Origin of the sequence: Paucibacter sp. KBW04, from assembly GCF_003852425.1 — a bacterium.
GTDB lineage: Bacteria > Pseudomonadota > Gammaproteobacteria > Burkholderiales > Burkholderiaceae_C > Paucibacter_A.
The window spans coordinates 57,672-114,530 of sequence record NZ_QAJN01000007.1 but is presented as its reverse complement, the minus strand read 5'-3'; the positions used below and the strand labels follow the sequence as shown (position 1 = coordinate 114,530).

The following is a 56,859-nucleotide window of genomic DNA, read 5'->3' as shown; positions in this document are numbered from 1 at the left end:
CCACGACTGGCAGAGTCGTACTTCGGTGCAGCTTGCGAAAAGTCCCAGGGCCAAGGCCTGGGGAAAAGGGTTGTTGCGGCGCAAGGGCCGTAGCATCTCCGACGGGTTTCAGACGTTTGTCATCTACCCTTGCTACATTGAGGCGCGCCGGAATTGGGGATAGTTCAAGCCCCAATGGTGGAGCGAATTCGATATGCCATAGTCAAACTTACATCGCCATTCTGCGTGTGTTTTCGAATTCAAGGGTTTGCACTTAGTTCATCAGTTCGTTAGTTCAATTGGTCTCCATGGATCTCATTCAGAAACCCCCCACCTCCACCTCCACCTCCTTTGCCGACGGACGGCGCTCGCGCGGATTCACCCTGCTGGAGTTGTTGGTGGTGATGGTCATCATCGGCCTGCTGGCCGGCTATGTGGGCCCGAAGTTTTTCAATCAGATCGGCAAGTCCGAGGTCAAGGCCGCGCGTGCGCAGATCGACGGCTTGCAAAAAGCCCTGGATCAATACCGCCTCGATGTGGGTCGCTACCCAAGCACTGAGCAGGGCTTGGCGGTCTTGGTGACGAAGCCGGCGGACGAGCCGCGCTGGGCCGGCCCCTACCTCAGCAAGGCCTTGCCCAAAGACCCTTGGCATAACGACTATCAGTACCGCTCACCCGGCGAGCATGGCGAATACGATCTGCTGTCCCTGGGCCGCGACGGCCGCCCCGGCGGCGAGGCTGAAGATGCCGATCTGACCAGCTGGTGATCTGCGCCGCAGCCCCTGCCGCGAACGCCGCCATGCCTAGTTTCCAAGCCCGTGTCTTCCACCCCGAGGGGGTGAAGCTGCTGCGCGTCGATGCCCCGGACCGGCAATCGGTGGCCCATATTCTGGGTGTGCCGCCCCAGCATGTCTTGGCGGTGGATGAGTTGGCTGCCAGCCTTCCCGCTCAGCGCCTGCGCAGCGCCAAGCGCTTCCCTCTGCAGCTCTTCAGCCAGGAGCTGAGTGTCTTGCTGGACGCCGGCATCGCCCTGCTGGAAGCCCTCAACACCTTGCGCGAAAAAGAAAGCGTGGAGGCGGTGCGCCTGGCCTTGAACGGCGTGATCGCCAGTGTGGAGCAGGGCCAGCCCCTGTCAGTGGCCATGCGCGCCCAGCCCCAGGCTTTTGATGAACTCGTCTGCGCCATCGTCGCGGCCAATGAGCGCACCGGCCAGCTCAGCAGCGCCCTGGCCCAGCACGCCAAATACCTCGCCTGGGTGGAAAGCCTGCGTGCCCGCCTGGTCGCGGCCTGCGTCTACCCGGTGATGCTCTTGGCCGTGGGCGGCGGCGTGATCATGTTCTTGCTGCTCTTTGTCTTGCCGCGCTTTGCCGGCATCTTGGATGGCCTGGGCAATGATTTGCCCTGGGCCTCGCGGCTCTTGATTCAGTTTGGCCAGACGGCTGGCGCTCATCCTTTCGCGGTCTTAGGCGGCCTGGCCCTGCTGCTGTTCGCGGGCTTTGCCCTGTGGCGGCATGAGCCGCTGCGCCAGCGCCTGCAAGCCACCCTGTGGACCCTGCCTGGCCTGGGCCCGCGCCTGCGCGTGCTGGCCCTGGCGCGCCTGTATCGCAGCCTGGCCATGCTCCTGGCCTCGGGCGTGCCGGTGCTGGCCAGCTTGCGCATTGTTGAGGATGTGGTGGCCGCGCCCTGGCGACCGGCGGTGGCGGCAGCGGCCGCGCAGATCGAGAGCGGCCAGCGTCTTTCTGAGGCTTTGGAGGCGCAGAACCTGGCCACGCCGGTGGCCCGGCGCATGGTGCGTGTGGGCGAGCGCAGCGGCGAAGTGCCGGCCATGCTGGAGCGGGCCGCGGCCTTTCACGATGAAGAGGCGGCACGCCTGACCGAGCTGCTGACGCGCGCCATCAACCCGGCCCTGATGCTGATCATGGGGGTGCTGATAGGCGGCATCATCGTGCTGATGTATTTGCCGATATTCCAGCTGGTGGAGCAGGTGCAATGAGCGAACAGCTTTCCTTGCAGGACTGGCTGCCAAAGGAACAAGGCCCTTGGGCGCTGGACTTTGAAGCCTGGCCCCAGGCCCAGGCCCAGCGTTGGCGGGCCGTGCTGGCCGTCTCCAGCAGCAGCGGCCGCAAGATGCTTCTGGGCGAGCGCGAGGCCGACGCCATGCTTTTGCAAAGCGTGGAGGCGCGCCTGCAGTCTCCTGTGCGCTGGCTGCGCTGCGACGCGGCGGCGGTGACGCATTGGTTGGGCGCGGGCGAGGCCGACTTCCGCGCGCTCTCCGATGTGGAAGAGGCGGTGGTGGAAGCTGACAGCAGCGGCGACGCGCTAGAGCTTTCGGCCCTGGCCATGTCCGAGCAGGCCAGCCCGGTGGTGCGCCTGCTCAATGCCACCTTGTACGACGCGCTGCAGGACGGTGCCAGCGATGTGCACATCGAATGCACGCTGCGCGGCGCGGTGATCCGCTTCCGCGTCGACGGCGTGATGTCCATGGTGCGCACGGTGGAGGGCGCCGCGGTGGCCGAGCAGCTGGTTTCAAGGCTGAAGGTGATGTCCGAGCTGGACATCGGCGAGCGCCGCCTGCCGCAGGACGGTCGCTTCAAGCTCAAGGTACAGGGGCGCGAGGTGGATTTTCGTTTGTCCATCATGCCTAGCGTGTTTGGTGAAGACGCCGTCGTGCGGGTGCTGGACCGTGCCCGCATCGAGCAGACCGGTGGTTCGCTAACGCTCGATGCACTCGGCTTCCAGGCCGACGAGCGCGCCGCCATCCGCGCCCAGGCCCGCCAGCCTCACGGCATGCTCTTGGTGACCGGGCCGACGGGCAGCGGCAAGACCACCACGCTCTACGCCACCCTGGCCGAGATCCATACCGGCAGCGACAAAATCATCACCATCGAAGACCCGGTGGAGTACCAGTTGGCGGGCGTGGTGCAGATCCCCGTCAACGAGAAAAAAGGTCTGACCTTCTCGCGCGGCCTGCGCTCCATCCTGCGCCACGACCCCGACCGGGTGATGGTGGGCGAGATCCGCGACCCCGAGACGGCGCAAATCGCTGTGCAGGCGGCGCTGACCGGCCACCTGGTCTTCTCCACCGTGCATGCCAACAATGCCTTCGATGTGATCGGCCGCTTCATGCATATGGGCCTGGACCTCTACAACGTGGTCTCGGCCCTGAACGCCGTGCTGGCCCAGCGCCTGGTGCGCCTGACCTGCAAGCATTGCGCCCGGCCGTATTCGCCAGATGCCGTCACGCTCACCCGTTATGGACTGAAAGAAGGCGAACACCAATTCCTGCGCGGCGAGGGCTGCGGCCATTGCCGAGGCACCGGCTACAAAGGCCGCCGCGCCGTGGCCGAGCTGCTCAAGCTGGACGACGGCCTGCGCGATCTGATCGCCGCCCGCGCGCCCATGTCGCAGATCAAGGAGGCCGCCCGCGCGCGTGGCATGAAGCCGCTGCGGGTCATGACCTTGCAAGCGGTTTGCCGGGGTGAAACCACCTTCGAGGAACTGGAGAGGGTCACCCTCGATGAGTAGCAGCGCTAAGACCCTGATGTTCACTCCCTTGGCCGCAGCGCCCGCGCCGACGGCGGGCTGGCGCGCGAGGCTGGCGGCGCGTTTGCAGCGCCAAGCCACCCGCCTCTTCCTGACGGCCGAGGGCTTGCGCGAACTCGATGGCGACGGCCTCCAACACCCAGCCCAGGACTGGGCCTCAACCCATCGCGGCCAGGCGCTGGAGTTGATCGTCTCCGCCCGCTTGCTGCATGAGCTGGTCTGCGAGCCCGGCCTGCCTCTGGGCGAGGAAGAGGCGCTGCAAGCCTATGGCCGCCAGCAGTTTGCGCATTACTTTGGCGCTCTCGCGCGGGCCTGGCCCTTGGCCAGCTGGCGCTCCGGCACGGCAGGCCTAGGTCTGAGCGCCCTGCATGGCCTGGATTGGGCCGCGCTGCGGCTTTTGTTCGATCAAGAGGCCGTCTTGCTGCGCCGCGTGCGGCCGGCCTGGGCGCCGCTTTTGCAGCAGCTGCTGCTGAGCGAGCCCGAATGGGCGCGGGCGCCGAGGGCCGGCCTGGCCTGGGTGGAGGGTCAGGTCTTGACCTGCTTGCGCCTGGAGGGCGGCTGCCTGCACAGCCTGCGCCAGCTGCGCCTGGAGTCCGCCACGCGGCAGGCCTTGCTGGAGCTCTTGCCCGAGCTGCAGGCCGAGATGCCAGGCCCGCTGCTGGTGCAGGGCTTTGGCCTGGAGGCGAGGGGCGTGGCCTTGCCGGCGGCGGCGGCTTCGCTGCGCTTTCTTTCCGATTTGACTGCGCTTGCGCCACAAGGCGACTGGTTTGAGAGCAAGGCCAAGGCCCTGCCAGCCTGGCCGGACCCGGACTTCCTAGGCCCACGCCAGCGCCGCTGGCCTCTGGCCTGGCCGCTGGCTTTGACGACGACGCTGGTGCTGGGCACCTCGGTCTGGGGCATGCTGGACAGCCGTCAGAACCTGGATTTAGCTCGGCATCAAGAGCAGCGTTTGAGCGCCGAGCTGCAGCGTCTGGGCGGCAACAAGCCGGTGGCCATCGTTCCGACAAAAACGGCCAAACGCGGCGAGCTGGACGCCTTGCGCGGCGCGCAGGAGGCGCAAAAGCTTTTGCAACAAGCTTGGGAGCCGCTGCTGAGCAATATCGAGCAAGCGGGTTTGAATGCGGGCGCCAAACCGGAGCAGGGCAGCATCAGCTGGCTGAGCCTGGACTACACGGCCGCGCGCGGTGAGCTGCGCCTGGAAGGCCTGGCCGGCGACAAACTGCTGGCCCTGCATGTGGCCGACCGCCTGGGCGCGGCGCCCGGTTGGCGCCAGGTGATGCTGAGCCGTTTTCAGACGGCCGAGCAAGGCCTGAGCGGCCAGCGCTTTGAGTTGACGGCGCGACTGCGGCCCGAGCTCTTGCAGGCGGATCTGCCCCCTCTGGCTGGCAAGGACAGGCCATGAACTCTCTTCGCTTGCGTCGCGCTCTGCGGGCTCTGGGTTGGCCCGGCCTGATCGGCCTGCTGGCCTTGTTGCTGGCGGCGGCCCTGTGGCTGGCCGCGGCGCGTTGGGACGAGCAAGCCGCCCTGTCCCAGGCCCAGGCCGATCGCCTGCGTCAGGAGCTGCGCCTCAAGCGCGCCGCCGGCGCACAAGAAGCGCAGGCCCCCGCCACCCAAGCCCAGTGGTGGCAAGCCCTGCCGCCGGCCGCCGAGCGTCAACAGCGCCTGGCCGATTTGCTGGAGATGGGCTTGCGCTTGGGCCTGGTCAGCGCGCGCACCGAACACCGCCTGAGCGTGGACGCCGCCGCCGGGCTGGAGCGCCTGCGGGTCAGCATGCCTGTGACCGGCGGCTATGCCCAGGTACGGCAGTTCATCGCCGCCGCCTTGCAGCACGATGCCGCCCTGAGCCTGGACGGCCTCAAGCTGCGCCGGGCCTCGCCGCAAGCGGCCGAGGTGGAGGCCGAGCTGCAATGGTCTTTGCACAGCCGCGCCGATGCCAAGGCCTTGGAACAAGACGGGGCCAAGCCATGAACGCGACGCCTCCATCCAAGACCCGTCAAATTTTCTTGATCGCCGCCCTGGCCCTGACCCTGCTGGCCACTTGGTGGGCCGCGCACAGCGAGGATGAGGCGGACAGCAGCCTCGCCCTGCCTAGCGCCGCGGCTCAGCGCAGCCCGGCACCCGCAGCCCTGCGTGATCGACCCAGGGAAGCCGGCGGAGCCCGGTCGCTGGAGGCCGAAGCCGCGCCACCTAACTGGACGCCGGTGCAGCGCCAGGCCTGGAGTGAAGTGCCCGAGCGCCAGTTCGCCGCCTGGGCGCCGCCCCCTCCTCCGCCCCCGCCCAAGATTGCGGCCACACCCAGCACGCCGCCGCCGCCCATGGCGCCGCCTTTTCCCTATCAGCTGATCGGCCGCCTGGTCGAGGGCAGCAAGGCGCAGGGCCTGCTGGCCAGCGCCACGCGCAGCCTGGCCGTGCAGGCCGGCGATGTGGTGGACGGCCAGTGGCGCGTCGATCAAGTGAACGAGCGCGGCCTCAATCTCACCTGGCTGCCGGCTCAGCTCCCACAAATCATTGCCTTCCGTCCCACACCTCCATGAAGACGAAACACTTGTTAAGGTCGGCACTTGCCCTGGCTCTGGCCGCCCTGCTGGTCGCCTGCGCCAACCCGGCCCTGCGCCAGGCGGAGGAGCTCAGCCGTGCCAACCAGATGCCGCAGGCCTATGCGGTGCTCGGCGAGGCCTTGAAGCAATCGCCGCAAGACCATGCCTTGCGCGCGGCCCAGCTGCGCTTGCAGAACCAGCTGGTCTCGCGTCTGCTGATCCAGGTCGAGGGCTTGCGTGCCACCGGCCGCTGGGAGGAGATGGGCGAGGCCATGCAACAACTGCGTGAGCTGGACCCCAAGCACCCGCGTCTGGCCTGGTTTGAGGCCGAGTTGAAGCGCGGCCCGCGCCAGGAACTCAAGCTGCAGGCCGCGCGTGCGGCCCTGCGCGAGGGCAAGCTGGAGCGGGCCGAGGCCCTGGGCCGCGAGATCCTGGTGGAGTCGCCCCAGCATGTGGGCGCCCGCCTGCTCTTGAGTCAGACCGCCCAGGCGCGGCCGCTGGAGGCGCAGAGCAATGAGATGGGGCCGGCGTTTCAAAAGCCGGTGACGCTGGAGTTCCGCGACGCGCCGCTGCGCCAGGTGTTTGAGGCCCTGGCCCGCAGCTCCAATATCAATTTCGTGTTCGACAAAGATGTGCGCGCCGATGCCCGCGTCACCATCTTTTTGCGCAATGTGAGCCTGGACGAGGCCATGCGGGTGCTGCTGTCCACCCAGGCCCTGGACCGCAAGATGCTCAACGACAGCTCGGTGCTGATCTTCCCGAATACCGCCGGCAAGCAGCGCGAGCATCAGGAGCTGATCACCCGCACTCTCTACCTCACCAATGCCGATGTGAAGCAGGTGCAGGCCATGGTGCGCACCATCGCCAAGGTGCGCGACATCCATATCGACGAGCGCCTCAATCTGATGGTGGTGCGCGACACGCCCGAGGTGATGCGCTTGGTGGAAAAGTTAATCGCCTCGGTGGACCTGCCCGAGCCCGAGGTGATGCTGGAGGTGGAGGTGCTGGAGATGAGCACCGACCGCGCCGACGCCCTGGGCCTGAAATGGCCGGACACGGTGCAATACGGCCTGACCGGCGTCACCGGCCAGGTGGAGCTGGGCCGGCGCAATGAGTTCCGTGCCTCTATCGCCAACCCGGCCGTGGTGGCCACGCTGCGCGGCAGCTCGGGCGATGTCAACATCCTCGCCAACCCCAAGATTCGGGTGCGCAATCACGAGAAGGCCAAGGTGCATATCGGCGAGAAGCTGCCGGTGTTCACCACCACCTCGGCGGTCAATATCGGTGTGTCCTCCTCGGTGACCTATCTGGACGTCGGGCTCAAGCTGGATGTGGAACCCACCATCCAGCTGGACAACGACGTCAGCATCAAGGTGGGCCTGGAGGTCAGCAATCTGATCAGCGAGGTGCTGGGCCCTTCGGACTCCAAGGCCTATCGCATTGGCACCCGCGTCACCTCCACCACCTTGCGCCTCAACGATGGCGAGACCCAGGTGCTGGCTGGCCTGATCAATGATGAAGACAGACGCACGGCCACCGGCATCCCCGGCCTCTCGGCCATGCCCTTGATCGGCCGCCTGTTCGGCGTCACCCAGGACAACCACACCAAGACCGAGGTGGTGCTCCTGATCACGCCGCGCATCGTGCGCAATCTCTCGCTGCCGGACGCGGCCTTCACCCGCCTGGCCAGCGGCACGGACGCCTCACCCGGCGCCTTCAGCAGCTTGCTGCGCCCCAATGCCAAGGTGGGTGTGGGCCCGGCGGGCAGCTTGGGTGGCGCGAATGCCTCGGCCACAACCTCGGCCTCAGGTTTCAGCGTCACGCCGCCCCCCGCCAGCGAGGCCGTGCTGCGTTTTGATGTCACGCCCCAGGTGGGACCGGGCGGCACGGTGTCGGTGACGCTCAAGAACGAGAGTGGGGCGACGGTGCGGGCGGAGCTGGAGTTCGACCCCTCCAAATTCGCGCCCACCCAGGGCGGCGGTCAGCCCGGCCGGGTGCCGGTGGAGTTGACGCCGCGCGGCGACAAGGTCCTGATTCTGCGCGCCTTGCCCGCCGCCAACGGCCAGGCGCTGAACATCGCCGTGGGCAGCATCAGCGCCACGGGTGCGGCGGGTGAGAACATCTCCGTGCGCCTGGAAGGCACGGGCTTGGTGACCGTGGACACACCGCGTTAGACATCATGCGCGCGCGTGGTTTTACCCTCATCGAGATGCTGGTGGTGCTGGCCATCATGGCCATGCTGGGCACGGCCGCCCGCCCCTTGCTGGAGGTGACGGTGCAGCGCACGCATGAGTACGAGCTGCGTGCCGGTCTGCGCACGCTGCGCGGCGCGCTGGACGCCTACAAAAAAGCGGCCGAGGCCGGGCAGATCAAGCTCAGCCCCGAGGACAGCGGCTATCCGCCCGATCTGCGCGCCCTGGTGGACGGCGTGCCTGACCTGAAATCGGCCGAGGGCCGCAAGATCTATTTTTTGCGCCGGCTACCGCGCGACCCTTTTGCCGACCCAAGCCTGCCTGCCGCCGAGACCTGGGGTTTGCGCGCGGCCGACAGCCCGCCCGATGAGCCGCGAGCCGGGCGCGATGTTTTCGATGTGTTCTCGCGCTCCGAGCGCCGCGCGCTGGACGGCACGCGCTACAAGGACTGGTGAGGCAGCTATGGTGAACCCCTCGCCCAGTCATGCCTCGCTGAACGCGGGCAAGCCTCGTCGATCCCCCGAGGGGATGGCACCGCTTGGCGGTTTGACCGCCCAGCGGTGCCAAAGCGGGCCGGCTTGGGAGCGGCCCGGCGCTCAGCCCGGGCGTCGCTTCAATGGTCGCGGGCGGGGCTTCACCCTGATCGAGCTGATCGTGGTGATGGCCATCGTGGCCTTGCTGACCTCCATCGTCGCGCCGCGTTACTTCAACAGCCTGGCCAAATCGCGCGAGACGGCGCTGCGCAGCTCGCTCAATGTGATGCGCGACGCCATCGACCAATTCGCCGCCGACAAGGGCCGCTACCCCGATTCGCTGGAAGAGCTGGCCACGGCTCGCTATATCCGCGAGATTCCCGAGGACCCGCTGACCGGCAGCCGCGAGGCCTGGGTCACGCTGACGCCGCCGCCCGATGCGCAGGCCACGGGCCAGGTGTTTGATGTGCGCAGCGGCGCGGCCGGGCGGGCCAGCGATGGCCGCTTGTTTTCGGACTGGTGAGGCGAGGTGAGCCTGGGTCTGCGCCAGCGCGGCTTTGGCTATCTGGGCCTGCTGTTCTTCGTCGCCATCACGGCGGCGGCCTTGGCGGCCCTGGGCCAGAGTTGGAGCACGGCGGCGCAGCGCGAGCGCGAACGTGAGCTGGAGTTTCGCGGCGGCGAGATCGCCCGCGCCATCGCCAGCTATATCCGGGCCAGCCCCGCCCAGCCAGGGCAGAACCCGCGCAGCCTGGACGATTTGCTGATCGACCGCCGTGGCGTCAAGACGCTTCACCATCTGCGCCGCGCCTATGCCGACCCCTTCACCGGCAAGCCCGACTGGGTGCTGGTGAGCGAGCCCGGCCAGTCGCAAGGCTTCACGGCGGTGCACAGCCGCTCCGAGCGCGAGCTGCTGCGCAGCCTCAGCCCCGAAGGCCTGCCCTTGAAGACGGCACGCGATTGGCTCTTCGATGCCAAGGGCCAAACCCTGCAGGCCACGCAAAGGCCAAGCCCCGAGCCTCAGCCGACCCCGCCTTGAAAGAGGCGAAGAAAAAAGCGCGCTGCCTTTCGACAGCGCGCTTGCACGCGAAACAAGAGCGGGGGCTGATTACCAGCCGATGTCTTGCAGCAGCTTGAAGGTCAGGTCCAGAGGCACCAGCACCGAGTGAGTCAGATCGCCGTTGATCGAGGGCTCCATCAGCTGGTTGCGGAAGGCCGTCACATCAAAGTGCGAGACCGAAGAACCCGATTGATAGGGGTTGGGCGCGAACATCATCATGCGGCCCAGCGGGTCAGCGCCGGAGTACTGCGAGCCCGTCACGCCCAGCGAGGCGAACACGCCCGAGCTGTTGCGGGTGCGCTTGGCCAGCGCGCTCAGCAGGGCCACGCCATCGGCTTGCGAGATGCGCACCGAGGGGATGGTGATGCTGGCGTCGGTACCGCTCATGCCGGCCGGCGCGCCAGCGGCGTTGTCGGCGATCAGCACGGCCTTGGCGCCCGCGTCTTGCAGATTCTTCACCTTGATGGTGAAGCCGCAGGTGCCACGGCTGACCAGGGCCACATTGCCCTTGGCGGCCAGGGCTTGTGCACCGGTCAAGGGGTTGCAGGCCAGGTCCAGGGCACCGGTGCTGGTGGTGATGGGCATCAGGGTGCCCGCCACCGCCGTGCTGGTCAGCGGGGCGCCGAAAGAAGCCTCGCCCACGGCATGCAGGCCGGTGGTGACGCCGGCTTGCGAGCCGGTGATGGTCAAGCCAGGGGCGCCCATGCGCAGCACCTGGGGGATGGCGGCGGTGACCAGGGGGCCGGTCCAGACCAGCTTGTCCACGCTCAGCGCCGAAGCCTGACGCTCGGCCGTCGTCATGTCCTTCCACAGCTTGCCGGTGACCGTGCCCATCAGGTAGTGATCCCACACCGAGGGGTAGCCGCCGTTTTGCAGGCCGGTGCTGCCATTGGTGAAGGTCTGGAAGCCCACGCCGTGGCCCATCTCATGCAGCAAGGTGGCGACGAAGTCGATGTTCGCGCCGTGATTACCGTCCAAGCCCAGGTAGAAGGACGAGCCTGCCAAGCAGTTCGCCTGACCCAGATTGGAGTTGAAGTTGGCGTTGATCTGCGCCGCGTTCAAGGTGCCCAGATAGCTGCCTGCCAGCTTGTTGGCCAGGGCGTAGGAGTACCAGGTATCGGCTTTGGGGGCGTTGGCGAAGTTGCGGAAGATCGAGGTCGCACCCGCGCTGCCCAGCGTGGCCGTGGTGGCCGTGCAGGCCAGGGCCGAGAACTGAGCGTTGATCACGATGGGCTGGCTGCTGGTCAGCGTGGCGCCCCAGATATTGGCCGCATGGGTGAAGGCGATCAGGCGCTGCTCACCCAGCGTGGTGCCGGTGTTGCCGCCCACGGGGGTGGCGGGGGTCGCGTCATTGAAACCAACGCCTGCGAGATTGATGTTGTTGATGACGATGGTGGCGGCAGCCTGGGCCTGGAAGCTGGCGCCTAACAGGCTCAGCGCGGCGCAGGTGGCGCCCAGGGTGGCTTGGAGTTTGTTCTTATTTGCTGTCATGGCTATGGCCTTTCACTGCTGCTGCTTTGCTGGACTTGGCGGCGGTCTTCTTGCCCTTGAGCAGGGCGTCGGCGGCTTCGGCGCCGGTCACGCAGTGCAGATCAATGCTGCCGTCGGCATTGCGAGTCGCCACCGAGTAGGACAAGCTGCTTTCGTCCAGTTCCTGCTCCACCGTGCCGTCGGCATGCTTGACGGGCTGGGGGTTGATGGTGCCGGTGCGCAGGCCACGCGGAGCGCTGGCCTTCAGCGCGGTCTTGCCGGCAGTGCCCTGGCTCAGCACCTGAGCTTCTTGGGCGGTGGGGGCGCGCAACTCACCGGTCGCGCTGTCCTTGGCCACCGTGGCTGCGCAGGCAGCACCAGCGGCCATCAAACCGACGGTCGCAACAGCGGCCGCCATGAAAGAGGTGTTGATCTTCATATCGGGTTCCTGGTCTGTGATGGATCGCGCCCACGTGCACGTACAAGGGCTGCAGCAGCCCAAGGCGCCGGGTGGCGGGCGGATATGAGCCGGTCGTGGCTTACTTGCTGGCGGCGCGGCGGCGCAGCGCGGCCAGGCCCAGCAGGCCTGCGGCCATCAAGGCGTAGCTGGAGGGCTCGGGCACGGCGGCCGTCACCGAGATGGTGTCGATGCCCAGTGCGTTGGCGTTGCCGGCGTCGGCCACCAGGTACTCAAAGGCGATGCGGCCGGTGGCGGCGCTGGGCAGGGCAAAGGTGTACTGGGTCCAGCCGCCGGTGGTGGCGGTGATGCTGGCCAGGGCGGTGAAGCCGCTGGTCGCGGTGCCCGAACCGGCGCTGAACAAGACCTTGAAGGCGTCGTTGAAACCAGCCAGGTCCTGGGTGCGAGCGTAGAAGCTCAGGCTGCTGGCGCCGCCCAGGGTGATCTCGGGGCTGATCAACCAGTTGTCGATGCTGCCGATACCGTTGGCTGCACTCAGGTAGCTGGCGAAGGCGAAGGAGTTGGCAGCGCCGGACTGGGCGCCACTCAGCAACTCTTCGACGCCTTGGCTCCAGGCCTGACCCTCAAGTGCGCTGTTGTTGACCAGCACCCAGCCGCTGCTGCTGAAGCTGTCAAAGCCTTCGCTGAACAGCGCCGGTGTCGAGCTCGTCGAAGCTTGGGCCGCGCTCATCAAGACTAGGGCTCCCAGCCCGATCATGCTGCGTTTGATTGCAAACATAAAAAAATCCCTCGTGACCATTGTGTGAGATCTGACCCGCAGGGCGGTTTGGGATCTTTGGAATCCCAAGCGTGCATGCGGTCATCAGCCCTGTGAAGGGGTTGTGGATTAGTTCACAAATCTCTGGCTCCAACCCCGGGGGATAGTCCTAGTCATCCCGTGAACTGGGGGGCGCGAAAGCCCTAGCTTGCAAGCTACGCGTGGGGCTGTCAGCCCTGGGTTCAAGCGGCCCGCAAGCAGTCCACGATCTTCATTCGCGCCGCGCCCCAGGCCGGAATAAAGCCGCCGACAAAGCCCATGAACAAGGCAAATGCCAGCGTTTGCCAGACGATGGAGGCGGTCAGCTTGAACTGAAAGGCAAGCTCGGAGAAGGTCTGGAAGTTGGTGGTGGAGATATTGACCGTCTGCATCAGCGAGGCGGCGGCCAGCCCGATCAGGCCGCCAACCAAGGACAGCAGCAGGGACTCTCCCAAAAAAGCGACAAGTACCGCGCCGCGCCTGAAGCCCAGGGCGCGCAAAGTGCCGATCTCGCCGGTGCGCGAGGCCACGGCCGCGAACATGGTGATCATGGCGCCGACGATGGCGCCGATGGAGAAGATCACCGACAAGGCCGTGCCCAGAATGCTGATGAATTTGGCCAGGGCCTCGCTTTGCTCGGCGTAGAACTTCATCTCGGGTTTGAGCTCCACCGTCATGCGCGGGTCGGCCTCGATCTGGGCCTTGATCGCCTCGAACTGGCTGGCATCGGCCAGGCGGAACACCACGGTGGAAAAGGCGTTGCGCCGGAAGGCTTGCAGCATCTGCTCTGCATCGCCCCAGATCTCCGAATCAAAGCCGCTGCGGCCGGCATCGAACACGCCCACCACCGTCCAGTCGCGGCCGGCGAAGCGCAGGGTCTCGCCCAGGCCCGCGCCCTGAAAACCCTGGGCAATGGCGCGGCCGGTGACGATCTCGGCCGTGCCAGGTCTGAACATGCGCCCCTCGACCAGCCGTACCTGGGGCCGCAGCTGCAGGCCACTGGCCGAGGTGCCGCGCACCGTCACATTGCTGGGCTTGCCGGTGCCGCGCTTGGGCAGATTGTTCAGCACCACCGGCTCCTTGGTGATGAGGGGCGCACCGGCTGCGTCGGTGGCCAGGCCGGGCAGGCTTTCCAAAATCGCGGCCTGGCCGCGGTCGACGCCGCTATTGATCTCGGCCCCGGCGCCCTTGCGCAGGGCGATGACGTTATCGGGCTGGCCGGTCGCCACCAGGGTGGCGCGTATGCCCTCGCTCATCATCAAGACGGTGGCGAAGACGTACACGACCAGGGCCATGCCACCGGCCGTCAGCAAGGTGGTGACGCGCCGCACCCAGAGGTTGCGGGCGATGTAGGAGAGGGGGATGGCTTTCATTGGATTTCAAGCCACATGGCGCAAGCCTTGAACAATGTCGATCCGACTCATCTTCCACGCCGGCCAGGCCGCCGCCACCAGGCCCACCACCAAGGCGGCCACCACCTGCAAGCCCATGGTCAGGCCGGAGACATGGAAGCTGGGGAAGAGCGTGCCCACGGCACTGGCAAAGCCAGCCGCCAGGGGCAGGGTCAAGAGCAGGCCCAGGCCTCCGCCGATCAGGGCGATCAAAAGGCTTTCACCAAACAGCAGCTTGACGACGAAGGACGGCGCAAAGCCCAGGGCCTTGAGGGTGGCGTACTCGGCCAGGCGCTCGCGCGCCGTCATCGTCATGGTGTTGGCCATCACCGCCATGATGATGAGGACGATGATCAGGCTCACCGCATTGATGGCGACCAAAATCGCCTCGCTCATGGAGACAAAGCTGAGCTGAAAGGCCGACTCGGTTTCGGTCAGGGTTTCGGCCAGGGAGTTCTTGAACAACTCGTCCACCCGTTGCGAGATCAGGGCAGCGTTCTGTGGCTCCTTGATGCCGACGATGTACACGCCCACCGCGTCCGCCCGCTTGGGGTAGAGCTTGCGCACCGTCTCGTTCAGATAAGACCAGTGCATCAGCAACTGGCTTTCGTCCGTCTTGGCCTCGGCGCCGTCCCAGATGCCGCGCAAATTGAAAGTCCAGGTGCCGGGGTAGATGGTGCCGCGCAGCGGGATTTGATCGCCCACCTTCCAGCCGAATTTGTCGGCCAGCTTGCGGCCCACGATGACGCCTTGGCGGTCACGCATAAAGGCCAGGCGTTCGGCATCGCTCAGGCGGTACTCGGGGTAGAGGGCCAGATAAGTCGTCGGGTCCACCGCGAACTGCGGAAAGAAATTGCGCTCGGTGATGTAGACCCCGCCAAACCAGTTCGACCAGCTGATGCCACTCACCCCCTCCACCGACTTGATGCGCTGCCCGTAGTTGAGCGGCAGCGGGAAGGTCAGCGAGATGGCGCTGCGTGTCACCAGGCGGGTGCTGCTGGAGCCCTCCACCCCCGCATACCAGGCGTCGACGATGGTACGCAGCAGGCCGAAGGCGCAGATCGCCACCACCAGGCCCACCATGGTCAGGGTGGTGCGCAGCTTGTGGCGGAAGGCGTTCTTCAGCAGCAGCTTGAGGATGAACATGGGATGAACAGAGGGTCAGGTCTTGCCAGTCAGCAAGTCGGGCGCTTCGTCCACCAGCACGCCTTTTTCCAGATGCACCATGCGGCGGGCGCGGGCGGCGGCCTTGGGGTCGTGGGTGACCATCACAATCGTCTTGCCCAGCTTGCGGTTCAACTCGTCCAGCAGGCCCAGCACTTCTTCGCCGGTGTGGCGGTCCAGATCGCCGGTGGGCTCGTCGGCCACGATCAGGGTGGGGTCGCTGACCAGGGCGCGGGCAATCGCCACGCGCTGCTGCTGGCCGCCGGAGAGCTCGTTGGGGTAATGATCCATGCGGTCTTCCAGCTTGACCATGGCCAGGGCCGCCAGCGTGTGTTCACGCCGCTGGCGGGCGGAGAGACCCGTCAGCAGCAAGGGCAGCTCCACGTTCTCAAACGCCGTCAACACGGGCAGCAAGTTGTAGAACTGGAAGATGAAACCCACATTGCGGGCCCGCCAATCGGCCAGCTGGCCTTCGCTCAGGGTGGCGATGTCCACGCCGCCGATCTCGATCCGGCCGCTCGTGGGCTGGTCGATGCCGGCGATCAGGTTCAGCAAGGTGCTCTTGCCCGAACCGCTGGGGCCCATCAGGGCAACAAAGTCACCGGCTTGCACATCGAGTTGGATGTCCAGCAGCACGGGGATGTCTTGACCGCCGCGCTGGTAAGACTTGCTCAGATCGCGGATGCGGATCAGGGGCTCTTGCGGGTTGCTCATTTGCTGGCCAGCTTGACCTGGGCGCCGTCTTTCAGCTTGGCATCGGGCGAGAGCACCAGGCGCTCGCCCGACTTGAGCGTGGCGCCGCCCTGCGCCGCCACCTCCACCACATCGCCCAGCTTGCGACCGACCTTGATCTCCACCGCCTGCAGCACTTCCTTGTCGCCCTCGCGCTGGATGCGGAACAGCCACTGCTTGCCGTCCCGCTCCAACACCGTCTTGGGGTTGACGGCCAGCACCGGCTTTTGCTCGGCCGCTGTCGGGGCCTGGGAGAGGAAACTGACCTTGGCGCTCATCTCCGGCAGGATGCGCGGGTCCAGCTGATCGAACTGCACCTTGCTGATCACCGTGGCCTTGGCCCGGTCCACCGTGGGCACCAGGCCGACGACGCGGCCGCTGAAGCGTTTGTCTGGCAGGGCGTCCAGGCTGATCTCCACCGGCTGGCCCTTGCTGGCCTTGGAGAGACTGCCCTCGGACACATCGGCCTCCACCTCCAGGGTGGACATATCGGCCATGGTCACCACCGCGCCCTGCGAGCCGGCGGCATTGGAGAAGGGGGTGATGATGTCGCCCACATTGGCGTTTTTGTTCAGCACCACGCCATCGAAAGGCGCGCGGATCTCGGTGTAGTCGCGGTTGACCTGCTGCGCATTCACCTGGGCCTGAGCCTGGGCCACGCTGGCCTGGGCCTGGGCGACGCTGGCTTGCGCTGCGGCCTGGCCCGCGCGCGCGGCATCGAGTCGGCGTTGCGCGGCGTCCAGGGCCTGGTCGGAGACAAAGCCCTGGGCCTTCAATCCCTTGGCCCTTTGCATTTCGGCATCGGCATTGGCCAGTTCCACCGCCGCCTGTTGCTGCAGGGCCAGAGCCTGGCGCACGCCCGCCTCGCCCTGGCGCACACCGGCCTGGGCGGTGGCGATGGCGGCCTGCACATCGGAGGCATCCAGGCGGGCAATCAGCTCGCCCTTCTTGAGCACCGAGCCTTCACGCACATTGAGTTCGATCAATCGGCCCGTGGCCTTGGAGGCCACGGCGGCACGGCGCTGCGCCACCACATAGCCCGAGGCGGTGAGTTGCAGGTATTGCTGGGAGGGGTAGCTTTGCAGCACCGAGCTGGTCTGCACCTCGGGCTTGGAAGGCATCAAAACGGCGGCCCCCAAGGCCAGGGTGAGGAGGCCGCCCAGCAGCCAGGGCCAGGTCTTGCGCTTGCGCTGTGGGCTCTTGGCGGAGGGCGCTTGGCGGTCGATTTTCAATTGCCCCAGGGCAGTGTTCACGGGTTCGGCCATGGTGGGTCAAGCTGAGTAGCCTGCTCTAAAGCGATGGCGCGATTGTGCACTTTGTGCGCTTTCTTTTTAGACCCTTGATCTGGAGGGCTGAAAGCGACAGAACTGCCGTTTAAGATCCTGCTCCCTCACAGCCTTTGCTTGTTGCATGCGCGCTCTCGTTTCAGCTGTTCTGCTCACCTTCACCAGCCTTTGTTTTGCTGGCGGCGGCCCGACGCTCAGCGATTCCAGCGCCTGCCAAAAAGGCCTCAATCCCCAAGAGGTGCTGGCTCAGATCAATGCCTTGCGCACCCAGCCCCGCCAATGCGGCGCGGTGAATATGCCGCCGGCCCAGGCCTTGCGTTGGGACCCGCGCCTGGCGGCCTCGGCCCAGGCTTTTGCGGGCGAGTTGTCACAGCGCAATGAGCTCAGCCATATCAGCGCCCTGGGCCTGACCTTGCGCAAGCGCTTCCGCCTGCAGGGCTACCCCCTGATGCGCGCCGGCGAGAACCTGGCCGGGGGGCAGGAAACCCTGGACGAGGTGATGCTGGCCTGGGTCAGCAGCGCCGCCCATTGCGACAATTTGATGGAGCCCAGCTTTGTCGACGTGGGCATGGCCTGCGTGGTCGGCCCTGGCCAGTACGAACGCTACTGGGTGCTGCACCTGGGGCGCGCGTTCAAGGACTGAGAGGGTAAGAATTTTTTACTGCGCGGCCGCCATGCGTCGTTGGGCGGTGCTCGGAATCCTCACGTACCTGAAGTACGTTCCGGTTCCTGTGCTCCGTCCGCCAAGGCCAGAGGCCTTGGCCCTCGCTAGGCACAAGAAGTCCTCAGGACTCCTCGTGTCCGAGTTCGGCCTAGCCTGACGACCGCTCGCTACAAAAATTCTCACCCTCCGAGGCTCACAGGATTTTGCTTAGCACCACGCTGCGATAGACCTTGCCGGGCCACTGCACCCAATCCACCTGGCGGTAGCCCAGCTTGTTGTAAAACGCGATGAGGTGGCTGGCTTGCTCGGCCGTATCCATGGCCAACTCGCGATAGCCCGACGCTCTTGCCCAGCTTTCAGCTGCCGCCAGTAGCCTCTGACCGATGCCCTGACCCTGCTGCTCTGGGTCCACCGCGAACTGATGGGCCGCTGCCACGCCTGGGCGGGTGAAGTAGGCACAGTCGTTCTGTTGATAGGTGGGCTGCACGACGATGCTGCCCACCAGCTTGCCGTCCAAGAGGGCGACAAGGCAGTGGCCGCCCTCGATGCGGCGGGCCGTCACCGCGGGCGTTTGATCGACGGCCGTGTAGTTCAAGCCCATCGCGCCAAGGCGCGCATAAGCCCGGTGGAGCAGTTGAGTTAGGTCCTCGATGGAGTCCTCGGCGTTGACAAGGCGGATGAACGGCATGGCGTGGAGGCTCAGATCCAACCCAGATCAATCGCCCGCAGCACGGCCTGGGTGCGGTCGCGCACGCCCATTTTGGAGAAGATGGCCGAGCAGTGGTTTTTGATCACGCCCTCGCTATTGCCCAGCAGGGCGGCGATCTCGGTATTGCTGCGGCCGCTGGCCACCAGGCGCAGCACCTGCAGCTCTTTGGGCGAGAGCGGGTCGGGCTGATCGGTGGCGACAAAAGCGCGTTCGCCGGCCCCCCGCACCTGCTCCATGCGCGTCGTCAGCGAGGGGCGCAGGGCGGTGCCGCCGCCCATCACCTCGCGCAAGGCTTGCAGCAGGGTCTCGGGGCTGATGGCTTTGAGCAAAAAGCCGCGCGCGCCCGCGCGCACCGCTTCGTCAAACGCGGCCGCATCGTCAAAGGTGGTCAACAGCACCACCGGGATTTGCAAGGCCCGCGAGGCCAGAGCGCGGATCAGGCCCAGACCGTCCAGACGCGGCATGCGCATATCGGAGAGGATGATGTCGGGCATCTGCACATCCAAGGCACCTTGGGCGCCCAGGGCCTTGTTCGCGCCCATGGCCTCCACCAGGGCCAGGGCCTCGGCGCCATCGCTGGCCTCGCCGACGATCTGGATCTCCTCGTGCAGGGCCAGCAGGCCTTTGAGGCCTTCACGCACCAGTTGCTGGTCTTCCACCAGCAGCAGCTTGATGGGCGTTTTTTCTTGGCTTGTTGTCGTTGCTGTCGCGCTCATGCCGTCCTCGGACAATACAGTTCAATTCTGAAACCCGGGCGGCTGCGTTGCACCTGCATGCCCCCTCCCAATTCACTCATACGTTCCTGCATGCCTTGCAAGCCGTTGCCCGGCCGCAAGTTGCTGCTACCCAGGCCATCATCGTCGATGCTGACCAAGACCTGATCATCCGTCATGGCCGGCCCGCTGCCGACCTGTAGCTTGATGTGGATGCAGCCGGCGCGCGAATGCCGCACGCTATTCGTCACCGCCTCTTGCACACAGCGCAGCAGGGCATGGGCCACACGCGGGCTCAGATCGCGGGCGGCGGGGGCGATGTCCAGCTCGATACGGGTGCTGGCCACGCCCTCGGCCAGGGCTTGCAAGGCGGTGCTGAGGTCGATGCGCTGGGAGCTGCGCTGCTGCGACACCGCCTCGCGCACATCGGCCAGCAAATGGGCGGCGCTGCCACGGGCCCGCTCCACCGCGGCCGCTGCACCGGGCGTGTCCTCGCGCTTGAGCAGGGCCGAGCTCAGCTGCAGCTGCAGATTCAGGGCGGTGAGGTGGTGGCCCACCACATCGTGTAGCTCGCGCGCCATCAGGGTGCGCTCGTGATAGCGCATCTGCTCGGCCTGCAGCTGCTCGGCGCTCATGCGCTCGGCCAGCATGACTTGCAGCCAACGGCGTTTCTCGGCCTCTACCGCCGACATACGGCCCAGACCAAAAGCCATGCCATGCAAGGCCACCATGGCCATCAAGAGACCCAGGCTGTCCAGCCAGGCGGGGATGTCGGCCCGGGCTTGTTGCAGATCGGCCAGGGGCAAGAGCCAATACAGCAGCAGATTGATCACCACCTGGGCCAGGGCAAACAAAAAGGCGGCGCGCGCCCGCAGCAGCACGGCGGCCAGCGCGGTGACCAGAAAGGGCAGGCCCGGCGTGACGGCGATGGCCAGCAAGTCCACCAGCACGATGCGGCGCAAGGCATGCGGCTGGGCTTGGTCGGTCTGGCTGCTTTGCGCCAAGCGCCAGTAGGCCCAGGCGAACAAGAGCACCAGACCGAAGCAGACGACCAGAAGAATCGGGTCATTGCTGGTGCCGCCCAGGCGCAGATAGAGGGCGGCGATGGCGCCGTCATAGGGTTCGGTGCGATAGCCCAGCAGGCCGGCGATCGCCGCGGCGAGCTCCAGCAAGCACATGGTCAGGGCGGCCACCTGCAGCACCACGCCGGGTTGGGCGATGCGGGCCAGCAGGCGGTCCAGCTGGCGGCCGAAGCGGGAGCTGCCCGGGCTGCTTTCGGCGCCGAGCTGGGCACTCATGGCTTCGAGGTTGATGGGGGTGGCGCTTTGCAGCGCCTTGGGCCGGTTCCAGGGCATGGTGCTGGGCTGGCGCTTCAGGCCGTGGGAACGGGGCTGGCCGAGGCGATCACGCCGCCGCCCAGGCAGACCTCGCCGGCATACATCACCAGGCTCTGGCCCGGGGTGACAGCCCATTGCGCCTGGGCGAAGTCCACCCGGCATTGGCCCGCGGCCGGTGTGTTCGGGTGGAAGGCGCAGGCGGCGTCGGCCTGGCGGTAGCGGGTCTTGGCACCGTAGCCGCCAAAGGCGGGCTGATCGCCCGTCCAGGACAGGTCCTCGGCCACCAAGCTGGCGCTGAGCAGCCAGGGGTGATCGTGGCCTTGCACGACGTAGAGCGTGTTGCTTTGCATGTCCTTGCGGGCCACAAACCAGGGCGCGTGATCGCCACCGCCACGCGCAGCCCCCTTTTCTTTGACGCCGCCTATGCCCAGACCCTGGCGCTGACCCAGGGTGTAGAAGGACAGGCCCAGATGCTCGCCCAGCTTGCGGCCGCGCTCGTCCTTGATGGGGCCGGGCTGGTGGGCCAGGTAGCGGTTGAGGAACTCACGGAAGGGCCGCTCGCCGATAAAGCAGATGCCGGTCGAGTCTTTTTTCTTGGCGTTCGGCAGGCCGATCTCCTCGGCGATGCGTCGCACCTCGGTCTTGTGCAACTCGCCCACCGGGAACAAGGTCTTGGCCAGCTGGGCCTGGTTCAGGCGGTGCAGGAAATAGCTCTGGTCCTTGCTGTTGTCCACTCCCTTGAGAAGCTGAGTTTGACCATCAAGCTCACGCACCCGAGCGTAGTGGCCCGTGGCGATCTTCTCGGCGCCCAAGCGCATGGCATGGTCCAGAAAGGCCTTGAACTTGATCTCGGCATTGCAGAGCACGTCGGGGTTGGGCGTGCGGCCGGCCTGGTACTCGCGCAAAAAGGCGGCGAAGACGCGGTCCTTGTAGTCGGCGGCGAAGTTGACGTGTTCGATCTCGATGCCGATCACATCGGCCACGGCGGCGGCATCGACGAAGTCGATATTGGACGAGCAGTATTCGCTGTCGTCGTCATCTTCCCAGTTCTTCATGAAGATGCCGACGACCTCATGCCCCTGCTGTTTCAACAGATGGGCGGTGACGGCGGAATCCACGCCGCCGGAGAGGCCGACGACGATGCGTTGTTTCTTGCTACTCAAACTCATGGGCGCAATTGTCCCGCAAGTGAGTGCGCCCAATTTTTCGGTAGCCATCAAAGTTCTCGCGTAACTTGGGTCGATGCAAAAGCAGCTTTTGCGTGTGCGGACAGGACTTTTGTACTCCGTGTGGTGCTACCAGAGGTGAGCCTACAAGGCGCAGGTGAACGACCGTCAGGACTATGCGCTTCAGGGCGAAGTGTGTCGGCGACCCCGTCACACCGCAGCGCAAGATTGCCGCGCATCACTTGATGCCTGACGGCCTCCAGGACCAGCAGCACTGCATGCGAGCAGCGAACGACAGCACCAGACGTTGAGGTCTGTCCTGCCTGGGGCACGGCATCGCGAAGTTGGCGAACTGCGGTAGGCCGGCGCCGAAGAACCCGGCTGCAAATCGGTCAGAATGGACCAAAAGGACGCAGACAGCGAATCAAATCCTGCGATCAATTCCTCCCACCCGGCCAATCAACCTTGCTCTGCATGCCACGCGGAGAACGGGCGATTGGCCAGTTTCTTTAGGCTTCATAGTCGTGACCGACCCACTTCAGTTCGTAACAGCAGTCCTGTCCTCTGCCGGCGTAGCGGCAGCGCTGCTCGCTGTCGCCGCTTGGTTAGCCCGTGAGTGGATTGGGAATCGCCTAAGCGGCCGGATTCGGCACGAGTACGACGCCAAGTTGGCGGAGCTTAACGCGCGCCTCAAACTTCAAGGTGAGTCGACAGCCATGAACCTAAAGGCAGAAGTTGACCGCCTATCTGAGCGTCGTCGGCAATCAGCGCAGGCGCTCAGCGAGGTGCAGAAGGCCACCATTGAGCGACGACTCTTGGCCGTGGAGGAAGTTTGGGCCGCAACTGTGACCGCCCAGAAAGCAATGCCAAGTGTCTTTGTGTTTTTGGATGTCCTACTCGACAAAGAGTACCCAGAAGCCATCAACAACCCAAAGACTGGTCCGGAGCTTAAGGCCGTCGATGCATTCCAGATCATTGAAGAAGCACTTGCGAAGAACGCGTCAGTTGTCAAACGCCGACCATTCGTCGGAAACTATTTGTGGGTGCTTTACTCAACGTACCAAAGTACTCTATTTCGAATGATTTACCTCGTCTCGCAGTGCGAGGAAAAACCGGAGAAGCTTTTCTGGTTCTCGGACAGTCTCATACGCAGGTACATCCAGGCGGCTTTGGGTGATGAGTTGCTGAAGGAGTTTGAATCGTTGAACATCTCGAGAGTCACTTGGGTACATAGCCAGTTCACGAAGGCAATGCTTGAGGCGATGGACTCACTTGTAGCCGGTCACGAGTACGGTGAGGCAACGATTCATCAGGCCAAACGAATGGAGGCACTGTTGCTTGAGTCTGCAGCGCGCCGACAGGGCTAGCCCCTCTACTGGTACTTCCCTCGGTGTCAATCGATTTTGAATTTATGTAATTCAAGATCAATTCAAACGCATGGAGGATGGGCCGGTGCATAGGCTCTGTCCAGAGTACTCGAAAGCCGTCCAAATTTTGGATGACTTACTCGCAGCTCTTGCATGGCTGTTCTGGACTTTATTCCCCTCGAATTGAGTTCAGCGAGCACCAGGCGCTTGCTCGGGCTTGAACAGCTGGCGCAAGGCTTGCAAGGCGGCCGGGTGGTAGATGCTTTGATGCGTCTCTTGCGCTAGGTCCAGCCGATGCCAGCGAGGCGCTGCACCCGGCGCTTGGTCCTCGGCCAGCAAGGCGGCGAAGCGATCGACCGTGGGCCTGATGCTGGACTCGCTGCTATTGGCGATGAACAGCGGTGGGCGCAGCTCGCCTTTGCTTGTCTTAAGCCGGTTGGCGGCGCTGGCCGTCAGGCTCTCAAGATTCCACCAAAGGCTGGGGTCGACGGCGATATAGCTGTTGAAAAGCTGGGGTTCCAAGACCCAAGTCTCCACCACGAAGAGGCCGGCCAGAGATTCACCGATGACGGCGGTTTCGGCCGTTGTGCGGTAGCGCTCCTGGACGGCCGGCATCAGCTCCTCTCGAATGAAGCGGCGGAAGGCGGCAGAGCCACCCACACGCGGGGCGATGGCGCGATCCTCGGCCTGTTCGGTCGGGCCCGTCAGGTCGCGGCGCCGCTCGGTGTTCTCGATGCCGACGAGGATGAAGGGCCGCATCGTGCCATTGGCAACCGAGACCTGCAGCAGGCCAGCGATGTGCAGAAAGTCCTCCGCCATGCCGCCGTCGGGCATGTAAAGCACCGGCCAGCGCGCCTGGGGGTTCTGCGTATAGGCCTCCGGCAGATAGACATTGATGCGCCGGGTCTCCTTCAGAAGCGCCGAGCGCAGCAGCAGGCTGTCGCCGATCTGCAAGGCTTGGGCGGGGGTTTCAAAGCCGGCGGACCAAGCCAGGGAACTGCAGCACTGGCTCAGCGTGAGCAGGGTCGCGCCAAAGCGCAGGCGCAGGGTGAGCAATCTCGTGTGCATTCGAGCCCTCTGTTGAGTTCAAGCACGGTTGCGGGCCAGTGTAGGTGGGCTCAGGACTTGACCCAAGGTTCATACAAGCTGGGGTCGATTTGCATGGCATCGAGGGGCAGGCGGCGGCCGGCTTTGTGGTCTTCGATGCAGCGCAGCACCAGGGGGCTGCGATGCCGCTCGGCGCTGGCGCGCACTTCATCGAGGCTGAGCCAGACGGTGCGCACAATGCCTTTGTCCAGCACCCAGCCGGGGATGGGTTCGCTGACCGTGCCGGTGAAGGCCAGGCGAAGATAGGTCACATCCTCTAATCGCGAGGGGCGCACAAAGCGGGCCATATAGAGGCCGAGCAAGGCCTCGGGCCGGAAGTGCCGGCCGGTCTCTTCCAAGGCCTCGCGCACCACGCCCTCCAGCGGCGATTCTCCTGGGTCCAGATGGCCGGCGGGGTTGTTGAGCTGCAGGCCTTCGGGGGTCTCTTCCTCCACCAGCAGATAGCGGCCTTGGGCCTCAATGATGGCCGCCACGGTGACGGCGGGCTTCCAGCGTTCGGTGTTGTTGGTCATCTGCATCCCTGGCATGTACGGGTGTCATTGGAGGGGTCTATTGTGTAAGCTGGATCGAGACAGAGACCGCGCAGGTCTCGATGCTGCTGCGCTTTTTTTTGCTGGTTTTTCATTCGTTCATTCATTCACCAAGTTGTTCTTTTGGCTGTGCCGCCCGATGGCGGTGGCTGCGGCCCAGGAGGGATTCATGCTGATAGGTGTTCCGCGCGAGAGTGCGGCCGGGGAAACGCGTGTGGCTGCCACACCCGAGACGATCAAGAAGCTCAAGGCTCAGGGTCATGTCTTGCGGGTGGAGCGCGGCGCCGGCCTGGCCGCCAGTGTGACCGACGAGGCCTTCGCCGCCGCCGGTGCTGAATTGGTGGATCGTGGCGAGGCTTTTGCGGCCGATCTGCTGCTGAAGGTGCGCAGCCCTGACGCCGATGAATTGAGCCTGGTCAAACCTGGCACCGCTCTGGTGGGCATGCTCAATCCTTTTGATCGCGCCGGCCTGCAAGCCCTGGCCACGGCCCAGCTGACCAGCTTCGCGCTGGAGGCCGCGCCGCGTACCTCGCGGGCGCAGAGCATGGACGTGCTGTCCTCGCAGGCCAACATCGCCGGCTACAAGGCGGTGATGATGGCGGCCGAGCGCTATCAGCGCTTCTTCCCCATGCTGATGACGGCGGCAGGCACGGTCAAGGCGGCGCGGGTGGTGATCTTGGGCGTGGGCGTGGCGGGCTTGCAAGCCATTGCCACGGCCAAGCGCCTGGGCGCGGTGATCGAGGCCTCGGACGTGCGGCCTTCGGTGAAGGAGCAGGTCGAGTCCCTGGGCGCCAAATTCATCGAGGTGAGTTACGACACGCCGGAAGAAAAAGAAGCGGCCGAGGGCGTGGGCGGCTATGCCAAGCCCATGCCGCAAAGCTGGCTGGACCGCCAAAAGATCGAAGTGGCCAAGCGGGTGGCGCAGGCCGATGTGGTGATCACCACCGCCTTGATCCCCGGCCGCGCAGCACCCGTGCTCGTCACCGAGGAGATGGTGCGCAGCATGAAGGCGGGTTCGGTGATCGTGGACTTGGCTGCCGCTGCTGGGGGCAACTGCCCGCTGACCGAGGCTGGTAGGACGGTCGTCAAGCACGGCGTGACCCTGGTGGGCGAAACCAATCTGCCCGCCCTGGTGGCGGCCGATGCCTCGGCCCTGTATGCGCGCAATGTGCTGGACTTCCTCAAGCTGGTGCTGACGAAGGAGGGCACGCTGCAAGTCCCCATGGACGACGACATCGTGGCGGCCTGCCTGGTGACTCAGTCCGGTTCAGTGTTGCGGAGCTAAACAAGATGGAACTCGTCAACCCCACCATCACCAATCTGATCATTTTTGTGCTGGCCATTTACGTGGGCTACCACGTGGTCTGGACGGTCACCCCCGCCCTGCACACACCGCTGATGGCCGTCACCAATGCCATCTCGGCCATCGTCATCGTCGGCGCCATGCTGGCTGCCGCCCTGACCGAAACCGATCTGGGCAAGTTCATGGGCACCCTGGCCGTGGCCCTGGCCGCCGTCAATGTGTTCGGCGGCTTTTTGGTGACCCGGCGCATGCTGGAGATGTTCAAGAAGAAGGAAAAGAAGACGGCCGCAGGAGAAAAGAAATGAGCATGAGTCTCGTCACCCTTCTGTACCTGATCGCCAGCGTCTGCTTCATCCAGGCGCTCAAAGGGCTCTCGCATCCCACCACCTCGATTCGCGGCAATCTGTTTGGCATGGTGGGCATGGCGATTGCCGCCGTGACCACGGCTGCCCTGATCGTCAAGCTGGCTGGTGGCCAGATGATGGGCCTGAGCTATGTGTTGGCCGGCCTGGTGATCGGCGGCGGCCTGGGCGCTTATATGGCCGGCAAGGTCGAGATGACCAAGATGCCCGAGCTGGTGGCGTTCATGCACAGCATGATAGGCCTGGCGGCGGTGTTCATCGCGGCGACCGCCGTGCTGGAGCCCTGGGCTTTCGGCATCACCGTCAAGGGCGGCGCCATTCCCGGCGGCAATCGCATCGAGCTGGCGCTGGGCGCCTTCATCGGCGCGGTGACCTTCTCGGGTTCGGTGATCGCCTTCGGCAAGCTCTCGGGCAAGTACAAGTTCCGCCTCTTCCAGGGCGCGCCGGTTTCTTTTGCCGGCCAGCACAAGCTCAATCTGGCCCTGGGCCTGGCCGCCATCTTCTTCTGCTACGGCTTCTTTGACTCGCAGAGCTGGATGGACTTCGGCCTGATCCTGGCCCTGGGTTTTGCCCTGGGCGTGCTGCTCATCATCCCCATCGGCGGGGCGGATATGCCGGTGGTGGTGTCCATGCTCAATAGCTATTCGGGCTGGGCGGCGGCGGGCATTGGCTTCAGCCTGAACAACAGCATGCTGATCATTGCCGGCTCGCTGGTGGGTTCCTCGGGCGCGATCCTGAGTTACATCATGTGCAAGGCGATGAACCGCTCCTTCTTCAATGTGATCGGCGGTGGCTTTGGGGGTGACGCCACGGCCGCGGCGGCCGGTGGCGCGGTGCAGCGCAATGTGAAGAGCGGCAGCGCCGACGACGCCGCCTTTGTGCTGGGCAATGCCGAGACCGTCATCATCGTGCCCGGCTACGGTCTGGCCGTGGCGCGTGCTCAGCATGCGGTGAAGGAGCTGGCGCAAAAGCTGACCGAAAAAGGCGTGACGGTGAAGTACGCCATCCACCCGGTGGCGGGCCGCATGCCAGGACATATGAATGTGCTACTGGCCGAGGCCGAGGTGCCGTATGACCAGGTCTTCGAGATGGAAGACATCAACGCCGAGTTTGGCCAGGCCGATGTGGCCATCATTCTCGGCGCCAATGACGTGGTGAACCCTGCCGCGCATGTGAAGGGCAGCCCCATCTACGGCATGCCGATTCTGGAGGCCTACAAGGCCAAGACCATCATCGTCAACAAGCGTTCCATGGCGGCGGGCTATGCCGGCCTGGACAACGAACTCTTCTATATGGACAAGACCATGATGGTGTTCGGGGACGCCAAGAAGGTGGTGGAAGACATGGTCAAGGCGGTCGAGTAAGCGCGCCTTCGCCGTCTGAACAGGCCCGCGCTCAGCGGGCCTGCTGCCCTTCAAACGAGTGCTGCAAAGGCTCAGGGTTTCGCCTGGGCCTTTGCAGGAACTCGCGTGAATACACGCAAAAACGAGCGAAAAACGCATAAGCGTGCGGCTATCGAATCCCCTGATGAGAGTGCTGTCAGCGATAGGTCAGAATCGCGGCATAGCAAGGAGACGTGAAAGATGGAGAAGATTTGGCTCAAGAACTACTCTGAGGGAGTTCCGGCAGAGATTGATGTTGGGCGCTATCCGTCCCTGGTGGACTTGATGGATTCGGCCTTCAAGAAGTACCCCAGTCTGCCTTCCTACAAGATGATGGGCCGGCAAATCACCTTTGCCCAGCTGGACGAGGCCTCGCGCGCACTGGCCGCTTATTTTCAGAGTTTGGGCCTGGAGAAGGGCGACCGCGTCGCCCTGATGATGCCCAATGTGATGCAGTACCCCGTGGCCGTGGCCGCCGTGCTGCGCGCCGGCTTGGTGGTGGTCAACGTCAACCCGCTCTACACCCCGCGCGAGCTGGAGCATCAACTCAAGGACTCGGGCGCCAAGGCCATCGTCATCCTGGAGAACTTTGCCGCCACCCTGCAGCAAGTGATCAAGACGGTGCCGACCAAGCATGTGCTGCTGGCCTCCATGGGCGATATGTTGGGCTTCCCCAAGGGCCTGATCGTCAACTATGTGGTGCGCAAGGTGAAGAAGCTGGTGCCGGCATTTGAGTTGCCCGGCGCGGTCGCCTTCAACGAGGCGCTAGCCAAGGGCCGCGGCCTGGCTTACAAGGCGCCCAAGATGGGCCCGCAAGACATCGCCGTGCTGCAATACACCGGCGGCACCACCGGCGTGTCCAAGGGCGCCGTGCTCTTGCACCGCAATCTGGTGGCCAATACCTTGCAGGCCGAGGCCTGGTATCAGCCCGCGCTGAAAAAGATCCCGGCCGGCGAGCAGCTGGTGAGCATCTGCGCCCTGCCGCTGTATCACATCTTCGGATTCACCACGAACATGATGCTGTCCATGCATGTGGGTGGCGCTAACGTCTTGATCCCCAACCCGCGAGATCTGCCCGCGGTGTTCAAGGAGCTGAGCCAGCATCGCTTCCACAGCCTGCCGGCCGTCAACACCTTGTTCATGGCCATGGCCAATCATGCGCAGTTCAATACCGTGGACTGGAGTCATCTGGTGATCGCCGTGGGCGGCGGCATGGCCGTGCAACAGGCGACGGCCAAGCTCTGGCTGGACAAGACCGGTTGCCCCATTTGCGAGGGCTATGGCTTGTCTGAGACCTCGCCCGTGGCCAGCTGCAACCCGACGGACAGCAAGGCCTATACCGGCACCATCGGCCTGCCCATGCCGAATACCGAGATCTGCCTGTTGGACGATGAGGGCAAGGAAGTCCCCCCCGGCGCCACCGGCGAGATCGCCATCCGTGGCCCGCAGGTCATGGCCGGCTACTGGCAGCGCCCGGATGAAACCGCCCAGGTGATGACGGCGGACGGCTTCTTCCGTACCGGCGATATCGGCATCGTGGACGAGCGCGGCTTCTTCAAGATCGTGGACCGCAAGAAGGACATGATTCTGGTCAGCGGCTTCAACGTCTACCCCAACGAGATCGAGGACGTGATCACCCAGATGGAAGGCGTGCTGGAATGCGCTTCGGTGGGCGTGCCCGATGCCAAGGCCGGCGAGGCCGTCAAGGTGGTGATCGTCAAGCGCAATCCCGAGCTGACCGAGGCCGATGTGCGGGCTTATTGCGAAGCCAATCTGACCGGCTACAAGCGACCCAAGATCATCGAGTTCCGCACCGACCTGCCCAAGACCCCGGTCGGCAAGATCTTGCGCCGCGAGTTGCGCGACAAGAAGTAAGACTCATCCAAGCGGAGGCCGCCTCGCGTGAGCAGCATGCAACAAAGATTCCAAAGAACGGAGGCCGGCCGTGCCGAGGTGAAAGCGCGCAGCCAGGCCTTGTCGCGCAGCGCGCGCAATCTGCTCTTGGTGATGGATGCCTCGCGCCCGGGTGCCGAGTGGCTGAGCCTGGTGCAGGGCGCGACCGAGGCGGATCTGCAGCAATTGCAGATCAGCGGTTTGATCGCAGACCCGACACCTGGCTTGGCTGAGGTCTCAGATCGCATCGAGTTGCCCGCCGCCCAGGTCTCGCCCATGGCCTTTGAAGAGCTCTACGGCTTTCTGACCCGCCATGCCAAGCAGTATCTGGGCCTGATGAAGGGCTACCGCATGGTTCTGGAGGTGGAGCGCTGCGCCGATCTGCCGGCTCTGCAAGCCTTGACGCAGCGCTTTGTGCAGGAGGTGCAATTGGCTCAGGGTGAACAGGTGGCCGAGCAGGTGCGGCGTGCCTTGGGTCTGGGCAAAAGCTAAAACGCCGCGCGTTCTCAGGCAAACTCGGGGCAACGTTTTTTTCTTGGCCCATCATGCCCCCCCGTTTATTTCTGGACACCCCGCTGGGCGCCGCCGCCGCTGGCGACGCCGCAGCCGCATCCACCGTGCCTGTTGAATTGATTCTGCCCGCCGGTGCTGCCCGCCATGTGCAGGTGCTGCGCTTGCAGCCCGGTGAGGCCATCACCTTGTTTGATGGTTCTGGCTATGAGTGGCAGGCCGAGGTCCTGCGCATGGGCCGCAGCGAAGTCGCCGTGCATTTGCAGGCCCGCCAGCTGGTGCATCGAGAGCTGGCTCATGCGGTGAGCTTGTGCGTGGTGATGCCCGCCAATGACCGCATGGACGGCGTGATCGAAAAAGCCACCGAGCTGGGCGCCGCCGCCGTGCAGCCCTTGATGAGCGAACGCTCGGTGCTGCGTCTGAGCGGCGATAGAGCCGACAAAAAACAAGCCCATTGGCAGGGCGTGGCCGTGGCCGCCTGCGAGCAAAGCGGGCGCGCCCAAGTGCCCAAGATTGAGCCGGTGCGCACGCTGGCGCAATGGCTCAAGAGTCTGCCGCCCGTACAGCCTGAGCAGCGCCGCTGGTTGCTCAGCCCTGGCGCTGCCCGCCCGATTGCAGCGTTAGCGCGTGAGCAGGCCGAGGCGACTTCGACCTTGGTCTTGTCGGGTCCGGAAGGAGGGCTCAGCCCCGCCGAGGAACAAGCCGCCCGCGAGCTTGGCTTCGAGGCCGTGCAACTGGGCCCGCGCATTCTGCGGGCCGACACCGCGCCGCTGGCGGTGCTGGGCTGGTTGGCCTTGCAGTCGGTTTAAGACCGCTTCAGCCCGAAACCGCTTCGCTCTCACCCTCACGCCCCGGCTTAGGCGCACGCGCCGAGCCCTTGATCAGGTCGAAGCGGAACATGCGGCACTCGATCGGGCCGTTCCACATCGGGACCTTGCGTGACTCCTTGAGCCGCATCTTGCTGGGCAGCTTCATATCGGGGCACAACAGCCAGGCGGTCCAGCCGGCCAGGTTGTTGGTGTAGGCGCGCTTCCAGTGCGCGGCCAGGCGGGGGAAGAAGTCGTCTCCGGCGTCGCGGGCTTCAGAGCCGCCCGCGTCCCGGCTCATCTGGAAGTTACCGGCCTTGCCGCGCACCTCGATGCGCTCGCCATAGGGCGGGTTCATCATGAGGGTGCCAGGCATGCCCTCGGGCAGTTCGGGCGCAGGGCGCTCCAGCGCATCGCCGCCGTTGAACTGGATGTACTGAGCCACGCCGGCGCGCTCGGCATTGCGGCGTGCGAAGTCCACCATGCGGAAGGCCACATCGCTGCAGAAGATGGGCACGGCGGGGGCGTGCTCGCGGTCCTTGGCGGCTTGCTTGATGGCTTGCCAGCGGCCGCGCAGGGGCACAAAAGGCAGTTGGCCCTCGAAGGAGAAGCGGCGCTGCATGCCGGCGGCCATGCCGCAGGCGATCTGCGCGGCTTCCACCGCGATGGTGCCGGAGCCGCAGCAAGGGTCGTGCAGGGCGCCACCGGCCTCGGGTGTGCCCTTCCAACCGGCGGCGGCCAGCATGGCCGCGGCCAGGGTTTCCTTCAGCGGGGCATCCCCCTTGTCTTCACGCCAACCGCGCTTGAACAGGGGCTCGCCCGAGGTGTCCACATAGATCGTGGCATGCACCTCGCTGAGGTGCATGATGATGGGCAGGTCAGGGAAGCGGGTGTCCACGCTGGGGCGCTCGCCGGTCACATCGCGCAGCACATCGCAGATGGCATCCTTGACACGCAAGGTGGCGAAGTTGAGGCTGCGCAGGGGCGAGCGCTGCGCCACGGTGTCCACGCGTATGGTCTCAGCTGGGGTGATCCATTTGGACCAGTCCACCTTCAGGGCCAGGGCGTAGATATCGTCCTCGTGGCGATAGCCGCCATCGATGATCTCGATCAGCACGCGCTGGGCCAGGCGGCTTTCCAGATTGAGCTTCATCACCCCTTCCAGATTGCTGCGCACGGCCACGCCGCCGCGCAGGGCTTCGGTGTGGGCGCCGGGCACGATGGTGCGCACCTCGGCTTCGAGCCAGGGCTCAACGCCCGAGGCACAGGAGACAAAGAGATGAAGCTTATCGGTGGGGAGCATGGGCAAGCGGCGCGGCTTTTGGCCGCGTGGGCAGAGGTGGTGCGGGGAAGATTCCGCCCCGATTGTCCCAGTTTGTGCCGTGCTCAGCGAACGGCGCAGTCCAGCAGCTTGAATTCGACGCGGCGGTCGATGGCATCGCGGGCGTCGTCGCTGCCACTGCCGACGATGTTTTCCAGCCAGCCCTTGCCGCTGGCGCTGATGCGTTTGGCGAGGCCGGGTTGCAGGCCTTGCATCAGGCCGCGCACTCTTTCGCTGCGGGCCAGGGAGAGCTTTTGGTTGAAGGCTTCCTCACCGCTGCGGCTGGTGTGGCCGGCCACCTCCAGGCATTGCGGCGAGGCGGCGATCTGGGCGCTGATCTCCTGCAGCCAGAAGTCGTAGTTGCCGCTGACGCTGGGGTCGGCCCAGAAGCTGGTCTGGCCGGGCATGAAGAGGAATTTGACCGCCAGGCTGCGCGTGGCCAGGCCCTCGGCGACTACCCGCTTGAAGTCTTGCCGCGCCAAATCGTTTTGACCCAGCTTGAGGTGGCTCAGATACAGGCCGTTGTAGGCGCGCAAGGCCAAGGGGCCCGGCCGGGCGGCGGCGGTTTGGAATAGCTCCAAAGCCTTGGGGTAGTTGGCCGCGGCATAGGCTTCTTGCGCCTGGCTGAGCAGGGCCAGAGCCCAGGCGTCTTCCACCGTGTCGGCGCCCACCGTGCTGCCGGCCTGGGCATTCAGCAACTGGCTGTTGCGCTGCTCGGCGGCGCTGGGTTTGCTGCCGCTCATCAGCACCGGGCTGTCGTGGAAGTAGGCGGTGGGGCTGAGCTGGCCTTGCAGGGCACGCAGAGGGCCTTGCCAACGGGCCACGACCTGGTGGCTTTTCAGGTCCAGCATCAGCAGGGTCAAGACCAGGGGCGCCTGGGCCTTGGCATCGGCCGGTTTGACCGGGCCGCGCGAATTGGCCGGGCTGCCGACGCTGGAGCGCATCAGGCTGCCGCTGATCAGGTAGTCGGTGGCGCGGCTGTTCGCGGCGTCGGCGGGCACGCGCTTGAGCTCGGGCAGCTGGGCGTCGATCTGGCGGGCGATGATTTTCTTCACCTGGGCCGAGGCCTCGGACTCTTCCTGCAAGGGGCGCTGCGCGCCATTGGTCAGGTCGACCAGATCGTTGATGGCGCCCAGGGCCACGCTGCGCCCGCTGGTCGCGCGCCCGCCTTGGGCCCGCCATTGGCTGAACAGGCCCTGACCCGTGTCCAACACGTCTTGCTCAAACGGGGAGTTGGCGCTGAGCGGGGTCGGCGGTGCAGCGCAGGCCGCCAGCAAGACCAACAAGCCCAGCAGGCAGCGAGCCGGATTCAGGTTTAGCGACATTGTTCGTCCAGTTCCCGCCGGTCCTTGGCGGACAAGGGCTCGCCCAGGGACAGGCGGGCCAGCAGATTGGCGCAAGCCTTGTTGCCGGTCTTGCTGGTGCTCGCCTGCGCGGGCAGGGCGGGCTTGATGGGCGGCACTCGGCTGCCCAGGGCCGCGGAGCTGGGGTCGTCAAAGGCCAGGGCCACCGGCGGCGGTGGCTCGGAGGCCGTGGCTGAGGGGGCGCTGGCATTCGCCACGGCCTTGCCGGTGCTGGCGCTGCTCTGGCTGTTGATCAGCGGGCTGGGAGGCGTGGGCCAGGGTTTGTTTTGCAACTCAGGCGTGGCGGCTTGCTGGGCCGTGGTCTGCGGCGCGACGCCAAGCAGTTCGGGCCAATGCTTGAGGGCGCCCAGGCCGGTGGCCAGCAGCACCAGGCCGGCGGTGACCATGCCGACCAGCGGGCGATGGGCATGCTGGCGCTTGGGCGCGGCCGGGCCGGGGGTGCCCTGCGCCGAGGCCGGCATGCCCTTGCCTTGCCTGCTGCTGGCGGTCGTGGCGCCGCGGGCGCTCAGGGCCAGGGCCGGGTCCAGGCCCAGCTCCTCGGCTTGGGCGGCCACCATGGCGGCGTCGATGGGCTGTTGCTCGTCCATCAGCCAGGCGGACTGCAGCAGATGCTTGCACAGCAGCTTGATGCGGCCGGGGTTGCCCACGCAGCAGGCGTGGATGGCCTCATAGGCTTCGGGTTTGAATTCGGTGGGGCCGTGGTCGGCGGCGGCCAGCAGCAAGCGGCTTTGGATGAAGGCGTGAGACTCCTCGGCCCGCAGCGGCGAGAGATGAAAACGCGGGCCGATATCGGCGGCAAAGGCCTGCAACTCGGGCGCCTTAAGCATATTGAGCAAGGGCGTCTGGCCGACCAGGATGACGCGCAGCGCATGCCTGCCCTTGGGGCGCAGCTGATTGAGCTTGAGCAGGGACAGCAGGGTCTCGGGCGGCAGGCTTTGCGCCTCGTCGATCACCAAGAGAGCCGGCTCGGCGCGGGCGGCCCAGGTTTTGAGTTGCTCGGCCAGCCAGTCTTGCGGGGTCAGGGCGGGTGCGTCCGCGCCGCTAGGCATGCCAAAGGCAAAGGCGATGGACTGCAGGATTTCATGCCCGCTCATCGAGGTGTAGCTGAGGTAGGCGGTGTGGCCGTCGGCGGCGGGCAGGTTTTGCAAGGCCATGCGCAAGAGCAAGGTCTTGCCCGAGCCCACCTCGCCGGTCAGCACCAGCACGCCGTGGCCCGACTCCAGCCCGGCCCGCAGGCCCAGGCGCAGCAACTCCAGCGAGGCGGTGGCAAAGTAGCTGCCGGCTTCCGGCTGCCAGAAAAAGGCCTGACCCGGGTCGTTCGTCTGGACCGCCGTGTTGGCCGTCCTGGCAGCATTTGCGCCCATGTCCTTGATCCTCAAATACAGCGTCGCTGGCGGCTGGCGGCCACTCTTGCTCTCGGCTTCATCCCCTCGGCCGGATTGTCAGCTTGCTTGAGGGCCACTAAGACCTTGCCTGTTTGAGGCCGTGAACTATGCACGCCCACCCCCCACGAACAAGGCCGGGCTCGGCGCTGCCTCAGCCGGTCTCGGCCAGGGCCGCTGGCGCGTGGAGGGCTTTGGCCTGGCCAGAGCCGGGCGCTTGCACCTTGTGTTGCGACTGCCATTCGCGGGCGAGTTGGATGAAGTCGGCCAAGGGCAGGGGGCGGCTGAACAGATAGCCTTGGAAGGCCAGGCAGCCCATCTCCACCAACAAGGCGCGTTGCTCCAGCGTCTCCACGCCCTCGGCGATCACATGCAGGCCCAGGCTTTCGCCCAGCTGCAAGATGGCGTGGGCGATGGAGCGGGCATTGGGCTCGTTGAGCAGATCGCGCACAAAGCTCTGGTCGATCTTGAGCTGCTTGAGCGGCAAGCGCTTCAGATAGGCCAGCGAGGAGTAGCCGGTGCCGAAGTCGTCCAGCGAGAGCTTGACGCCCAGCTGGTTGAGCTCGCCCATCAGGGCGATGACGGCCTCTACATCGTCCACCAGGGCGCTCTCGGTCAGCTCCAGCTTGAGGCGATTGGCCGGTGCGCCGCTGCGCGACAGCAGGTTTTGCACCGTCTCCAAAAATCCCTTCTGACGGAATTGATGGGCGCTGACGTTGACGGCCAAGGTCAGGCCCGCCATGCGCGGCTGCTCCGCCCACAGAGCCAGCTGGAAGCAGGCCTGCTGCAGCACCCATTCACCCAGAGGCACGATCAGGCCGGTCTGTTCGGCCAGGGGGATGAACTGGGCGGGCGAGACCCAGCCGCGCGTGGGATGGCGCCAGCGCAGCAGCAGCTCGGCACCGGTCAGCGCGCCCAGATGGTTGACCTGGGGCTGCAGATGCAGCTCGAACTGGTTGTTGCGCAAGGCCACGCGGAGATCGGCCTCCAGCACGGCGCGATCGGCCATGGCGGCTTGAGTCACCGGGTCGAAGAAGCAGAGCTGGTTGCGCCCCGCCGCCTTGGCCTGGTACATGGCGTGGTCGGCGTGTTTGAGCAGGTCTTCGCTGCTGCGGTCCTCGGCGCCCCAGACCACGATGCCTATGCTGGGCGTGCTGTGGTGCAGATAGTCCTTCAGCTGATAGGGCTGGCCCAGCACGCGCAAGAGCTTCTCGCAGGCCGCCTCGGCATGGCGTATGGCTTCGGCGCGATCGGCTCCCAGGTCCTGCAGCAGCACGACGAATTCATCCCCACCCCAGCGCGCCACCGAGTCCTGCGCGCGCACGGCGCTTTGCAGACGCTTGGCGATGCTTTGCAAGAGCAGATCGCCCATGCCGTGGCCCAGGGTGTCGTTGAGCGATTTGAAATTGTCCAGATCGATGAAGACGACGGCGCCGTGGCGGCCCTGGCGCTGGCGCGAGGCCAGGGTCTGGTCCAGGCGGTCCAGCAGCAGGCGGCGATTGGGCAGGCCGGTCAGCGGGTCATTGAAGGCCAGCTTCTCGATGGCGGCCTCGGCGCGCTTGCGCTCGGTGATGTCTCGGGTCAGGCCGATGAAGAGGGTCTGGCCATCGCGTTCGATGCGCGAGACCGCCAAGCTCATGGGGAAGATGCTGCCGGCCTTGCGGCGGCCATTGACGTCGCGGCCCACGCCGATGACGCGCGGCGTTTGGCCGCGGAAGAAGCTGCGCAAATAGCCGTCGTGCCGGCCCGATTCGGGCTCGGGCATCAGCAGGCTGACGTTGCGGCCCAAGACCTCCTCGGGCGTGTAGCCGAACATGCGGCAGGCCGAGGCATTGAAGCTGGCGATATTGCCCTGGGCGTCGATGGTGATCACGCCGTCCACCATATTGTCCAGAATCGCCTGGGTGTGTTGCGCCTGGGCCTGCAGGGTTTGCTCGGCGCGCTTGGCCGGGGAAATGTCCAGATTGGTGCCCACCAGGCGTTGCGGACGGCCTTGCGCGTCACGCGACATGACGCGGCCATTGGCGCGCACCCAGACCCAGTGGCCGTCCTTGTGCTGCAGGCGGAACTCGGTGGTGTAGCACTCGCGTCGGCCGTCCAGATAGTCCTGCAGCAGGCGCAGGGTGGGGCCGGCGTCCTCGGGGTGCAGGCGGTCCTGCCAGCTGCTGTAGTGCAGGGGCAGCTCATCGGGCCCATACCCCAGCATGCTGTGCCAGCGCCCGTCCACCTGCAGGCGGCCGCTGGGCAGGTCCCAGTCCCACAGGCTCAGGTCGGCGCCTTCCAGGGCTAAGGTCATGCGTTCGGCGCTCTCGCGCTCGCTGCGGCGCTGGGCTTCGCGCAGCTCGTCCATGCTGCGCATGCGGCGCTGCCACAGGCCCAGACCCAGGCCGCTGACCAGGCACAGAATCAGGCCGCCGGTGACCGTCATCTGCACCTGTTGGCGCCAGGGCAGATCCAGGGTCTCGACCTTGCGGCCGATGGCGACGACCAGATGTTTGTTCATGGCCAGGCCATTCACCTTGACGGTGTGGATGGCAGTGAGGCGCTCATCGCCACTGACCAGGGACATGCCTTGCAAGATGTTTTGGTCGCCGCCTGAAGCGAGGTGCTGCTGCAGCAAGGAGCCGGAGTAGCCCAGCAAATTGCGGCCTAGCCAGCCTTCGTTATGCGGCAACATGCTGAACAAGAGGCCGTCGATATGGATCAGCACGCTCCAGGTGTCCTCCGAGGTCTGGGCCGTGCCCAGCACCAGCTTGAAGTACTCCGGGTCCAGGGCGATGGCGGCCACGCCCACAAAGCGTCCCTTCGCGTCGAACAGCGCGCGCGACAAGGTCATGGTGTAGATGCCTTGCAGATTGCGGTAAGGCGGCGAGATGTAGAGCAGGTCCGGCTGGGCTTGCGCTTGCGGCGCGGTAAAGAAGGCCCGGTCGCCATGCATGCTGCCCACCAGTTCGGCCTGGGAGCTGGCCAGCAGGCGGCCCTGTTGGTCGAAGATGGAGGCGACGCGCACGCCGGGCATGGTTTCGGCCAGGGTGGACAGCAGGCTGGCGCCGTCTTCCTGCAAATGGCCGCTGCGCCATTGAGGATAGAAGCTGGCCATGGTCTTGAGCGCCGCCTGTATGCCCAGCAATTGCTGGGAGACGATGCCGTCCAGGGTCTGCACCGTGGCCTGCAGGCGTTCGCCCTCGTGCTGGCGCAGCTGGCTGCGCTCATGGCTCAGCCACAGGCCGGTGAGCAGCCAGGCCAAGAACCAGGCGAGGATCAGCGCCGCCCATTGACGGACAAAAAGGCGGCGAGGCTTCGCGGGCGAAGCCGAAGAAAGGAGTTCGGTGGACATGGTGGGAGCGGCAGCGTCCGGCACCTTAACGAGGGTGGGTGGACTGCGGCTTGATGCAGGTCAAGCCTTGGGCTGCTGAGGCTTGGCCTAGCAGTTTTCCTGTGCGGAGCAGGGCCGAATTTTCGCGCGCCTCAGGGGTTTTTGCGCAGATTGGCCGGCGCGATTTTGAGCGCTTCCCGGTATTTGGCCACGGTGCGGCGCGCCACCTGAATGCCTTGTTCTTCCAGCATGCTGGCCAGGGCGCTGTCGGACAGGGGCTTGTTGGCCGGCTCGGCCTCGACAAACTGCTTGATCAAGGCCCGCACGGCCGTGCTGGAGGCATTGCCCCCGGCCTCGGTGGACAGGCCGGAGCCGAAGAAGTACTTCAGCTCAAATGTGCCAAAGGTGGTGGCCATGTATTTGGCCGTGGTGACGCGCGAGATGGTGGACTCGTGCAGGCCCAGCTCATCGGCGATCTCGCGCAGCACCAGGGGCTTCATGGCCAGGGCGCCGTGGGTGAAGAAGCCTTTTTGCCGCTCCACAATCGCCTTGGAGACGCGCAAGATGGTGTCAAAGCGCTGCTGGATGTTCTTGATGAACCAGCGCGCCTCCTGCAGCTGGCCGCCCAAGGGGCTGTTGGTGATGCCGCCGCGGGTCTGGCGCAAGGCATTGGCATACAGCTCGTTGATGCGCAGTTTGGGCGTGACTTCCGGGTTGAGCATGACGCGCAGCTCGCGCCCCACCTTGCGCACCATCACATCGGGCACGACGGCGGCGGCCTGGCCACGGGCAAAGCGACGGCCGGGCTTGGGCTCCAGCGCGCGGATCAGGGCTTGGGCCTCGCGCAGCAAGGGCTCGTCGGCGCCGGTCAGGGCCATCAGCTTTTTGCTATCGCGTTTGGCCAGCAATTCCAGATGCTGTTTGCAGATCAGGATGGCGATCATCTGCGCCGGGCTGGGGCCCAGGGCGCGCAGCTGCAGCACCAGGCACTCGGCCAGATCCTTGGCGCCGACCCCGGCAGGGTCCATGTTCTGCAGCCATTTGAGGGCGATGCGCAAATGATCCAGCAGCTCTTCGCGGTCCTCGGTGGCCTCGTCCTCCTCACCCAGCAAGCCAATGACGATGGCCTCCAGGCTGTCTTCCAGATAGCCGTCTTCGTTGAGCGATTCGATCAGCACTTGCAGGGCGACGCGGTCCGATTCGCTCAGATGCATGCCGGCCATTTGCGCCGTCAGGTGCTCTTGCAGGCTGATCTCGGCCGAGTCCTGGTTGCTGCGCTCGCCGTCTTCATCGCCGCTGGCGCTGCTGCTGCCATTGCTATTGGCGGGCAGCTCGCGGATGCCGTCGAAGTCATCGCCCTCGGTGCCGTTTTCCCAGTCCTCGCGTTCGGTGCTGCCGAAGTCCTCGGCCTTCAGCTCGGGCGTGGACTCAAGCTCGCTGCCGCCGCCCAGCTCGGTGTCGGCGCCGCTGTCCTCGGCCGTGCTGGCGGGGCGCAGCTCGCTGATTTCGGGCGCCGCGACGCTGAAGTCGTCCTCGGTATCCAGCAGCGGGTTCTGCGCCATCATCTGCTCGATTTCCTGGTTCAGCTCCAGGGTCGAGAGCTGCAGCAGCCGGATGGACTGCTGCAATTGCGGCGTCAGCGATAGGTGCTGACTCAGCCTGAGCTGGAGGGATTGCTTCATGCTCGGCCGGGTTCCGGACCCGCACGGCCGCCCGAAGGGGCCGGAGCGCCCCCTCGGGGGGCAGCGAGCAAAGCGAGCGTGGGGGCAAGCATTTCGTTACATGCGGAAGTTTTCGCCGAGGTAGACCTTGCGCACGTCGGGGTTGTCCACGATCTCGGCAGGTGTTCCTTCGGCCAGCACGGCGCCTTCGCTGATGATGTAGGCGCGGTCGCAAATCCCCAGGGTTTCGCGCACATTGTGGTCGGTGATCAAGACCCCGATGCCACGCGCTTTCAGGAAGCTGATGATGCGCTGGATCTCCAGCACGGCGATGGGGTCGACCCCGGCAAAGGGTTCGTCCAGCAAGATGAAACGCGGCTGGGTGGCCAGGGCGCGGGCGATCTCGACCCGGCGGCGTTCACCGCCCGACAAGGCCGGGGCGGGGCTGTTGCGCAGCTTCTCGATGCTGAGGTCGTGCAGCAGGTTTTCCAGCAACTCGTTGATGCGGGTCTTGCTCAGCGGCCGGCCCTCGGCATCGAGCTGCAACTCCAGCACGGCGCGGATGTTCTCTTCCACATTGAGTTTGCGAAAGATGGAGGCTTCCTGCGGCAGATAGCTCAGGCCCAAGCGCGCGCGCTGGTGGATGGGCAGGTGCTGGACCTCGCGGCCATCGATATGGATCTCGCCGGCATCGGCCCGCACCAGGCCCACAATCATGTAGAAGCTGGTGGTCTTGCCGGCCCCGTTGGGGCCCAGCAGGCCGACGACCTCGCCGCTGTCCACGCCCAGGTGCACGTTCTTGACCACCTTGCGCACGCCATAGCTCTTGGCCAGGCCTTGGGCGTCCAGGCGGCTGCGCGCGCCGGCTTGTTGCAGGCCGCCACTCATGAGGGCTTCTTGCCGCCGGGCAGGCTGGTGCTGGGTTGCAGATTGACACCGGAGGCGGGGCTGTCGGGGGGCGCTGCGCTGGCGGCACCGCGCGGCATCATCACCACACGCACGCGGCCACTGGGATGGGGCGAGTTTTGGCCACCGTCCAGGGTGAAGATTTCGCTGCGGTTGTCAAACACGATGACGGCGCCGGTGACCTCGTCGGCCACGGCCGCACCGACCAGTCGATGCACCACCGCATTGCCGATGAAGCGCACGGTGTCGCTGCGGGTGTCGTACTCGACCTGGTCGGCAAAGCCTTCGATGGCTTCGCCGGGCACATCGCGGGCCTGGCGGAAGCTGACCTGCTTGCCCGTCTGGCCATTGGCATAGGCTTGGTAATAGCCGTCGCCGGTTTCGCGCAGATCGATGCGCTCGGCGCGCAGGATCAGGCTGCCCTTGCTCAGCACCACATTGCCGCTGAACTCGGTGCGCTGACGCGCCATATCGATGCTGCCGCCCTTTTCAGAAGCGATATTGAGCGGCTTGAGCTGGTCGGCTTTCTCGGCCTGCGCCGGATTTGCCAGGCCCAGGCAGAGGCCCACGCTCAGGCTCAGCAGGCGGGCAGCAGTCGGCAAATGGAAGGGGGAGGCAGGCTTTTTCATGGCGGCACAGTTCTTGCAGACCATTCTAGCCCTGCAGGGTCAGAGGAAGCAGGCGCACACCCCGCATTGCGGGGTGTGCCTGGTGGAGATCAGCCCTTGTTGCGGGCCAGCTTGATCAGGAAGTCGGCCACGGCCACGGCTTGCTGGCCATTGACCTGCTCGCCAGCGCCGCGGGTGCCGGCGATGGAGGGGGAGGTCAGGTAGCGGCCAGCGATGCCCAGGGCCGGCACGCCGTCGATGCGGAAGTCCTCCGACAGCTTGCTGGCTTGTGCGCACTTGGTCTGCACGCCGAAGGAGTTGTAGGCGGCGGTGAACTTGGCCACGTCCAGACCCAGGCGGGCGGCCAGGGCGATCACGTCCTTGTCGCTCTCGGGCATATCGCGCTGGAAGGAGGCGAACACGGCCGAGTGGACCTCGGCTTCCTTGCCCATGGCTTCCAGGGCGTAGAACAGCTTTTGGTGCGATTTGATATTGGCGCGGAAGCCCACATGCACGCGGCGGAAGGCCACGTCGGCGGGCAGCTGCTTGACCCAGGCTTCCAGCGTCGGGTCAAAGGCGTAGCAATGTGGGCAGCCGTACCAGAAGAACTCGACCACATCGATCTTGCCCGGCGTGGTGGGCAGGGCCTGGGAAAGCTTCAGATACTGCTTGCCTTCCACCGGACCGCCTTGGGCCACGGCGATGCCGGGCAGGCCCAGGGTGGACAGACCCAGGGCCGACAGACCCAGCTGAGCGGAGAAATCGCGACGCTTCATGTGTGAAATCCTTGGAAAGAAGAGGAGCTGGGAAGCAAAGGGTTAGCGTTTGACGGGAACCAGATTGTTCTCGATGCCGGCCGCCTCGAGTTTGCCTTGCACGCTTTGCGCTTCGTCGCGGGCATCAAAAGGGCCCAGACGCACACGGAAGACGGTGCGGCCGGACTGCTCCCGCTCCATCACCTTGGCGCTGAAGCCCTGGATGGCCAGCTTGGCGCGCTGTTGCTCGGCGTCCTCGGCCTTGGTGAAGGCACCGGCCTGCACAAAGTAGACGTTGCTATCGGCGGCGGCCGCTGCGGCAGTGGCCTTGGCATCGGCCTTCTTGTCCGCCGCTTTGTCGGCGGCCTTCTCAGCCGTCTTTTCAGCGGCAGCCTTCTCGGCGGTTTTCTCCGCGATCTTCTCGGCGATCTTGTCCACCGGCTTGTCGGCGGGCTTGGCTAGCACGGGGGCGGTGGCGTGGCTGGCCGCTGGAGCCGGCGTGCTGGGCAGGGCGACCGGGGTCTCCAGTGCGCCAGGCGCGGGCGTGACTGCGGGCGGGCTCACCACGCCGCTGGCGGCCTTGGCACCGGCCTTGCCGGCCAGGGGGGCATTGGGGTCCCAGTTCTTGTTGCGGGCGGCTTCTTCGGCGTCTTGCTCGGCCGTGCGCTGCGGGACCTTGTTGATAAAGGGCACCGGCACCTTGGTGACGTAGAGCGCCACACCCAGGGCGACAGCCAAGCCGACCAGCAAGCCGACGATCAGGCCCAGAACGAAGCCGCCTTTTTGATTTGAGGACCCAGTGCTCATTGCTTCTCCGCTGTTGCCGTGCCCGTCTCGACTGCTTCAACTGCCTCACGTGCCATCACCTCGGGGGCGCTGACGCCCAAAACAGCCAGGGCGTTGGCAAGCACTTGTTTGGTGGCGGCCAACAGGGCCACCCGGGCTTGGCTCAGCTCGGGCGTCTGGTCCAGCACGCGCTCGGCCGCATAGTAGCTGTGATAGCTGCTGGCCAGCTCGCGCAGATAGAAGGTCACATCATGCGGGGCCAGGCCTTCGGCGGCTCGGCTCAGCATGGCGGGGTAGTCGGCCAGCTTGAGCATCAGGGCGGCTTCGGTCGGGGCCGTCAGCAGGCTCAGGTCGGCGCTCTTCAGCGTGGACTCGTCACCACCGCGGCTGACCCAGTTGCGGATCACCGAGCAGATGCGCGCATGGGCGTACTGCACGTAGAACACGGGGTTCTCGTCGTTCTGCTTCAGGGCCAGGTCGATGTCGAAGGTGAACTCGGTATCGCCCTTGCGGCTGATCAGGAAGAAGCGCACCGCGTCGCGGCTGGTCCAGTCGATCAGGTCGCGCATGGTCACGTAGGAGCCGGCGCGCTTGGACAGTTTGACCTCCACGCCGCCCTTCATCACCAGCACCATTTTGTGCAGCACATAGTCGGGGAAGCCCTGGGGGATGCCCACACCCGCCGCCTGCAGGCCGCCGCGCACACGGGCGATGGTGCCGTGGTGGTCGGTGCCCTGCACATTGATGCACTTGGTGTAGCCGCGCTGGAACTTGTTGATGTGATAAGCCACATCGGGCAGGAAGTAGGTGTAGGAGCCGTCGGACTTGCGCATCACGCGGTCCTTGTCGTCCCCGTAGTCGGTGGTGCGCAGCCACAGGGCGCCGCCTTCCTCGAAGGTCTTGCCCGAGGCTTGCAGCTTGGCGACGGTGGATTCGACCGCGCCGGTTTGGTAGAGGCTGGACTCGAGGAAGTAGTTGTCGAACTTGACACCCACGGCCTGCAGGTCCAGGTCTTGCTCGTGGCGCAGATAGGCCACGGCGAACTGGCGGATGCTGTCCAGATCGTTGATATCGCCCGAGGCGGTGAACTCACGGTCATCGGCCTTGACGGTCTTCTTGGCCAGGAAGTCGTCGGCGATGTCCTGGATGTAGTCGCCGTTATAGGCCGACTCGGGCCAGCCGGCGTCGCCGGGCTTCAGCCCCTTGAGGCGGCATTGGGTGGAGTTGGCCAGGGTGGCGATCTGCACACCGGCGTCGTTGTAATAGAACTCGCGGGTGACCTGGGAGCCCTGGGTCTGGAACAGGCTGCAGATGGCATCGCCCAGGGCGGCCTGACGGGCGTGGCCCAGGTGCAGGGGGCCGGTGGGGTTGGCGGAGACGAACTCCACCATCACATGCTGCTCGTTAGCCGGCTGTGTGCCGAAGTCTTGGGCGCTGCTCAGCACCTCGCTGACCACGGCCTGCTTGGCGGCGGGTTTGAGGCGGATATTGATGAAGCCAGGGCCGGCGATTTCCAGGCTCTCGACCCAGGTCTGGAAGGCGGCACGGCGCTGTAGGGCGTCGATCAAGGCTTGCGCCAGCTCGCGCGGGTTCTTTTTCAGCGGTCGCGCCAATTGCATGGCGGCCGTGCAGGCAAAGTCGCCCAGGGCGGCTTGCTTGGGGGATTCGAAGGCGGCGGCCAGTTCGGCGCCGGGACTGAGTTCTTGAATCGCTTCGGCCAGGGCGGCGAGCAAATCTTGCTTGGCTTGGATCATGGCGGTGATTCTAAGGTTCTATGATCACACTCATGTCGCAGGACCTCGAGTCGCCCATCGAACCCAAGTTGGATCTGCCTGCCTATATCGGCAAGTACAAGGTCATGCGCCGCCTGGGTGAGGGTGCCACCAGTGATGTGTTCCTGGCGCGGGATGAGTTCCGCGGTGTGGATGTGGCGATCAAGCGCATGCGAGCTTGGGCGATGGCCGACCGGGAGGATGGCGCCAGCGATCACAGCAACCGCTTCTACGCCGCCGAAGCCGCCCTGGCCGGCCGCCTCCAGCATCCCAATGTCGTTCAGATCCTGGACGCGGTGCCGGACGAGGCCTCGCCCTATCTGGTGATGGAGTTTGTCCAAGGCCTGACGCTCAAGCACTTCTGCCGCAGCGACCGCCTTCTGCCTCTGGATCAGATTGTCGAGCTGGGCTTTAAATGCGCCATGGCGCTGTCCTATGTGTTCCGCCAGGGCATCATTCATCGCGACGTCAAACCCGCCAATCTGCTGGCCGTGCTGGATTCGCAAGGCCAGGTAACCGATGTAAAAGTTAGTGACTTTGGCAGCGCGCTGAATCTGCGCTCGGATTCGACCCAGGTGCACCGGGTGGGCTCCCTGGCCTATATGCCGCCCGAGCAGATCGAGGGTGGCGATGTGGATTGCCGGGCCGATATCTACGCCCTGGGCGCCGTGCTCTACCACCTGATTGCCGGCCGCGCGCCTTTTGACGCGCCCAGCCAGATGGCTTTGATGCACCAGATCTATCACCAAGCACCGGCCTCCTTGGTGGGCCAGCGCGGCGGCGTCACGGCCGAGCTGGACGCCGTCATCATGAAGGCCTTGGCCAAGCACCCGAATGAGCGCTATGCCGATTGGGAGTCCTTTGGGCGCGGCCTGTCGGAGCTGGTGGCCAAGCAGCTGGTGCCCCTGGCCAGGCTGTACGAGGTGAAAGATTCGGAGCGCTTCAATATGTTGCGCGAGCTGGAGTTCTTTGCCGACTTTGGCGATGTGGAGTTGTGGGAGGTGGTGCATCGGGCACGCTGGCGGCGCTTCCCTGTCGATCACGCCTTGTTCAAGCGCGGGCAGGAGGGCAATACCTTCCACATCATTGCGCAGGGCGCGGTGGAGGTGTTTCGCGAGGGCAATCTGGTGGCGACGCTCGGCAAGGGCACTTCGGTGGGCGAGATGGCCTACCTCGCTCCCAACCCCAGCCTGCGCCAGCACAGCGCGGATGTGAAGGTCAGCGAGCTGTGCATCACCATCTCCTTCACGCCCGAATCCATCGCCCAGCTGAGCCCCGAATGCCAGCACCGCTTCGACCGCGGCTTCATCCAGGTTTTGGTGAGACGTTTGCACGCGGCGCACGAGGCATTGGCCCATCCGCGCCGCATCATGTAAACCCTTCTTGAGGCTGTCGCGTTGGCGTGCTTGAATGCAAAGACATTCAAGCCTGCAAGCCCCTACCTACCCCCACAGAAAGGATCTCTTCATGAAATCTCTGATCAGCCTGGCTGCCGCCACCGCATTTGCTGCCTTCGCTTTGGTGGGCCCCGCCCATGCCGTCGCGACCGCTGAGGCCGCCAGCGCGCCGACCAAGCAGCAGACCAAGATGGGCACTTGCAACAAGGACGCCGGTGACAAAAAGGGCGACGAACGCAAGGCCTTTATGAAGGAATGCCTGTCTGCCAAGGCCACGCCGACTCAGCAAGAGAAGATGAAGACTTGCAATGCCGATGCCAAGGGCAAGAAGGGCGATGAGCGCAAGGCCTTCATGAAGGAATGCCTCAGCAACAAGACCTGAATGTTCAAAGCTCCTGCCGGAGCTTGGACTTCACACAAGTAGACGCAGGGTCAGGTCTTGCCTGGCCCCGCGTCTGTTTCATTTCAGGGCTGCCCCCAGTACTCCGGCCGGGCATAGCTTTGCTTGAGAAAGTCCACCCACAGGCGCACCCGCAGTGGTAAATGCTTGCGCTGGGGCAGCAGGGCGTAAATGCCATTGGGCGGGGCGGCAAAGTCGTCCAGCACAGTGCGCAAACGGCCGGCGGCGATATCGCCTTCCACCTCCCAGGTGCTGCGCCAGGCCAGACCCAGGCCACGCAAGCACCAGTCATGCAAGACTTGGCCGTCGCTGCAATCCAGGCGGCCGCCGGGGCGCAGATAGCTCAACTCTCCATCGACCTTGAAGGCCCAGCCCCGGGTCTGGCTGGCGTCCGAACTGAGCATCAGACAGGCGTGACGCGAGAGCTCCGCCGGGTGCTGGGGCACGCCGGCGCGCTTCAGATAGGCGGGCGTGGCCACGCACAGGCGTCGGTTGTCCGCCAGGCGCAGGCTGACCAGGCTGGAATCGGGCAGATCGCCCACGCGCACGGCGCAGTCATAGCCCTCGCCGCCAATGTCCACCACCCGGTCGCTCAGGTTCAGCGAGATGCTGACTTCCGGGTGCTGGGCCAGAAAGTCCGGCACCAAGGGCGCCACATGGCGGCGCCCGAAGCCCGCCGGCGCGGTGATGCGCAAGAGCCCGCTGGCCTTGACGCCGCCGGCGCTGACGCTGGCCTCGGCATCGGCGAACTCCACCAGCAGGCGCTGGCAATCCTCAAGAAATGCGCTGCCTTCGTTCGTCAGTGTGATGCGCCGGGTGGTGCGCAACAAGAGCTTGACGCCCAAACGGGCCTCCAGGGCGTCGATGCGCCGGCCCATCACCGCGGGCGCCACGCCCTCCAACTGTGCCGCGGCCGTGAGGCTGCCGCGGGTGGCCACGGAGACAAAAGATTCGATCTGTTTGAGGCGGTCCATGGCCATTGATTGTGCTGCCAGTCACGATGAAAAAGTGAATATTTCTTTCTATTCGTGTGTTTTGCGCATGTATTCAATGCGCTGGCCGTCATCAATCGCGGGTGGAATCTGACATAAATTCTGGGTGTCTGTCCCTTTTACTTCGCTTTGCTCTCAATTGCCCAACCGAGGTTTCCGTCATGACCGCACGCACCACCTTGCACAGTCTGCAAGTCGCCACCCAGCTGTATCAATTCATCGAGGGTCAGGTCTTGCCTGGCACGGGTGTGGAGTCCGCCAAGTTCTGGGCCGGTTTCGACGCCATCGTGCGCGATCTGGCACCCAAGAATGTGGCCTTGCTGGCCGAGCGTGATCGCCTGCAGACCGAGCTGGACGGCTGGCATCGCGCCCACCCCGGCCCCATCGCCGATATGCCGGCCTACCGGGCCTTTTTGGAGCGCATCGGCTATCTGGTGCCGGCGCCTGCTGCGGTGCAGGTCAGCACCCAGAATGTGGATGCCGAGCTGGCTTCTCAAGCCGGCCCGCAACTGGTCGTGCCCATCTTGAATGCCCGTTATGCCCTCAATGCCGCCAATGCGCGCTGGGGTTCTTTGTATGACGCGCTCTACGGCACCGACGCCATCTCTGAGGCCGATGGTGCCGAGAAGGCCGGCCGCTACAACCCGGTGCGCGGCGCCAAGGTGATCGCCTATGCCCGCCAGGTGCTGGATCAGGCCGCGCCCCTGGCCAGCGGTTCACACAAGGATGCGACGGGCTATCGCGTTGAGAATGGTGCATTGGTGATCGCCCAAGGCAGCGCAAGCACCGGCCTGGCGGATGCCAGTCAGTTCGTCGGCTACCAAGGCGACGCAGCCGCGCCGAGCTCCGTGCTCTTGCGCCACAACGGCCTGCATCTGGACATCCAAATCGACCGCAGCACGCCCATCGGCCAGAGCGATGCGGCCGGCATCAGCGATGTGGTGCTGGAGGCCGCGCTTTCGACGATTCTGGATCTGGAAGACTCGGTGGCCGTGGTCGATGCCGAGGACAAGGTGCTGGCCTATGGCAACTGGCTGGGCATTCTGAAAGGCACGCTGACCGAGGAGCTGGAGAAGGGCGGCAAGACCATCACCCGCCGCCTCAATGCCGACCGCGTCTACACGGCGGCCGATGGTCAGGGAGAAGTCAAACTGCACGGCCGCTCGCTGATGTTTGTGCGCAATGTCGGCCACCTGATGACGAACCCGGCGATTCTTTACGGCGAGGGCCGCGAGATCCCCGAGGGCATCATGGACGCCGTCGTCACCACCACCATCGCCCTGCACGATCTGCAGCGCAAGGGCAATAGCCGCACCGGCTCGGTTTACATCGTCAAACCCAAGATGCATGGGCCCGCCGAAGTGGCGTTTGCTTCGGAGTTGTTCGGCCGCGTGGAGGCCTTGCTGGGTCTGCCCGAGAACACCGTCAAGCTGGGCATCATGGACGAGGAGCGCCGCACCAGCGTGAATCTGAAGGCTTGCATCGCCGCAGCCGCGGGCCGGGTGGCCTTTATCAACACTGGCTTCCTGGACCGCACCGGCGATGAGATGCACAGTGCCATGCAGGCCGGCCCCATGTTCCGCAAGGGCGATATGAAAACCAGCGCCTGGATCCAGGCTTATGAGCGCAGCAATGTGCTGACGGGCTTGTCCTGCGGCCTGCGTGGCCGCGCCCAGATCGGCAAGGGCATGTGGGCCATGCCCGATCTGATGGCCGCCATGTTGGAGCAAAAGATCGCCCACCCCAAGGCGGGCGCCAACACCGCTTGGGTGCCTTCACCGACGGCCGCTACCTTGCACGCTCTGCACTACCACCAGGTCAATGTGGCCGCGGTGCAGCAGGAGTTGGAGAAGATCGACGCCGATGCCGAACGCCACGGGATTCTGGACAAATTGCTGCAGATCCCCGTGGTCGCCAAGGCCGAGTGGGGCGCGGCCGAGGTGCAGCAGGAGCTGGACAACAATGCCCAGGGCATTCTGGGTTATGTGGTGCGTTGGGTGGACCAGGGCGTGGGCTGCTCCAAGGTGCCCGACATCCACAATATCGGCCTGATGGAAGACCGCGCCACCCTGCGCATTTCCAGCCAGCACATCGCCAACTGGCTGCATCACGGCGTCACCAACGTCGCCCAGGTGCATGAAACCTTTCAGCGCATGGCTGCGGTGGTCGACGGTCAAAACGCGGGCGACCCGGCCTACAAGCCCATGGCCGGCCACTTCACGACCTCAGCCGCCTACCAGGCCGCGCTGGATCTGGTCTTCAAGGGGCTGGAACAGCCCAGCGGTTACACCGAGCCGCTGCTGCATGCTTGGCGTTTGAAGGTGAAGGCGCAGGCTTGAGGCGCAAGCTTGGACTTTGATATCAGGAAGGCGGCGGTGTTCAACAGCCCGCCGCCTTTTTTCAGCTGAACGCTCCTCCCACGCCGAGGCTAGGGTGCGGCGTTGGTGCCGATATGCTTGTCAAGCATGCGTTCGACGCGGCCCCAAAAGTCCTCTTGCGTGGACAGCTGTGTCCACCCATGGGCCTCGCGGGTGTAGGCGACCCACTCGACTTGCTTGTTATTGCTTTGAATTTCGTCGCGTAGCTTGGTGCCGTGCACGACGGGCACACGTACGTCGTCGAAGCCATAGGCCATCAGCAAGGGTTGCTTGATCTCTCGAGCGCGCAGCAGCGGCGAGTTGGACCGCATGGCCTTGAGTTCTTCCGGATTCTCTGGATCGCCGATCAACACAGGCATGCTGTAGTCCTTCGACGCATCGGATGCGTCACTCCAATTGACGGTGTAGAGCAGCTCGATGTCGGTGACACCGACCCAGCTGATGCCGCATTTGTAGAGATCAGGTTCGCGAATCAAGCCCATCAAGGTGGCATAGCCGCCGTAGCTGGCGCCGGCGATGCAGATGCGCTTGGGGTCCGCCAGCCCTTTCTTAATCGCCCATTGTGTGGCGTCGGTCACGTCGTCTTGCATGGCTTGGCCCCACTGCTTCCAACCGGCTTGGAAGTGCTTGAAGCCGTAACCAGAGCTGCCGCGAAATTCCGGCTCCACAACCAGATAGCCGCGGGAAGCGAGGAACTGCGCCGCCGGATTCCAGCCCCAATAGTTGCCGCGAATCCAAGGGCCGCCATGAACCAGTACAACGGTTGGCATGGGCTTTTTCGGGGCCGCTTTGGGTACCGTGATTTGCACCGGGATCGGGAGTCCGTCTCGGGCATTGAATTGCTGCACGTCTACGGCCGCCATTTGCTTGGGGTCAATCCAGGGGCGACCACTGCCCACTGGGCTGAGGACTTTGCTTTCCCGGTCATACAGGTAGTAACTGGAGGGCATCCTGTCAGAGAAGGCCTCCACCAAGATGTTGCTGTTTGAAAGGCAACGCTTGCAGTGGAGCAGATTGACCGTGCCCCCGAGTAGTTTGTCGACCTCAGCCTGAGCTGCCTTCATGGCGGGGTCAAACCAAACGCTGCTGTGTGCATCGGCGGTGAAATGAAGGCCAAGCAAGCGCTTGGCAGTGGCGTCATAGACGAACTCGGGCGACAGGTCGTAGCCTTTGATGGAAACAAGAGGCTGGGGTTCAGGCTTCCATGTTTGTGCGTCCAGTCGGTACAAGGCTGAGGTCTGTTGTTCAGACTGCCTTTTCAAGACGTAGACCTCGCGGTTGGGGCCAACCCAAACAGGATCCGTTTCTGGACCGGGCACGACTGGGCTTGTGGCCCACGCTTCCCAAGGCTGTGAGGCACTCTTTTTGACATACATCGCGAGTTGCCCCTGGATCAGGGTCGTCGCCCACATGGGTTCCCCCTGGCGATCAAGCACCCAGTCCTTGCTACCCAGAGGGGCCCCGGTTCCCAGGGTCGTGCGTTCATGAGTGCGGGTATTCAAGCGCGCCAAGTTCGTGCGCGACAACTGCCTTTTCGTGTCAAAGGTGAACTGTTCGACGATGACGTCGTCGCTCCCATCGTCCAGAACTGCGAACAGGCCCCAGGCCCAGGGCAGGCTTCTGTTTTTGATCGAGGTGCCGGCTTCCATGGCTCGGCGGCTGTGGTCAATCAACTGCCGTAGGTCACCACCGTCGTTGTTCACGGCCCAAAGACCAGGCCCTACATCTTCCTTGCCTGGTGGTTTTCTGACCGTGAAAACGATGCGCTGGGGGTTAACCCAGTAGGCCCGATCGACGTGCAATTCGTCCGAGGCGACGATGACCTTGGATTCCTTGAGGTTCTTGATGTTGAAAACCGCAAGGCCGACATGATCGCTGCCGTTTCTGATGATCGCCAGCAACTGATTGCCATCCGGCGACAGACGGACACCTTGCACATCCGGTGTGCGAAAGAAGTCAGTGATGCTTGTCTTGCCTGCTGCAGCCGGCGGGCCGACAGGCGCCTCGGCTGCCTTCAGGCTGGCGGAAGCGATGGCTAATGCGACGCCCAAGGCGAAGCCTAAGAGTGGATTCTTTCTGAACATGTTGTCTCCTCCGCATTGAGGTTTAGCGAACTGGGCTTGTTTTGCCTAGCCCCAGGAAACCCCGATAAGCTCAACTGCGATGCCCATGGCATTCATGCTGAAAAAAGCCCGCAGGGCTTGATGCCGTGCGGGCTTGGACTTGCGTCAAATCAAGGCCCTTGCGGGCCTGTTCATCAGAAGGCTTGGTTGTAGCGCACCCAGACGAAGCGATCGATTGGCAGATCCGGGTCGACCGAGGCCGAGGAGGAGTTACCGCCGTAGCCGCTGTTGGCGTCGTAGTTGATGCGCGGCTTGACATTGAACACATTGTTCGCGCCGACCATCAGCTTGCCCTTCCAGGGGGTCATGTAGCTCACGCTCAGGTCGTTGTAAATCACGGAACCCTTGCGATCAAAGCCCGTGCCACCGCTCCAGTTGCCTGATGCGTTGTTGCACTCGATAGCTGCGTCAACGTCCCAGCAGTTGGTCTTCACGCTGCTGTAGTAGCGGGTACCGAAGGACGCACCCCAATCACCCTTGCTCCAGTCGAAGGTGAAGTTCGAGCGGAACTTGTAGTAGGGGTACTCATCGGAGTAGTCGACCCAGTCAGAGGTCTCGGTGCTCTTGATCTTGTAGCTCTTCAAGTAGGTGGATTCCGACTTGAAGTTGATCTGGCCCCAGGACATGGCAGGGAAGCGGTAGCTCAGGCCGAGGTCGATGCCTTCGGTTTCTTGCTTGCCCAAATTGGCGTTGCCGCGTTCCAGATAGTTGATCTGGCCGGTCAGCGGGTCACGCTTGAACTTGTTGCAGAAGCTGCTCACACCTTGCACATAGCACTGGTTCAGTTCGTAGGTCGCGCTGACGCCGGTGATGCGGTTGTCGATGCTGATGCGATACCAGTCCAAGGACACGTTCAGACCGGGCAAGGCCGAGGGGCTCACCACAATACCCAGAGTCGTGGTCTTGGCCGTTTCGGGCTTCAGATCCGCATTGCCCGCACCCGTTTGGAAGGGGTAGGGGGTTTGGGCAGCACCGGTCACCGGGTTGCCTGCCTGGTTGACTTGGCGGAAGGTCGGCGAGACACCGGCTGCAAGGCAGTTTGCCTTGGCGGTGGCATTGGTTGCGGCTGCGCCAAGCTTGCTGTCGCAAGGGTCCAGATAGGAGTCGTAGGACTGTGAGCCGCCGCCAAAGGTGTCGCTCAAAGTCGGGGCGCGGAAGCCTTGTGCCCAAGTACCGCGAGTCAGCACGTCCTTGATTGGCTTCCAGGTGAAGCTGGCTTTGCTATTGGTCGTCGTGCCAAAGTTGCTGTAGTCCGAGAAACGGGAAGACAGATTCAAGCTCAGCAGCTCAGCCAGAGGTGCGCCCTTCAGCAGAGGAATTGCGAGCTCACCATAAACTTCCTTGACCGAGTAGTTGCCGGTGGTGGTCTTGGCTGCCAGGTCGGTGGAGTAACCCGATTGCTCGAATTGGCCGGGGCGGTCGTAGCCCGCCACGGTCCGGTACTCCACGCCGACGGCTGCACCCAATGCACCTGCGGGCAGATTGAAGAGTTCGCCGGACATGTCCGCATTGACGCTCTTGATCGTGCTGCCGTAGGTGCCTTGGCCCGTCGACATCACATAGTCAAGCGCTGTAGCCGACGAAGCCGAAGGACCGCCCAGGATGTTGAAGGGCGTGCACTCCGCCAGCGGGATGGGGTTGGCTGCCGTGCCGCACTGAACCACATTGTTGGCGTTTAGGAAGGAGGGGCCGAGAGCCTTCTTGAGGTTCAAGAGGTTCAGGTTGCCGGTCGACAGCGTCGTGCCCTTGACGTCGCTGTAGTTGGCGCCCACGCTCCAGGTCCAGGGCTTGCCAGCGATGGTCAGATCACCTTCAAAGCCGCCATCGATGTGGAATGTCTGGTTTTCATTGCCCGTCACGCGCGGCACTTCGATGGTGCGGCGGTAGAAGAACAGGTCCTGACCATTGCCAGCACCGGCCACGGCATTGCCGTAGGGGTTGAAGTAGCTGTCTTTGTCGATGTAGACCGGGTACTTGCTTTGGGTCTGGCTATTGACGGGGTAGCCGGCAACTTGACGGGAAGAATTGCGGTCGGAGTACATCGCCGTGCTGGCGAAGCGCACGGTCGGCGTCAGTTCATAAGCGCCCTTGACGAAGATGGTCTTCAGTTCCGTCGGCGACTGGAACATCATCTGGTCGGTCGAGTTGAAGGTGTCGGCCTGCGCGCCGGCATAGGTGTGATAGTTGGCCGGGTCACGCGAGTCCGAGCCCGTGCCATCGCCCCAACCGCCACCGGTGTGGTTCAAAATCTTGTTGAAGCCGGTAGCGCCGCCACTTGCGCTCACCTGGCGAATCCGGCCCCAGGGGCTGGCGCCGAAGCCATCGCCCACGTGGTCGGGGCCGTAGGTGGTGGCCGTGATGTCACGGTCCTTGGCCCAAACAGGGTCCACCTTGTTGTAGGCGAAGGCAAACATCAGCGAGGCCTTTTCATTGCCGCCGCCGTAGCTGAAGTTGAAGTCTTGAACTCGGCCGTCGCCCTTCTGGTTTTGGCCGATGTAAGCGCTGGCGCTGCCGCCCTCCATGCTCTTCTTCAGGATGAAGTTAATCACGCCCGCAATAGCGTCCGAACCGTAGATGGACGAAGCGCCGTCCTTCAGGATTTCAACCCGGTCCACCATGGACGAGGGAATGGTGGACATATCGGTGTAACCGCCGACGGTCTGGCTCCAGCGCTTGCCGTTGACCAGGACCAGCACTCGCTCGGAACCCAGGTGACGCAGATTGGCGTACTGGCCACCTTGCTCGCGGTTGGAGGTCAGCACAGCGCCCTTGCTGAAGTCAGGGGAGCCGGCCGAGGTCATGGAGTTGATCAAATCACCCACGGTGACCAGACCGCTCTTCTGAATGTCAGCCTGGGTCATCTTGACGATGGGCTGAGCGGTTTCAGAGTCGATCTGACGGATGCGCGAACCCGTGACTTCCACGCGTTCGATGGTCTGCGGTGTCGACGCTGATTGGGCAAATGCCACGTTGGCCAGGCCGCTGAGGGCCAGCAACGCAGCAAGTGAGACTTGGGTGCGGTTGTGTTTGGACATAGGAACTCCTGGAGGGAAGGGGCTGGTGAGCCTTGCGAACGGGGTCTGCGTGTGAAGCCTGGATAGGGGCTTCTGCAGCCTTCTGAACGACTTTCCATTCTTGCCCTCGGCCTTCTCGGCTCGCTCCGGGGGAAGACCCCTTGCGGGCGTGCGCTTTTTGAACCGCGGCGCCGAAACGGACTCGAAATCGACGCCCTCAAGCACGGCCCATTTCACGTAGTCGCAGGTAATTGTTTGGAAATTACCGGTAAAAGTAACCAACGGACCGCACTCTGCAAACTTTCGCTTGCCTAGAAATGTGCGCCTGCCGCCCTGTTTTGCCTGGCCTAGAAGGTGTCGGCGCGTTGCCGTTTGGCAACGATTGCTTAATGTTTGAGCAGAAATCCCAGGATCTGACCGACTGGACGAAGGATGTTTTGGCTTGTTTGTTGTATTTGTGTGACGAAATTATCGATCTTGTGGCCTCGTCTTTCCATTTGTGCGAATTGCGCCCCGTCTATCCGAAGGCCGCTAATTTTTAGGCCTTTGTGCAAATGTACTTGGCAGTGCTATTCGTCATGCCAATGACTCTTCAATGCATTCAAAGTGCGCTTGGTGAATTAATGACATGAATTTGTGCGATTAATGCATTGTTTTGTGGCGGCATATCGCATCAAGTATTGGTGCGCAATGTGAGCATTTCCATTTCTCTTGCTTTCGACTTTCCGATGTCTGGCGTTAATTCGGTAGGAAAGTCGGAATTCGAGTTGATGCGCTCAAGCAGTGGAAATCTGGTGTGGACCGAAATGGTGGTAGAACGCGGCCTTGGCTTGGGTGACCAACTCGCTGCTGGGCGGGAGTTTGAGAGTCGGTTTGTGTTAATCGCGGACATTGTTTGCGCAGTGCTTGTGCGGCGCGCGAACAGTTGTTTTGAGCTGCGCAGAGAGGTTTGGTGAGGAACGCGGGGAAATGGGGGTTTCCTCTTTAGGCGAACTCCAGCTTGGAAACAGAAGTTTCCCCAGTGTTTATCGGCATTCCGAGCGCGAATCGGCATATTTCATCCAATATGCCGCGGAGATTTTTGGCAGATTCTCTTGCCACAAATTTGCTGAGTTTTCCCGGCTGCGTTGTGCCTCGTTCACAGGTGTTGCTGCTGTGTGAAGCAATGTAAGTTCAAGCTAAATTTTGGGAAGAAGTGCCGCTGGCCTCCGCCCTCTTCCTTATCAGGAACGCGCAGGGAGGTGCAGTGGCTTTTTCGTCCACTACTCCCAAAAGGATGCTCATGTTGAGGAATTGCAAGTTCAGCGCGGTCAGTGCCGCCGTGTTCGCTGTTGTCGCTATGTCGGCGCAGGCACAGACCGCCCCGGCGCAGCAACTGGAGCGAGTTGAAGTCACCGGCTCGAACATCAAGCGCCTGGCTGCTGAAACCGCTTCGCCAGTCACGGTTGTTGGTCGCACTGAAATCAAGCAGTCCGGCGCGAATACCGTTCGCCAAGTCCTGGACACCATCACGTCGACCAGCACCAATGAATTGACCGACAACGGCAATTCCAGCAGCTTCGCCGCGGGTGCTACCGGCGCTTCGCTGCGTGGTCTGGGCAAGGGTGCAACCCTGGTTCTGTTGAATGGCCGTCGGGTGGCGTACTACGCTCTGGCAGACGGCGCCAAGGAAACCTTTGTCAACGTTGATTCGATCCCGGCCGACGCCATCGAGCGTGTTGAAGTGCTGAAGGACGGCGCATCGGCCGTCTACGGTTCGGATGCCATGGCCGGTGTGATCAACATCATCACCCGCAA

General features: G+C 64.4%; 48 protein-coding genes (1 of these 48 cut by a window edge). 22 read left to right on the top strand and 26 right to left on the bottom strand.

Features of this window, described 5'->3' with window-relative positions:
* The first annotated feature begins 287 nt into the window (after nt 1–287).
* Genes gspG through DBR47_RS08625 form a run of 10 tightly spaced genes read left to right on the top strand, consistent with a single transcriptional unit; the run spans nt 288 to nt 9,760 of the window.
* Entirely contained in the window at nt 288–746 is a 459-nt protein-coding gene (gspG, locus tag DBR47_RS08670; RefSeq protein ID WP_124449001.1) for a type II secretion system major pseudopilin GspG, read from the top strand.
* A 32-nt stretch (nt 747–778) separates the two neighbouring features.
* Nucleotides 779–1,972 carry a type II secretion system F family protein gene (locus DBR47_RS08665; protein ID WP_124448999.1) on the top strand — a complete coding sequence of 398 codons (1,194 nt, stop codon included), beginning with the start codon at nt 779–781 and terminating at the stop codon, nt 1,970–1,972.
* Nucleotides 1,969–3,504, top strand: coding sequence for a GspE/PulE family protein (locus DBR47_RS08660; protein ID WP_124448997.1), 1,536 nt, complete (start codon nt 1,969–1,971; stop codon nt 3,502–3,504). The genes DBR47_RS08665 and DBR47_RS08660 overlap by 4 nt, the downstream gene beginning before the upstream one ends.
* Nucleotides 3,497–4,924, top strand: coding sequence for a hypothetical protein (locus tag DBR47_RS08655; RefSeq protein ID WP_124448995.1), 1,428 nt, complete (start codon nt 3,497–3,499; stop codon nt 4,922–4,924). The genes DBR47_RS08660 and DBR47_RS08655 overlap by 8 nt, the downstream gene beginning before the upstream one ends.
* Nucleotides 4,921–5,490, top strand: coding sequence for a hypothetical protein (locus tag DBR47_RS08650; RefSeq protein WP_124448993.1), 570 nt, complete (start codon nt 4,921–4,923; stop codon nt 5,488–5,490). Before DBR47_RS08655 ends, DBR47_RS08650 begins: the two co-directional genes overlap by 4 nt.
* Nucleotides 5,487–6,056, top strand: a complete 570-nt coding sequence (locus DBR47_RS08645) for a hypothetical protein (protein ID WP_124448991.1) — start codon at nt 5,487–5,489, stop codon at nt 6,054–6,056. The genes DBR47_RS08650 and DBR47_RS08645 overlap by 4 nt, the downstream gene beginning before the upstream one ends.
* Entirely contained in the window at nt 6,053–8,233 is a 2,181-nt protein-coding gene (locus DBR47_RS08640) for a secretin N-terminal domain-containing protein (RefSeq protein ID WP_124448989.1), read from the top strand. Before DBR47_RS08645 ends, DBR47_RS08640 begins: the two co-directional genes overlap by 4 nt.
* Nucleotides 8,234–8,238: 5 nt before the next feature.
* On the top strand, nt 8,239–8,706 hold the full coding sequence (locus DBR47_RS08635; protein WP_124448988.1) for a type II secretion system protein: 468 nt from the start codon (nt 8,239–8,241) through the stop codon (nt 8,704–8,706).
* 7 nt (nt 8,707–8,713) lie between these two features.
* Nucleotides 8,714–9,247, top strand: a complete 534-nt coding sequence (locus tag DBR47_RS08630; RefSeq protein ID WP_370454890.1) for a type II secretion system protein — start codon at nt 8,714–8,716, stop codon at nt 9,245–9,247.
* Nucleotides 9,248–9,253: 6 nt separating this feature from the next.
* Complete coding sequence (locus DBR47_RS08625; RefSeq protein WP_124448986.1) at nt 9,254–9,760, top strand: type II secretion system protein; 507 nt, start codon at nt 9,254–9,256, stop codon at nt 9,758–9,760.
* A 69-nt stretch (nt 9,761–9,829) separates the two neighbouring features.
* Here DBR47_RS08625 and DBR47_RS08620 read toward each other — a convergent pair whose 3' ends face one another.
* The 7 genes from DBR47_RS08620 to DBR47_RS08590 form a co-directional block, all read right to left on the bottom strand.
* The gene (locus tag DBR47_RS08620; RefSeq protein WP_124448984.1) at nt 9,830–11,272 is read right to left on the bottom strand and encodes a PA domain-containing protein; all 1,443 of its coding nucleotides are present in this window, start codon (nt 11,270–11,272) and stop codon (nt 9,830–9,832) included.
* A complete protein-coding gene (locus DBR47_RS08615; RefSeq protein WP_124448981.1) occupies nt 11,259–11,690 on the bottom strand; it encodes a post-PEP-CTERM-1 domain-containing protein in 432 nt (143 codons plus the stop codon). The genes DBR47_RS08620 and DBR47_RS08615 overlap by 14 nt, the downstream gene beginning before the upstream one ends.
* A 100-nt stretch (nt 11,691–11,790) precedes the next feature.
* Nucleotides 11,791–12,447, bottom strand: a complete 657-nt coding sequence (locus DBR47_RS08610; RefSeq protein WP_197046946.1) for a choice-of-anchor J family PEP-CTERM protein — start codon at nt 12,445–12,447, stop codon at nt 11,791–11,793.
* Between the two features lie 221 nt (nt 12,448–12,668).
* Nucleotides 12,669–13,838 (bottom strand): ABC transporter permease, encoded by a 1,170-nt coding sequence (locus tag DBR47_RS08605; RefSeq protein ID WP_124448977.1) that lies wholly within the window; start codon nt 13,836–13,838, stop codon nt 12,669–12,671.
* 6 nt (nt 13,839–13,844) lie between these two features.
* On the bottom strand, nt 13,845–15,002 hold the full coding sequence (locus DBR47_RS08600) for an ABC transporter permease (protein ID WP_124448975.1): 1,158 nt from the start codon (nt 15,000–15,002) through the stop codon (nt 13,845–13,847).
* A 15-nt stretch (nt 15,003–15,017) separates the two neighbouring features.
* Complete coding sequence (locus DBR47_RS08595; RefSeq protein WP_124448973.1) at nt 15,018–15,734, bottom strand: ABC transporter ATP-binding protein; 717 nt, start codon at nt 15,732–15,734, stop codon at nt 15,018–15,020.
* The gene (locus tag DBR47_RS08590) at nt 15,731–17,017 is read right to left on the bottom strand and encodes an efflux RND transporter periplasmic adaptor subunit (RefSeq protein WP_124448971.1); all 1,287 of its coding nucleotides are present in this window, start codon (nt 17,015–17,017) and stop codon (nt 15,731–15,733) included. The genes DBR47_RS08595 and DBR47_RS08590 overlap by 4 nt, the downstream gene beginning before the upstream one ends.
* Before the next feature lie 145 nt (nt 17,018–17,162).
* Between DBR47_RS08590 and DBR47_RS08585 the strand changes: the two genes are divergently transcribed.
* On the top strand, nt 17,163–17,681 hold the full coding sequence (locus tag DBR47_RS08585) for a CAP domain-containing protein (protein ID WP_124448969.1): 519 nt from the start codon (nt 17,163–17,165) through the stop codon (nt 17,679–17,681).
* Nucleotides 17,682–17,895: 214 nt separating this feature from the next.
* On the opposite strand, the gene DBR47_RS08580 is transcribed toward DBR47_RS08585, so the two are convergent.
* The 4 genes from DBR47_RS08580 to mnmA are packed head-to-tail and all read right to left on the bottom strand — an operon-like array spanning nt 17,896 to nt 21,630.
* Nucleotides 17,896–18,390, bottom strand: a complete 495-nt coding sequence (locus tag DBR47_RS08580) for a GNAT family N-acetyltransferase (RefSeq protein WP_124448967.1) — start codon at nt 18,388–18,390, stop codon at nt 17,896–17,898.
* Between the two features lie 11 nt (nt 18,391–18,401).
* Complete coding sequence (locus tag DBR47_RS08575; protein ID WP_124448965.1) at nt 18,402–19,127, bottom strand: response regulator transcription factor; 726 nt, start codon at nt 19,125–19,127, stop codon at nt 18,402–18,404.
* Nucleotides 19,124–20,479, bottom strand: a complete 1,356-nt coding sequence (locus DBR47_RS08570; protein WP_197046945.1) for a sensor histidine kinase — start codon at nt 20,477–20,479, stop codon at nt 19,124–19,126. The genes DBR47_RS08575 and DBR47_RS08570 overlap by 4 nt, the downstream gene beginning before the upstream one ends.
* Nucleotides 20,480–20,496: 17 nt before the next feature.
* Nucleotides 20,497–21,630, bottom strand: a complete 1,134-nt coding sequence (gene mnmA / locus DBR47_RS08565) for a tRNA 2-thiouridine(34) synthase MnmA (RefSeq protein WP_124448961.1) — start codon at nt 21,628–21,630, stop codon at nt 20,497–20,499.
* A gap of 521 nt (nt 21,631–22,151) precedes the next feature.
* Between mnmA and DBR47_RS08560 the strand changes: the two genes are divergently transcribed.
* Nucleotides 22,152–22,994, top strand: coding sequence for a hypothetical protein (locus DBR47_RS08560; protein WP_124448959.1), 843 nt, complete (start codon nt 22,152–22,154; stop codon nt 22,992–22,994).
* Nucleotides 22,995–23,183: 189 nt separating this feature from the next.
* On the opposite strand, the gene DBR47_RS08555 is transcribed toward DBR47_RS08560, so the two are convergent.
* Together DBR47_RS08555 and DBR47_RS08550 are read right to left on the bottom strand one after the other, a co-directional pair.
* On the bottom strand, nt 23,184–24,062 hold the full coding sequence (locus tag DBR47_RS08555; protein WP_124448957.1) for an alpha/beta hydrolase: 879 nt from the start codon (nt 24,060–24,062) through the stop codon (nt 23,184–23,186).
* Between the two features lie 50 nt (nt 24,063–24,112).
* Nucleotides 24,113–24,619, bottom strand: a complete 507-nt coding sequence (locus DBR47_RS08550) for an NUDIX hydrolase (protein WP_231512202.1) — start codon at nt 24,617–24,619, stop codon at nt 24,113–24,115.
* 181 nt (nt 24,620–24,800) lie between these two features.
* On the opposite strand from DBR47_RS08550, the gene DBR47_RS08545 reads away from it, so the two are divergent.
* The 6 genes from DBR47_RS08545 (at nt 24,801) to DBR47_RS08520 (ending at nt 30,890) form a co-directional block, all read left to right on the top strand.
* The gene (locus tag DBR47_RS08545) at nt 24,801–25,916 is read left to right on the top strand and encodes a Re/Si-specific NAD(P)(+) transhydrogenase subunit alpha (protein WP_124448955.1); all 1,116 of its coding nucleotides are present in this window, start codon (nt 24,801–24,803) and stop codon (nt 25,914–25,916) included.
* A 5-nt stretch (nt 25,917–25,921) separates the two neighbouring features.
* Nucleotides 25,922–26,239, top strand: a complete 318-nt coding sequence (locus tag DBR47_RS08540) for an NAD(P) transhydrogenase subunit alpha (RefSeq protein WP_124448953.1) — start codon at nt 25,922–25,924, stop codon at nt 26,237–26,239.
* Nucleotides 26,236–27,660, top strand: coding sequence for an NAD(P)(+) transhydrogenase (Re/Si-specific) subunit beta (locus tag DBR47_RS08535; RefSeq protein ID WP_124448951.1), 1,425 nt, complete (start codon nt 26,236–26,238; stop codon nt 27,658–27,660). Before DBR47_RS08540 ends, DBR47_RS08535 begins: the two co-directional genes overlap by 4 nt.
* Nucleotides 27,661–27,879: 219 nt before the next feature.
* Entirely contained in the window at nt 27,880–29,553 is a 1,674-nt protein-coding gene (locus DBR47_RS08530; RefSeq protein ID WP_124448949.1) for a long-chain-fatty-acid--CoA ligase, read from the top strand.
* 36 nt (nt 29,554–29,589) lie between these two features.
* Entirely contained in the window at nt 29,590–30,063 is a 474-nt protein-coding gene (locus DBR47_RS08525; RefSeq protein WP_124448947.1) for a hypothetical protein, read from the top strand.
* Between the two features lie 53 nt (nt 30,064–30,116).
* A complete protein-coding gene (locus tag DBR47_RS08520) occupies nt 30,117–30,890 on the top strand; it encodes a 16S rRNA (uracil(1498)-N(3))-methyltransferase (protein ID WP_124448945.1) in 774 nt (257 codons plus the stop codon).
* Between the two features lie 7 nt (nt 30,891–30,897).
* Here the strand turns inward: DBR47_RS08520 and DBR47_RS08515 are convergent, their stop codons facing one another.
* The 10 genes from DBR47_RS08515 to argS form a co-directional block, all read right to left on the bottom strand.
* Nucleotides 30,898–32,190 carry a class I SAM-dependent RNA methyltransferase gene (locus DBR47_RS08515; RefSeq protein ID WP_124448943.1) on the bottom strand — a complete coding sequence of 431 codons (1,293 nt, stop codon included), beginning with the start codon at nt 32,188–32,190 and terminating at the stop codon, nt 30,898–30,900.
* An 83-nt stretch (nt 32,191–32,273) separates the two neighbouring features.
* Nucleotides 32,274–33,533 carry an OmpA family protein gene (locus DBR47_RS08510; protein ID WP_124448941.1) on the bottom strand — a complete coding sequence of 420 codons (1,260 nt, stop codon included), beginning with the start codon at nt 33,531–33,533 and terminating at the stop codon, nt 32,274–32,276.
* Complete coding sequence (locus tag DBR47_RS08505) at nt 33,524–34,936, bottom strand: ExeA family protein (protein ID WP_124448939.1); 1,413 nt, start codon at nt 34,934–34,936, stop codon at nt 33,524–33,526. Before DBR47_RS08505 ends, DBR47_RS08510 begins: the two co-directional genes overlap by 10 nt.
* A gap of 172 nt (nt 34,937–35,108) precedes the next feature.
* Nucleotides 35,109–38,291, bottom strand: coding sequence for an EAL domain-containing protein (locus tag DBR47_RS08500; protein ID WP_124448937.1), 3,183 nt, complete (start codon nt 38,289–38,291; stop codon nt 35,109–35,111).
* A 131-nt stretch (nt 38,292–38,422) separates the two neighbouring features.
* A complete protein-coding gene (locus DBR47_RS08495; protein ID WP_124448935.1) occupies nt 38,423–39,952 on the bottom strand; it encodes an RNA polymerase factor sigma-54 in 1,530 nt (509 codons plus the stop codon).
* A gap of 96 nt (nt 39,953–40,048) precedes the next feature.
* Nucleotides 40,049–40,819, bottom strand: coding sequence for an LPS export ABC transporter ATP-binding protein (lptB, locus tag DBR47_RS08490; protein ID WP_124448933.1), 771 nt, complete (start codon nt 40,817–40,819; stop codon nt 40,049–40,051).
* Nucleotides 40,816–41,466: a lipopolysaccharide transport periplasmic protein LptA gene (gene lptA / locus DBR47_RS08485; protein ID WP_197046944.1), complete on the bottom strand. Its 651-nt coding sequence runs from the start codon at nt 41,464–41,466 to the stop codon at nt 40,816–40,818. The genes lptB and lptA overlap by 4 nt, the downstream gene beginning before the upstream one ends.
* A gap of 89 nt (nt 41,467–41,555) precedes the next feature.
* Nucleotides 41,556–42,221 carry a thiol:disulfide interchange protein DsbA/DsbL gene (locus DBR47_RS08480; RefSeq protein WP_124448928.1) on the bottom strand — a complete coding sequence of 222 codons (666 nt, stop codon included), beginning with the start codon at nt 42,219–42,221 and terminating at the stop codon, nt 41,556–41,558.
* Between the two features lie 42 nt (nt 42,222–42,263).
* Nucleotides 42,264–43,007 carry an SPOR domain-containing protein gene (locus tag DBR47_RS08475; RefSeq protein WP_124448926.1) on the bottom strand — a complete coding sequence of 248 codons (744 nt, stop codon included), beginning with the start codon at nt 43,005–43,007 and terminating at the stop codon, nt 42,264–42,266.
* Nucleotides 43,004–44,740: an arginine--tRNA ligase gene (gene argS, locus DBR47_RS08470; protein WP_124448924.1), complete on the bottom strand. Its 1,737-nt coding sequence runs from the start codon at nt 44,738–44,740 to the stop codon at nt 43,004–43,006. Before argS ends, DBR47_RS08475 begins: the two co-directional genes overlap by 4 nt.
* A 32-nt stretch (nt 44,741–44,772) precedes the next feature.
* Between argS and DBR47_RS08465 the strand changes: the two genes are divergently transcribed.
* Nucleotides 44,773–46,134, top strand: a complete 1,362-nt coding sequence (locus DBR47_RS08465; protein WP_124448922.1) for a serine/threonine-protein kinase — start codon at nt 44,773–44,775, stop codon at nt 46,132–46,134.
* A gap of 91 nt (nt 46,135–46,225) precedes the next feature.
* Nucleotides 46,226–46,537, top strand: coding sequence for a PsiF family protein (locus tag DBR47_RS08460; RefSeq protein ID WP_124448920.1), 312 nt, complete (start codon nt 46,226–46,228; stop codon nt 46,535–46,537).
* An 83-nt stretch (nt 46,538–46,620) separates the two neighbouring features.
* On the opposite strand, the gene DBR47_RS08455 is transcribed toward DBR47_RS08460, so the two are convergent.
* Nucleotides 46,621–47,529, bottom strand: coding sequence for a LysR family transcriptional regulator (locus tag DBR47_RS08455; RefSeq protein WP_124448918.1), 909 nt, complete (start codon nt 47,527–47,529; stop codon nt 46,621–46,623).
* A 179-nt stretch (nt 47,530–47,708) separates the two neighbouring features.
* On the opposite strand from DBR47_RS08455, the gene DBR47_RS08450 reads away from it, so the two are divergent.
* Entirely contained in the window at nt 47,709–49,886 is a 2,178-nt protein-coding gene (locus tag DBR47_RS08450; RefSeq protein ID WP_124448916.1) for a malate synthase G, read from the top strand.
* Nucleotides 49,887–49,975: 89 nt separating this feature from the next.
* Here DBR47_RS08450 and DBR47_RS08445 read toward each other — a convergent pair whose 3' ends face one another.
* Both DBR47_RS08445 and DBR47_RS08440 read right to left on the bottom strand, forming a co-directional pair.
* Nucleotides 49,976–52,009, bottom strand: coding sequence for a S9 family peptidase (locus DBR47_RS08445; protein WP_124448914.1), 2,034 nt, complete (start codon nt 52,007–52,009; stop codon nt 49,976–49,978).
* 173 nt (nt 52,010–52,182) lie between these two features.
* Nucleotides 52,183–55,083, bottom strand: coding sequence for a TonB-dependent receptor domain-containing protein (locus DBR47_RS08440; RefSeq protein ID WP_124448912.1), 2,901 nt, complete (start codon nt 55,081–55,083; stop codon nt 52,183–52,185).
* Between the two features lie 1,264 nt (nt 55,084–56,347).
* Between DBR47_RS08440 and DBR47_RS08435 the strand changes: the two genes are divergently transcribed.
* A protein-coding gene (locus DBR47_RS08435; protein WP_197046943.1) for a TonB-dependent siderophore receptor crosses the window boundary here: on the top strand, nt 56,348–56,859 show its 5' end (the start). Its footprint extends 2,254 nt past the window's final position; only the first 512 of its 2,766 coding nucleotides appear in the window; its start codon is at nt 56,348–56,350; its stop codon lies off the right edge, out of view.

Bases quoted from the DNA above. Each gene is read 5' to 3' on its own strand.
- gspG (WP_124449001.1), top strand. From the start codon at position 288: ATGGATCTCATTCAGAAACCCCCCACCTCCACCTCCACCTCCTTTGCC.
- DBR47_RS08665 (WP_124448999.1), top strand. From the start codon at position 779: ATGCCTAGTTTCCAAGCCCGTGTCTTCCACCCCGAGGGGGTGAAGCTG.
- DBR47_RS08660 (WP_124448997.1), top strand. From the start codon at position 1,969: ATGAGCGAACAGCTTTCCTTGCAGGACTGGCTGCCAAAGGAACAAGGC.
- DBR47_RS08655 (WP_124448995.1), top strand. From the start codon at position 3,497: ATGAGTAGCAGCGCTAAGACCCTGATGTTCACTCCCTTGGCCGCAGCG.
- DBR47_RS08650 (WP_124448993.1), top strand. From the start codon at position 4,921: ATGAACTCTCTTCGCTTGCGTCGCGCTCTGCGGGCTCTGGGTTGGCCC.
- DBR47_RS08645 (WP_124448991.1), top strand. From the start codon at position 5,487: ATGAACGCGACGCCTCCATCCAAGACCCGTCAAATTTTCTTGATCGCC.
- DBR47_RS08640 (WP_124448989.1), top strand. From the start codon at position 6,053: ATGAAGACGAAACACTTGTTAAGGTCGGCACTTGCCCTGGCTCTGGCC.
- DBR47_RS08635 (WP_124448988.1), top strand. From the start codon at position 8,239: ATGCGCGCGCGTGGTTTTACCCTCATCGAGATGCTGGTGGTGCTGGCC.
- DBR47_RS08630 (WP_370454890.1), top strand. From the start codon at position 8,714: ATGGTGAACCCCTCGCCCAGTCATGCCTCGCTGAACGCGGGCAAGCCT.
- DBR47_RS08620 (WP_124448984.1), bottom strand. From the start codon at position 11,272: ATGACAGCAAATAAGAACAAACTCCAAGCCACCCTGGGCGCCACCTGC.
- DBR47_RS08615 (WP_124448981.1), bottom strand. From the start codon at position 11,690: ATGAAGATCAACACCTCTTTCATGGCGGCCGCTGTTGCGACCGTCGGT.
- DBR47_RS08610 (WP_197046946.1), bottom strand. From the start codon at position 12,447: ATGTTTGCAATCAAACGCAGCATGATCGGGCTGGGAGCCCTAGTCTTG.
- DBR47_RS08605 (WP_124448977.1), bottom strand. From the start codon at position 13,838: ATGAAAGCCATCCCCCTCTCCTACATCGCCCGCAACCTCTGGGTGCGG.
- DBR47_RS08600 (WP_124448975.1), bottom strand. From the start codon at position 15,002: ATGTTCATCCTCAAGCTGCTGCTGAAGAACGCCTTCCGCCACAAGCTG.
- DBR47_RS08595 (WP_124448973.1), bottom strand. From the start codon at position 15,734: ATGAGCAACCCGCAAGAGCCCCTGATCCGCATCCGCGATCTGAGCAAG.
- DBR47_RS08590 (WP_124448971.1), bottom strand. From the start codon at position 17,017: ATGGCCGAACCCGTGAACACTGCCCTGGGGCAATTGAAAATCGACCGC.
- DBR47_RS08585 (WP_124448969.1), top strand. From the start codon at position 17,163: ATGCGCGCTCTCGTTTCAGCTGTTCTGCTCACCTTCACCAGCCTTTGT.
- DBR47_RS08580 (WP_124448967.1), bottom strand. From the start codon at position 18,390: ATGCCGTTCATCCGCCTTGTCAACGCCGAGGACTCCATCGAGGACCTA.
- DBR47_RS08575 (WP_124448965.1), bottom strand. From the start codon at position 19,127: ATGAGCGCGACAGCAACGACAACAAGCCAAGAAAAAACGCCCATCAAG.
- DBR47_RS08570 (WP_197046945.1), bottom strand. From the start codon at position 20,479: ATGCCCTGGAACCGGCCCAAGGCGCTGCAAAGCGCCACCCCCATCAAC.
- mnmA (WP_124448961.1), bottom strand. From the start codon at position 21,630: ATGAGTTTGAGTAGCAAGAAACAACGCATCGTCGTCGGCCTCTCCGGC.
- DBR47_RS08555 (WP_124448957.1), bottom strand. From the start codon at position 24,062: ATGCACACGAGATTGCTCACCCTGCGCCTGCGCTTTGGCGCGACCCTG.
- DBR47_RS08550 (WP_231512202.1), bottom strand. From the start codon at position 24,619: ATGCAGATGACCAACAACACCGAACGCTGGAAGCCCGCCGTCACCGTG.
- DBR47_RS08545 (WP_124448955.1), top strand. From the start codon at position 24,801: ATGCTGATAGGTGTTCCGCGCGAGAGTGCGGCCGGGGAAACGCGTGTG.
- DBR47_RS08540 (WP_124448953.1), top strand. From the start codon at position 25,922: ATGGAACTCGTCAACCCCACCATCACCAATCTGATCATTTTTGTGCTG.
- DBR47_RS08535 (WP_124448951.1), top strand. From the start codon at position 26,236: ATGAGCATGAGTCTCGTCACCCTTCTGTACCTGATCGCCAGCGTCTGC.
- DBR47_RS08530 (WP_124448949.1), top strand. From the start codon at position 27,880: ATGGAGAAGATTTGGCTCAAGAACTACTCTGAGGGAGTTCCGGCAGAG.
- DBR47_RS08525 (WP_124448947.1), top strand. From the start codon at position 29,590: ATGCAACAAAGATTCCAAAGAACGGAGGCCGGCCGTGCCGAGGTGAAA.
- DBR47_RS08520 (WP_124448945.1), top strand. From the start codon at position 30,117: ATGCCCCCCCGTTTATTTCTGGACACCCCGCTGGGCGCCGCCGCCGCT.
- DBR47_RS08515 (WP_124448943.1), bottom strand. From the start codon at position 32,190: ATGCTCCCCACCGATAAGCTTCATCTCTTTGTCTCCTGTGCCTCGGGC.
- DBR47_RS08510 (WP_124448941.1), bottom strand. From the start codon at position 33,533: ATGTCGCTAAACCTGAATCCGGCTCGCTGCCTGCTGGGCTTGTTGGTC.
- DBR47_RS08505 (WP_124448939.1), bottom strand. From the start codon at position 34,936: ATGGGCGCAAATGCTGCCAGGACGGCCAACACGGCGGTCCAGACGAAC.
- DBR47_RS08500 (WP_124448937.1), bottom strand. From the start codon at position 38,291: ATGTCCACCGAACTCCTTTCTTCGGCTTCGCCCGCGAAGCCTCGCCGC.
- DBR47_RS08495 (WP_124448935.1), bottom strand. From the start codon at position 39,952: ATGAAGCAATCCCTCCAGCTCAGGCTGAGTCAGCACCTATCGCTGACG.
- lptB (WP_124448933.1), bottom strand. From the start codon at position 40,819: ATGAGTGGCGGCCTGCAACAAGCCGGCGCGCGCAGCCGCCTGGACGCC.
- lptA (WP_197046944.1), bottom strand. From the start codon at position 41,466: ATGAAAAAGCCTGCCTCCCCCTTCCATTTGCCGACTGCTGCCCGCCTG.
- DBR47_RS08480 (WP_124448928.1), bottom strand. From the start codon at position 42,221: ATGAAGCGTCGCGATTTCTCCGCTCAGCTGGGTCTGTCGGCCCTGGGT.
- DBR47_RS08475 (WP_124448926.1), bottom strand. From the start codon at position 43,007: ATGAGCACTGGGTCCTCAAATCAAAAAGGCGGCTTCGTTCTGGGCCTG.
- argS (WP_124448924.1), bottom strand. From the start codon at position 44,740: ATGATCCAAGCCAAGCAAGATTTGCTCGCCGCCCTGGCCGAAGCGATT.
- DBR47_RS08465 (WP_124448922.1), top strand. From the start codon at position 44,773: ATGTCGCAGGACCTCGAGTCGCCCATCGAACCCAAGTTGGATCTGCCT.
- DBR47_RS08460 (WP_124448920.1), top strand. From the start codon at position 46,226: ATGAAATCTCTGATCAGCCTGGCTGCCGCCACCGCATTTGCTGCCTTC.
- DBR47_RS08455 (WP_124448918.1), bottom strand. From the start codon at position 47,529: ATGGACCGCCTCAAACAGATCGAATCTTTTGTCTCCGTGGCCACCCGC.
- DBR47_RS08450 (WP_124448916.1), top strand. From the start codon at position 47,709: ATGACCGCACGCACCACCTTGCACAGTCTGCAAGTCGCCACCCAGCTG.
- DBR47_RS08445 (WP_124448914.1), bottom strand. From the start codon at position 52,009: ATGTTCAGAAAGAATCCACTCTTAGGCTTCGCCTTGGGCGTCGCATTA.
- DBR47_RS08440 (WP_124448912.1), bottom strand. From the start codon at position 55,083: ATGTCCAAACACAACCGCACCCAAGTCTCACTTGCTGCGTTGCTGGCC.